Genomic DNA, 54,218 nt, shown 5'->3' with positions numbered 1-54,218 from the left:
CTGGGCATAAGTCGTTATTTTTTCGGAAGTCCGTTGGCGCACCCGACACGATTCGAACGTGTGACCTTTGCCTTCGGAGGGCAACGCTCTATCCAGCTGAGCTACGGGTGCGTTTCGGAAACGCGCTTCTAGCGGAAAGCCGCGCGGAACGGAAGGCTCAGGCGTCGATCGGCGCCGGGGCCGAGGTCAGGGACACGAAGACGTCCTCCAGGTCCGGGTCCTCGGTGGCGATATCCTTGATGTGCAGCCCCGCCCCGCGCACCGCGGCCAGCACCTGCTCGACGCTCGACTGGCCGGTGCGGTAGGAGACGGCGAAGGCGCCGGCGGCCCGCAGCCTGGTCTCGAATCCCGGGAGCTCGGGGGCGACCGTCACCGGCTCCTCCGGCGTCACCACCACGTTGCGCACGTCCATCCGGGCCAGCAGGGTCGAGGTGGGCTCGCAGGCCACCACCATGCCGCGGTTGACGATGGCGATCTGGTCGCAGAGCTCCTGGGCCTCCTCCAGATAGTGGGTGGTGAGCACGATGGTCACGCCCTTGCGGTTCAGCTCCACCACATAGGCCCAGAGCTGCTTGCGCAGCTCGACGTCCACGCCCGCGGTGGGCTCGTCGAGGATCAGGACCGGCGGATTGTGGGTCATGGCCTTGGCCACCATCAGGCGGCGCTTCATGCCCCCGGAGAGCTGGCGGACATAGGCGTTGGCCTTGTCGCCGAGGCCCAGCGCATTGAGCAGCTCCATCGTCCGGCGCTCCTTGGCCGGGACCCCGTACATGCCGGCCTGGACCTCCAGGGATTCCCGCGGGGTGAAGAAGGGGTCGGCGGCGATCTCCTGGGGAACCACCCCGATGGCGGCGCGCGCGTCGCGGGGCCGCTCGTCGATGTCCCGGCCCCAGATCGAGACCGTGCCGGAGGTCTTCTTGGTGAGGCCGGCCAGGATGTTGATGAAGGTCGACTTCCCCGCGCCGTTGGGCCCCAGCAGGCCGAAGATCGAGCCGCGCGGGATCGCCAGATCGATCCCCTTCAGGGCCTGCATCTCCGAGGTGGTCTTGGTGGCCGGGTAGGTCTTCACGAGGCCTTTGGCCTCGATGGCGAAGTCGGGAAGGATCATACGGGACTTTTCGAAAACGGCCGTGATTGACGGCGAAAGCTATGGTCGCATACCTAGGCGCGCGCGGACCTGTCGCCAAGCGTTCGCCGCCGGAGAGTTGCATCATGGCCCGCAAAGCCGTTCCCGTCCCCAACCAGGGCGCCCACGCCGAACCCATGCCCGCCAAGCCGGCCCTGACCCCGAACCTGCCGGCTCCGGAAACGGTGGTGGTGCGGACCGGCCGCATCGCCTGCGACGGCGTCGGCGGGGCGCTGGGCCATCCGCGCGTCTGGCTGGAGATGGGCGAGGCGACCTTCGTCGAATGCCCCTATTGCGACCGCCGCTTCGTGCTGGCCGCCGGGACCGAGGGCCCCGAGGACGAGCGCCTGGCCCCGGGCGTCTATGAGGGCCCGCACGGCCACTAGCTCGGACACTGTCTGGGTCCGTTCTCCGCGAGCATGTCACGGAGGCGCTTCCTATATCGTCCTGACGAGAAGAGGAGACGCCCATGAGCCAAGCCGCCGCCTTCAAGGCCCTGCACTCAGGCCCTGAGATCCTGGTCCTGCCCAACGCCTGGGACGCCGCCAGCGCCGCCGTCATGGAGGACGCCGGCGCCAAGGCCGTGGCCACCTCCAGCGCCGCCATGGCCTGGGCCCACGGCTACGCCGACGGCGATTTCTTCCCCGTCCCCCTGCTGCTGACCGCCATCGACGAGATCGCCCGCGTCCTGAAGGTCCCGCTGACCGCCGACATCGAGGGCGGCTACACCGACGACCTGTCCGCGCTCGCCGAGACCATCAAGGCGGTGGTGGGCGCCGGCGCCGTCGGGATCAATCTGGAGGACGGCCGGCGCGACCCGGCCCTGCACGCCCGCAAGATCGAGGCGACCCGCAAGGCCGCCGACCAGGCCGGGGTCGCCCTGTTCATCAACGCGCGCACCGATGTCTATCTGAAGGGCTTGATGGCGGGCGAGGCGGCCCAGGCCGAGGTGATCGCGCGGGCCAGGACCTATGCGGCGGCCGGCGCCGACGGGATCTTCGTGCCCGGCCCCACCGACGAAGCCCTGCTCGCCACCTTCGCCCGCGAGATCGCCCAGCCGGTCAACGCCATGGCGCGCCCTGGCCTGCCCAGCGCCGCCAGGCTGCAGGCGGCCGGGGTGCGGCGGCTGTCCTCGGGTGGCGGCCTGTTCGCCGCGGCCTACGGGACGCTCGCCCGGGCCACGGCGGCCTATCTTAAGGACGGCGAGTCCGATCCCCTCGCGCCCCTGGCGGAAGGTCTGCCCAGCTTCAACAAGCGGTTTGGATAGCCCTATTCGTCGTGCGGCTCGGGGTCGCCCACCAGGACGGGCGGGATGGCGATCAGCTTGCCCTCGCTCATCCGCACCTCGGGCACGTTCTCGCGGGTGAAGGGCAGCCACCAGCTGGGGCCCATGGGGGGCTGGACCTCGATCAGGTCGCCGGCCCCGAAGTCCTGGATGGTCTTGACCGTCCCCAGGGCCTCGCCCTGCGGGCCCTCGATGGGCAGGCCGATCAGGTCGGCCAGATAGAACTCGTCCTCGTCCGGCGGCGGCAGGCTGTCGCGGGAGACGAAGAGGGTCAGGCCGCGCAGCGCCTCGGCCTGGTCGCGGGTGTCGACGCCCTTGGCGCGGGCGATGATCGCCCCCTTCACCGGCCGGGCCGCCGTGATGGTCAGGCCCGCAGACCCGTCCTGGCGCAGCAGGACCTTGTAGGTCGCCAGCGCCAGGGGATCCTCGGTGAAGGTGGTGATGCGAATCTCCCCGCGCACGCCGAAGGCTCCGGCGACGCGGGCGACCTGGAGGAGGCGGTCAGCCATGGGACTTACCGCCTCCTACCCAAGCCTCAGCCTTCGGTCTTTTCTTCAGCGGCCGGCTCGGCGGCGGCTTCAGCGGCCGGGGCCTCTTCGGCAGCCGGAGCCGCTTCCGCGGCAGGGGCTTCCTCGGCGGCGGGCGCCTCGGCGGCCGGGGCTTCAGCGGCCGGAGCTTCCGGAGTGGCTTCGACGACGGGTTCCGGCTCGGGCGCCGGGGCGTTCTTAGCTTCTTCCAGGGCCGCAGCGGCGGCGGCGTCGCGCTGGGCGCGCTCTTCAGTGCGCTCGAGCGCCTTCTTGCCGGGCTTGCCCTTGTTGGGGTTGTTGCCGTGTTCCCACTTCACGACGCCGGCCTGGGCCAGGAAGCGCGCGACGCGGTCGGTGGGCTGGGCGCCCTTGGCGATCCAGGCCTGGATGGATTCCAGCTTCAGGGTGACCCGGGTCGGGTCATCGCGCTTCAGCAGCGGGTTGTAGGTGCCCACCTTCTCGATGAAGCGGCCGTCGCGGGGCGAGTGGCTGTCGGCGACGACGATGGAGTAGTAGGGGCGCTTCTTGGCGCCGCCACGGGCGAGACGGATCTTCAGCATGGTTTAGTCCTTGTTATATCTAGGATTTCTTGAAGGGATTGAAGCCGGGGGGCAGGCCGCCGCCCAGGCCGGGAAGTTTGGGGCCGCCATCGCCGAGGCCGGGCAGCTTGCCCCCGCCCGCGGCCATCTTGCCGAGTTCCTCGAGTTGGTTCTGGTCGGGCATGGCCAGCTTGCCGCCGCCCAGCGACTTCAGCCGGTCCATGCCGCCGCCGCCGCCCATCATGCCGGCCATGCGGGCGAAGCCCTTGCCGCCGTCCTTGCTCATCATCTTGAAGGCGTCGGCCATCTGGCGGTGCTGCTTCAGGAGACGATTGACCTCCGAGACGTCGACCCCGGCGCCCTTGGCGATGCGGCGCTTGCGGGAGGCGGCCAGGATTTCCGGCTTCTTGCGCTCCAGCTTGGTCATCGAGGAGATGATGGCCGCCTGACGGTCCAGGGCCTTGTCGGAGATATTGGCGTCGGCGATCTGCTTCTTGATCTTCTGGACGCCCGGCAGGAAGCCCATCAGGCCCTCCATGCCGCCCATCTTCTTCATCTGGGCGAACTGGTCGGCCATCATGTCGAGGTCAAACTGGCCCTTGGCCAGCTTCTTGGCCATGGCCTCGGCCTTGGCGACGTCCAGGTCGGCGCTGGCCTTCTCCACCAGGGCGACGACGTCCCCTTGGCCCAGGATGCGGCCGGCCACCCGGGCGGCGTCGAAGACATCCAGGCCGTCGATCTTTTCCGAGACGCCCAGGAACTTGATGGGCAGGCCGGTGACCGCGCGCATGGAGAGCGCGGCGCCCCCGCGGCCGTCGCCGTCGGCGCGGGTCAGGACCAGGCCGGTGAGCGGCAGGCGCTCGTGGAAGGCCTTGGCGGTGCGCACCGCGTCCTGGCCGGTGAGGCTGTCGGCCACCAGCAGGGTCTCGGAGGGGTTCGAGATCCGCGCGATCTCGGCGGCCTCGCTCATCATCGCCTCGTCGAGCGTGGTGCGCCCGGCGGTGTCGAGGATGAGGATGTCGTAGCCCTGCAGCTTGGCGGCGCTCATGGCGCGGCGCGCGATGTCGGGGGCGCTCTGGCCGGCCACGATGGGCAGGGAGTCGGCGCCGGCCGCGACCGCCAGGGTGGCCAACTGCTCCATGGCCGCGGGACGGCGGGTGTCCAGGGAGGCCAGCAGGACCTTCTTGCGCTCCTTGACCAGCTTGAGGCCGAGCTTGGCGGCCGTGGTGGTCTTGCCCGAGCCCTGCAGGCCGGCCATCAGGATCACGGTGGGCGGGTTGAGGCTGATGTTCAGCCCCTCGGCGCTGTCGCCGCCGAGCATCTCCACCAGGCCGTCATAGGTGATCTTCACCACCTGGTCGGCGGGACGGATCGAACGGATCACGTCCTGGCCGGCGGCCTTCTCCTTGGCCTTGGCGATGAAGTCGCGCACCACCGGCAGGGCGACGTCGGCCTCCAGCAGGGCCACGCGGACCTCGCGCAGGGCTTCGTCGATGTCCTTCTCTGACAGCACGCCGCGACCGGAAAGCCGGTCGAAGACGGAAGACAGCCGATCGGTTAGCGCGTCGAACAAGTTTCGCTCCTGTGGCCCAAACGCAATCGACCCCCGTGGACGATCACGTCGACGGGGGGCCTCGCCGCTCTCGTCCCAGATAAGACCTGGGGGTCGTAGCGGTAGAGGGCGCGATTGCTCTGCGCCGGAAGGGCGCGCTTATGCGCTCGGAGGGCCGAAAGGTCAAGGAAAGGGGCGGCCCAGCCTCAGCTGCGCAGCAGCCAGGTCCCGTCGGCGCCCTGGCAGGCGGTGTAGCGGCGGGTCTCGGCCTCGCCGTCCCGCGGATTGACGTGGGCCTCGAACACCCGGCAGAGGGGGCGGCTGTCGGTGTCGATATAGACGCCGGGAGAGGCGTAGATCGGCCAGGCCACGGTCTCGGGCACATAGCCGATCCCCACGCCGTCGCGGGCGGCCAGCAGCCAGCCCGTACCGCTGACCCGGGCCAGGACGTCGAAGTCCTCGCCGTCCTTCAGGTCTGCCAGCTTGCGGCCGGTGACGGCCGGCGTCGCGCGCAGGGCGATGACGGCGCGGGCGGTGTGGCGGCCCTCGGCGACGTCGTAGTGGGCGGAACGCTTCACGCCCTTCGCCAGGCGCGCGCCGCGCAGCGGCGCCGGGGCGGCATAGCTTGCCGGGTCGAGGGAGGTCTTGCCGTCATAGGGCTTGGTCTCCAGGACGCGGACGGCGCCGGAGGTGCCGGTCGCCTCGTTGTCCCAGACCTGATAGCCGCCGGCGTCCAGGGCCGCGTCGATGGCGGTGAGCGCGCGGGACTTGTCGGTCGCCTGCAGCTTGCAGACGGCCAGGCCCTTGCCGTGGCCGACGCGGGCGCCGGCGGCGGCCTTTCCCGACGGGGGACAGTCCAGCATGGCCGACAGCGGGGCTGGCGGCGCTGGGCGTGCGCCATTCTGGGCCAGGGCGGCGGTCGGCAGCAGGGCCAGGAAACCCAGGATCGCGGCTGTGGCAGGCGGAAAGCGCATCTGGACGGGCCCCAAGCTCAGTGTCGATACCGACTTCCGTGCATTTTTCGCGCCAGGAATTCCCGTCGCAATTGCACGCATTCGACCCTGTCTCGCCTTTGCGGCGAAATCCAGTCGGGGCGCCCAAAATGGGGAGGGAGGTCTCCGGTCAGGTGGTGGGGAACCCCTTGTCGATGAGATAGGCCTTCACGTCGGGATCGCGGCCGCGGAAGCTGCGATAGGCCTGCGCGGGATCGACGGTGTTGCCGATGCTCATGATCCTGTCGTGCAGGCGCCTGGCCACGGCCTTGTCATAGGGGCCCGTGGCCTCGGTGAAGGCGCCGTAGGCGTCGTGGGCCAGGACCTCCGACCAGAGGTAGCTGTAATAGCCGGCCGAATAGCCGTCGCCGGCGAAGATGTGCTGGAACTGCGGGGTGCGGTGGCGCATCGGCAGCTCCTTGGGCATGCCGAGCTTGGCCAGCTCCTCGCGCTCGAAGGCGTCGGGGTCGATGTCGGCGTCCCCGGCCAGGTGCAGCTTCATGTCGATGAGGGCCGAGGACAGGTACTCAGTGACGTCGAAGCCCTGGCGGAAGGTGTGGGCCTTCTCGATCTTGGCGATCAGGGCCGGCGGGATCGGCTTGCCGGTCTTATGGTGCAGGGCGAAGCGGTTGAGCACCTCCGGCGTCGCCAGCCAGTTCTCGTTCACCTGGCTGGGGAACTCCACATAGTCCCGGGGCACCGCGGTCCCCGACAGGGAGGGATAGTTCACATCGGAGTTCAGGCCGTGCAGGGCGTGGCCGAACTCGTGGAACATGGTGGTGGCGTCGTCCCAGGAGATCAGGATCGGCTCGCCGGGGGCGCCCTTCACGAAGTTGGCGTTGTTGGAGACGATGGTGGTGATCTTGCCGCGGAACTTCTCCTGGGTGCGGTAGGCGTTCATCCAGGCGCCCGAGCGCTTGCCGGCCCGCGCGTAGGGATCGAAGTACCACAGGCCGACATGGGCCCCGTCCGCGCCCTTCACCTCCCAGACCTTGATGTCGGGATGGGCGACCGGGACATCGGTCACCGGGTGATAGGTGAAGCCGTAGATCTGGCCCGAGGCCCAGAACATCCCCTCCCGCAGCTTGTCCAGCTGCAGGTAGGCCTTCACCTCGTTCATATCGAGGTTGTAGCGCTCGGCGCGGACCTTCTCGGCGTAGTAGCGGTAGTCCCAGGGTTCGATGCGCAGGCCGGCGTGCTCCTTGTCGGCGATGGCCTGCATCTCCGCCACCTCCTCGCCCACCCGGGCGATGGCCGAGGGCCAGACCCGCATCATCAGCGCCATGGCGTTGTCCGGGGTCTTGGCCATGGCGTTCTCGAGCCGCCAATGGGCGTGGGTCGGATAGCCCAGCAGCCTGGCCCGCTCGACCCGCAGCTTGAGGATCTTCTTGATGACGGCGTTGTTGTCGTGGGAATCGCCGTTGTCGCCGCGGCTGTAGAAGGTCCGCCAGACCTTCTCGCGCAGGTCCCGCCGGGTCGAATAGGTCAGGAAGGGATCGATGGAGGAGCGGGTGTTGAGCACCGCGAACTCGCCCTTGTGGCCGCGTTCCTCGGCCGCCGCGGCGGCGGCGTCGCGCACGTCCTTGGGCAGGCCCGAGAGTTCGGCCTCGGTGCGCAGATAGAGGACGTAGTCGGTCTCGTCGGCCAGCAGGTTCTGGTTGAAGGTGGTGAAGTGGTTGGCCAGCTCCTGGTTGATGGCGCCGACCCGGGCCTTGGCCTCCGGCGACAGCTTGGCGCCGGCGCGCACGAAGCGGTTCCAGTAGAGCCAGCTCAGGCGCTGCTGCTCCGGGGTCAGGCCGGAGGTCGCCCGCGCCTCATAGACCGCCTCGATGCGTTTGAAGAGCGGGGCGTTCTGCAGGATCTTGTCGCCATGGGCGGCGTCCTTGGGCGCCATCACCTTCTCCACCGCCCGCATCTCCGGGGTCGACAGCGTGCCGCTCCAGATGCCGTAGAGGGTGTCGACCCGGTTCTTGGCGTCCCCGGTCCGCTCCAGGGCCGCGATGGTGTTCTCGAAGGTGGGCGGGGCGGGATTGGCCGCGATGGCGTCGATCTCGGCCAGCTCCTGGGCCATGGCCGCCTCGATGGCCGGAGCGAAATCGGCGACCTTGACCTTGTCGAAGGGCGGGACCCCGCCATAGGGCCCGGTCCAGGGGGTGGTCAGGACATCGGCGTCGGCGGCGAGGCTCATGGCCGGGACCAGGGACGTGGCGGCCAGGGCGCTGGTCGCGGCGAGAAAGGTGCGCCGATGCATGGAGACTCCGGGGATTGGCTCAAGGTGGGGCGACCTTAGGCAGGATGTAACCGGACGTCACATGACAGGCGCGTAATGTCGCCCGCTCAGGCGCGGGCGGCCTCGAAGGCGTCGCGGCTGATCTGCAGGGCCTCCTCGGGGGTCAAGCCGAAGGCGATCAGCATCAGGGCCACCAGGTCCACCGCGTGCTCGGGGCCGGCCTCGCCCATGACGATGTCGCGCTGGGCCATGCGGAAGCCGCCGAACACCAGGTTGCGGGCGGCGGCGACGTCGCAATCGCGGAACCGGCCGCGGGCGACGGCGGCCCCATGGATGGCGTTGAAGCGGGCCTCGAACACCGCCTGGCGCGGCAGGGCCGTGGCCTCGATCTTCAGGGCCAGCCAGCCGCGCACCGGGTCGGCGACGAAGGTGGCCAGGATCCTGTGGACCACCGCGGCCAGCAGGGCGGCGGGATCCTCGATGCCGGCCAGGGCCGGGCCCAGGGTCTGGTTCAGCTCCTCGGAGATCTGGCTGTTGAGATGGTGCAGCAGGTCTTCGATGGTGGGGAAGTAGTTGTAGAAGGTGCCGCGCGAGACGCCCGCGGCGGCCACGAAATCCTCGATGGAGGCGCTCTCGTGCCCCTTCTCCAGGATCACCGAGATGGCGGCCTCGATCAGGCGCGCGCGGGTTTGCGCGCGGCGGTTCTCGGCCGCCGCGGCGCGCGCTTCGAGATTGACCCGCATGGGCCGCCGAGGGGTCAGGCGGCCTCGCTCAGGTACTGCTTCAGGGCCTGGGCGGCGCCTTGGGAGGTGGGGTCGTTCTGGGCCTCCAGGGCGCCGATCTCCTGGCTCAGGGCCGCGGTGATCTCGCGGTGGGCCAGGGGCGAGAGTTGCAGCATGGCCGAGGCCGAGGCCCGGGCCAGGGCCAGGGCCGTGGCCAGTTCGGTCTCGAGGGCGGGGTCGTCGGCGGTCGCGCCGGAGCGCGTGGCGAAGGGGAGGGACATGGCTTTGCGGATCTCGGGGAGGAGTGGGACAACCCTGCGGGGGGGCGCAGGCCGGATTTGGCGGTGACGGATATGTCAGACTGACAGTGCCGTCAATCCGAAATAACGATGTTTTACATTTCCCCGCCCCCCGAACGGGATGCTGGACGCTGTCCCCCAAGGCGGCTAAGCGCGATCCATGGCCATTGGCGTGTTCGATTCCGGGGTTGGGGGGCTGACGGTTCACCGTCGGCTCGTCGACCGCTTCCCCCTCGCGGATTTCATCTACCTGGCCGACCAGGCCAACACCCCCTATGGCGGCCGAGAGGGCGAGGAGATCGTCGACCTCACCCGGGCCGGCTGCGAAAAGCTGTTCGATCGCGGCTGCGACCTGGTGGTCCTGGCCTGCAACACCGCCTCCGGGGTGGCCCTGCGCCGCCTGCAGCAGACCTGGCTGCCCGGCTACCGCAAGGCGCTCGGCCGGCCGGTGAACGTGCTGGGCATCATCGTCCCCACCATTGAGGCGGCCACCGGCCTGCCCTGGGAGCACGAGGCCGACCGCCGCGGCGAGAAGGTGGAGAAGCTGGACGTGCTGGCGGTCTTCGCCACCCCGGCCACCGCCCGTTCCCGGGTCTACGAGATCGAGATCGACAAGCGCCGCCAGGACGTGGCGGTCTTCTCCGAGCCCTGCCCGGACCTGGCCCCGATGATCGAGAAGGGCGCCGGGGCGGTGGAGCTGGCCACGGTGGTGGAGGCCCACGTCAAGGCGGTCAGCACCCGCATCGGCCGGCCGCCGGACCGCGCCATCCTCGGCTGCACCCACTATGAGATGGTGGCCGACATGTTCCGCGCCGCCCTGCCGCCGGGCACGCCCCTGATCCACCAGCCCGCCGCCACCGCCGACGCCCTGGAGGCCTATCTGGCCAAGCACCCGGAATATACCGCCGGCGACTCCGGACGGCGCATCTTCCTCACCACCGGCAAGCCGGGCGCCCAGCATTTGCTGGTTGAGACCTTCTGGGGGGCGCCGCTAAGCTTCGAGCAGGCTTAGGGAGGCTTCCCATGAAGACGGGTCTGGCGGCGCTCGCCGCCGTGCTCTGCGTGACCGGCGCCGCCCGCGCCGAGGTGATCGACCAGTCGCCCCAGGGCTTCGAGGTCCGCCACGTCGTCACGATCGCCGCGCCGCCGGCCAAGGTGCGGGAGGCGATGCTGCAGCCGGCATGGTGGTGGAACTCCGCCCACAGCTGGTCGGGCGACGCCCGCAACCTCTCCATCGACCTGGCGACGGGCTGCTTCTGTGAGAAGCTGAAGGACGGCTTCGTCCGGCACATGACGGTGGTCTACGCCAGCGACAGCGGCCTGCGGCTGTCCGGCGCGCTCGGCCCCCTGCAGTTCACCGGCGCCAGCGGTCACATGGCCTTCAACCTCAAGGCCGGCGCCGATCCCGCCACCACGGTGCTCACGGTCACCTACGATGTCGGCGGCTACGCCAAGGGCGGTCTGGCCGAGCAATGGGCCAAGCCGGTGGACGGGGTGATCGGCGAGCAGGTGGGCCGGCTGAAGACGCTGATCGAGACCGGAAAGCCCACCTAGGCGCTGGACAGCGCCAGCGGCCAAGCGCGCCCGGATAGATCGAAAAAATCTATCTCAAACTCAAGAAATATCAATTTCCCCTATGCTGCGTCGCAGTATAGACAGCGGCTTCCTTCCCGACGCCAACCAGGAGATCGCGTTGTCCCTCATCAATACCGAAATCAAGCCGTTCACGGCCGAGGCCTTCCAGAACGGCAAGTTCATCACCGTCTCGGACGCCGATCTGAAGGGAAAGTGGTCGGTGGTGTTCTTCTATCCGGCCGACTTCACCTTCGTCTGCCCGACCGAGCTTGAGGACCTGGCCGACAACTACGCCGAGTTCAAGAAGCTGGGCGTGGAGATCTACTCCGTCTCCACCGACACCCACTTCGCCCACAAGGCCTGGCACGACACCTCGGAAGCCGTGAAGAAGATCAACTACGTCATGGTGGGCGACCCCACCGGCAAGATCTCGCGCAACTTCGAGGTCATGATCGAGGAGGCCGGCCTGGCTGACCGCGGCACCTTCGTGGTCGACCCCGACGGCAAGATCCAGATCGTCGAGATCACCGCCGGCGGCATCGGCCGCGACGCCCTCGAGCTGCTGCGCAAGGTCAAGGCCGCCCAGTACGTCGCCTCCCACCCCGGCGAGGTCTGCCCTGCCAAGTGGCAGGAAGGCGAGAAGACCCTGGCCCCGTCCCTGGACCTGGTCGGCAAGATCTAGAGCCTGCCGCGCCGCCGCCGCTCGCCTCGCAAGGGGGCGGCGGCGGCGCACCTTCCTCCCCGCTTCCCTGCGTCCCTATCGGAGCCCCGTCATGTTGGACCAAGGCCTGAAGTCCCAGCTCAAGACCTATCTGGAGAACCTGCGCCATCCGGTGGAGCTGATCGCCAGCCTGGACGCCTCGGCCAAGTCGGCGGAGCTCAAGGCCCTGCTGGACGACATCGTCGAGGCCTCGGAAAAGGTCCTGCTGCGCCTTGATGGCCAGGACGCCCGCAAGCCGTCCTTCGCCGTCCGCGCCGCCGGCGCCGACGCCCGCGTGACCTTCGCGGGCCTGCCCATGGGCCACGAGTTCACCTCCCTGGTCCTGGCCCTGCTGCAGGCCGGCGGCCACCCGCCCCGCGTCGAGCCCGAGGTCATCGAGCAGATCAAGGCGTTGGAGGGCGACTACAGCTTCGAGACCTATTTCTCGCTCTCCTGCCAGAACTGCCCCGACGTGGTGCAGGCGCTCAACCTGATGAGCGTGCTGAACCCGGCGATCCGCCACGTGGCCATAGACGGCGCCCTGTTCCAGGACGAGGTGGAGGCCCGCAAGATCATGGCCGTGCCCACCGTCCTGCTGAACGGCCAGCCCTTCGCCCAGGGCCGGATGACGGTCGAGGAGATCCTGGCCAAGCTGGACACCGGCGCCGCGGCCCGCGGCGCGGCCAAGCTCGCCGCCAAGGGGGTCTTCGACGTCCTGGTGGTGGGCGGCGGCCCGGCCGGCGCGGCCGCGGCGGTCTACGCCGCCCGCAAGGGCATCGTCACCGGCCTGGCGGCCGAGCGCTTCGGGGGCCAGGTGCTCGACACCATGGCCATCGAGAACTTCATCTCCGTGCCCCACACCGAAGGCCCCAAGCTGGTCTCGGGCCTGGAGCAGCACGTCAAGGCCTACGAGGTCGACGTCATGAACCTGCAGAAGGCCGCCAAGCTCATCCCCGCCAAGGCGGCCGGCGAGCTCAGCGAGATCGTGCTGGAGAGCGGCGCGACCTTGCGGGCCAGGACCGTCATCCTGGCGCCCGGCGCCCGCTGGCGGCAGATGGGGGCGCCCGGCGAGGAGCAGTACCGCAACCGCGGCGTCGCCTACTGCCCGCACTGCGATGGTCCGCTCTACAAGGGCAAGCGCGTGGCGGTGATCGGCGGCGGCAACTCCGGCGTCGAGGCGGCCATCGACCTGGCCGGCATCGTCGCCCACGTGACCCTGATCGAGTACGACAGCCAGCTCCGCGCCGACGCCGTGCTGCAGCGCAAGCTCGCCAGCCTGCCCAATGTCACGGTCATCACCTCGGCCCTGACCACCGAGGTCCTGGGGGACGGCGAGAAGGTCACCGGCCTCACCTATCGCGACCGGCCCACCGAGGCGGTCCACACCGTCGAGCTGGAGGGAATCTTCGTGCAGATCGGCCTGGTCCCCAACACCGAGTGGCTGCAGGGGGCGCTGGCGCTGAGCCCGCGGGGCGAGATCGAGGTCGACGCCCATGGCGCCACCTCGGCGCCCGGCGTGTTCGCCGCCGGTGACGCCACCACCACCCCCTTCAAGCAGATCGTCATCGCCGCCGGCGACGGCGCCAAGGCCGCGCTTTCGGCCTTCGACTACCTGATCCGCCTGCCCGCCGAGGCCAAGGAGGCGGTGGCGGCTTGAGCCAGGGGTGGGGGCGTGGCGCCTTTCCATAGACTGAGACTATGATCGCGCCATGCTCCCCACCATCCGCCAACTCCAGTACCTGAAGCTGCTCGCCGAACACGGGGCCTTCGGCAAGGCGGCCGAGGCCGCCCACGTCACCCAGCCGACCCTGTCGGCCGGCATCCAGGAGCTGGAGCGCACCCTCGGCGCCCCGGTGGTGGACCGCGCCCGCTCCGGCGTCATCCTGACGGCGGTGGGGGAGGCGGCGCTGAGCCGCGCCAACACCATCCTCAACGAGGCCGAGGAGCTGGTGCAGGCCGCCAAGAACGCCAGCCAGCCGCTCACCGGGCGCTTCCGCCTGGGGGTCATCCCCACCATCGCCCCCTTCCTGCTCCCCAAGGCCCTGCCCCTGCTGCGGGCGCGCTTCCCCAAGCTGCGCCTCTATCTGCGGGAGGACCTGACCCAGCGCCTGATCGCCGCGCTGAAGGCCGGCCAACTGGACGCGGCCCTGATCGCGCTCCCCTTCGACATGGCCGGCCTGGCCCACGCCCACGTCTCCGACGACGAGCTGCTGGCCGCCATCCCCGCCGACCATCCCCTGGCCAACCGGCTGGAATTCCCCCCCTCGGCCATGGAGGGGGAGGACCTGATCCTGCTGGAGGACGGCCACTGCCTGCGTGACCACGTGCTCTCGGCCTGCGGCCTGAAGCCCCCCAAGGCCACCGGCGACGAGGAGGCCTTCGCGGCCACCTCCCTGCCGACCCTGGTGCAGATGGTGGGGTCGGGCCTGGGGGTGACCTTCCTGCCGGCCATGGCGGTGGAGGCCGGCCTGACCCAGGCCGCCCACGTCGCGGTGCGCCATCTCCAGGCCGAGCACCCGAGCCGCGAGATCGTGGTGGCCTGGCGCGCCGGCTCCAGCCGGGGCGCCGAGGGCCGCCTGCTGGCCGAGACCCTGCGGGACGCCTGAACGGCGAAACCGCAATTGAGCCAGATCATGGTTGGGCCCGATGGACCGCGTCAGACGTTGCCACCACGGGGTTCCCCCCAATCCATCGGAGCAACAAGATGCAACTACCCAAGGGCACGACCGTCGCCGTCGCGGACGGCGTGACGCTTCACCTCTACCGGAACGCCGGCGATGAGGTTCATCCCAAGCTGACGGCCCTGCCGCCGGCCACCCTGGGCCACATCAACCGCAGCTCCGGCGACCATCACTATTCCAGCTCGGCCAATCCGAGCGACGGTCAGCAGCGCGAGGACGGCTTCGCCGCGGCCACGGCGGCCTGGCTGAACGAGCAGGCCCTGGGCGGCAAGATCGAGCACCTCTACATCATCGCCGCCCCCAAGACCCTGGGCGAGCTGCGCCGCCACTATCACAAGGCCCTGGAGGGCAAGCTGCTGGGGGAACTGGCCAAGGACCTCACCGGCCACGTGGTGGGCGACATCGAGACCGCCATCGCCCACGCCTGATCCCGTCCGGGGCGGGCCCAGGCCCGCCCCGGATCGCGGGTGTCGATCTATTTCGATATATCTCTATTGCATTCCGGGCCGGGTTAGATATATCTGCAATATCGATATGTCTAAATAGGATCGAAAATGCATAGACACTTCTCACACCGACACGAACATCGCAGCCGCCACGGCTTTGGCGGCCACATGCGCGAGCACCTCCGGGGCGGACGCGGCGAGCGCGGGGGCCGCATCGGCCGCCTGCTGGAACACGGGGACCTGCGGTTCCTGGTCCTGGCCCTGCTCGCCGAGAAGCCGCGCCACGGCTACGACGTGATGCGCGAGCTCGAGGAGCGCACCGGCGGCGCCTACCGGCCCAGCCCCGGCGTCATCTACCCCACCTTCTCCCTGCTGGAGGACGAGGGCTTCGTGGTCCCCGTCGCCGCCGAGGGCGGTCGCAAGGCCTACGAGGCCACCCCGGCCGGCAAGGAGGCGTTGGAGGCCAACCGCGCCGCGGTGGACGCCATCTTCGCCCGCCTGGACGAGGCCGCCGAACACTCCTCCGGCGCCCGGCCCAAGCTGCAGCGCGCCATGCAGAACCTCGGCGTCGCCCTTCGCCTGCGCATGCAGCGAGGCGGCGTGACCGAGGATCAGGTGGACGCCATCGCCGGCATCCTCGACGAGGCCGCGACCCGCATCGAGCGGACCTGAGCCCGGCTCACCCCGGGGTCGAGGCGAGCTCGCGGGTGAAGAACAGCGCCAGGTCGTCGTCCACCATGACCTCCTGCATGGGGGTCACGGGGATGGCGTTCCAGGCGATGCCCCGCCCGTCGGGCAGATAGCCCCGCAGCACATAGAGCCGTTGGGCCGGGCCATAGTCGGGATAGAGCCCGACTCCGATGCCGGCGGTCGGGCTGCGGGTGGCGATCAGGGCCTCGGCGGCGTCCATCAGGGCCGTGCCGATCCCGCGCCGGCGGAACTGGGGCAGGACGTTGAAGTCCTGGATCTCCGGAATCCCCGCCTCGCGGAAGGGCGCGTACTGCGGGACCCAAATCACCGTCACATAGCCGGCGAACTCCCCGTCAAGCCGGGCTGTCAGCACCGGCCGGTCGTCGGCGGTCTGTTCGTCCAGGTAGCGGGCGAACTGGGCCTCCGGCTTGTCCCAGCCGATCTCGGCGAAGGCCCGCGCGATCAGGGGCGGGTCCTCCGGATGGAGGGGCTTGATCTCCAGCATCAGTCCATCAGCTTCTGGGTCAGGTAGACGTAGTGCCGGGCCCAGCGGCGGGCGTTCAGCTCCGGATCGGCGTCGTTGGCGTGGCCGCCGAAGGTCTGCTCGTAATAGAGGTAGGGGATGCCCATGGCCTCCAGCCGGGCGGCGAACTTCCGCGCATGGCCGGGATGGACCCGGTCATCGCGGGTGTTGGTGGTGATGTAGGGCTCGGGATATTTCACCCCGGCCTTGAGGTTCTGGTAGGCCGAGTATTTCTCGATGAAGGCCCGGTCGGCGGCCACGTCGGGGTCGCCATACTCGCCGATCCACGAGGCCCCCGCCGACAGCTTGTGATAGCGCAGCATGTCGATCAGCGGGCTCTCCACCACCACGGCGTTCCAGAGCTCCGGATGCTGGGTCATGGAGACGGTGGTCAGCACCCCGCCGTTGGACCGGCCATAGATGCCGAGCCGGCGGGCCGAGGTGATCTTGCGGGCCGCCAGGTCGCGGGCCACGGCGGCGAAGTCGTCGAAGGACAGCTGACGCTTCTCCCGCAGCACGCTGTCGTGCCAGGCCGGGCCGAACTCGCCGCCGCCGCGGATATTGGCGATCACATAGGCGCCGCCCCGCTCCAGCCAGATCTTGCCCATCTCCGGCAGGTAGATCGGCGGCTTGGCCACTTCGAAACCGCCATAGCCGTACATGATGGTGGGCAGTGACCCGTCCAGCTTCGCGGCCTTCGGCAGCACCACGAAATAGGGGATCTTCGCCCCGTCCGAGGAGGTGGCCCAGTACTGCTTCACCTCGTGGGTCGCGGCCTTGAACCGGGCAGGCAGGGTCTTGACCGAAACCGCCGTCCCGGCGGCCGCGTCGGCCAGCCACAGGCTGGTGGGATCGAGGAAGCCCTCGGCGGCGACGAAGACCTGGTCGTCGTCCCCGGAGGCCGAGCGGATCGTGAAGGTGGCGTCCTTGGGCAGGGCCAGGCGGGCAGCCGTCCACTTGCCGTCCTTCAGGTCATAGACGTCGACGGCGCCCTTCACCTCGTCCAGCAGGTTCACCACCAGCCGGCCCTGGGTGTCGTCCACCTCGGTGATGGCCTGGCGCGGGCCGGGCTGGAAGATCAGGACCGGCTTCGCGGTCCCGGCCTTCAGGGCCTGCAGGTCATAGGCGATCAGGGCGCCCGCGCCATAGCCGCCCCAGGCCTCCTTAAGCTCGAACACCGCCTGGCCATCGACATAGGCCTGGTATTCGGCCTTGGCCGGGAGGGCGATCGGGATCGTCCGGCCGGCCTCCAGCAGCACGAACTCGTTCTCGAAGAAGGTGATCCCCCGGCGGGCCATCAGGCCGTCGGCCCGGCCGCCCGCGCCGCGCAGCACGATGGGCGAAACCCCCACGTCGGTCTTCTGGCCGCGATAGACCTCGCGGGCCTGGCCGTCGCGGGCCAGGGTCTTGACGATATAGGCGTAGCCCGAGGGGGTCTCGTCCCCCGGGGTCCAGATGCGATCGGCCACCAGGGTGTCGGCATCGAGCCAGTCGAAGCCCTGCTTGCCCTCGGCCAGGCGGAAGCCGCCGGTCACGAAGGCCTTCTTGGCGGCGTCGAATTCGCGCACCTCCACCGCGTCGCCGCCGCCGTCGGAGAGCTCCACCAGGCACAGGGTCTGGGCGGGCTTCAGGCAGGTCGCCCCCTTCCAGATCCAGTTCTTGCCCTCGGCCTTGGACAGGGCGTCAAGGTCCAGCAGGGTGTCCCAGGCCGGTTGCGCGCTGCGATAGGAGGCCAGGGTCGCGTGGCGCCAGACGCCATGCACGTGGGTGTCGTCCTGCCACAGGTTGTCGACCCCGCCGGCCCGGAACACCGGCCAGGGAATGCGGTCCTTGGCGGTGAAGATGGTCCGCGCTTCGGCGAGATAGGCGCCGTAGCGGGGATCGGTCTCCAGCCGCTTGGCGGACCGGGCGTTCTGCCCCTCGACCCAGGTGAGGGCCTTGGGTCCGTCGACCTCCTCCAGCCAGGCGAAGGGGTCATCGGCGACTTGAGCGGGGACTTGGGCGTGCGCCATGGGGGCCAGCAAGAGGGCGCCGGTCAGCGCGGTCAGAAACAGTTTCATGGGCCAAATCTAGGGCCGGGCGGCAGGTCCTGTCTCGCCAAAGGTGATCTGTGGGCAAAAGTCCCCTATATGCGGGCGCCATGAGCCGTCCGTTCCTGAAGATGAACGGGCTCGGCAACGACTTCGTCGTCGTCGAGGCCCGCTCCGCCCCCTTCGCGCCCAGCGCGGACGAGGTGCGCGCGATCGCCGACCGCGATCGCGGGATCGGCTGCGACCAGCTCGTCTCTATTGATCCTTCGACCCGCGCCGACGCCGCCGTCCGCTTCTGGAACGCCGACGGCGAGGAGGTGGGCGCCTGCGGCAACGCCAGCCGCTGCGTCGGCTGGCTGCTGATGGAGGCCTCGGGCAAGGATGTCGCCACCTTCGAGACCAAGGGCGGCCTGCTCACCGCGCGGCGCGCCGGGGACAAGCTGATCAGCGTCGACATGGGAGTCCCGGGCCTGGCCTGGAACCAGATCCCCCTGGAGGAGGAGATGGACACCCGGGGCATCGAGCTCCAGGTCGGCCCCATCGACGCCCCCCTGCTGCACACGCCAGGCTGCGTCTCCATGGGCAACCCGCACGTGGTCTTCTTCGTCAACGACGCCGAGACCGCGCCGGTGCGCGAGGTCGGGCCGATGATCGAGCACCACCGGCTGTTCCCGGAGGGCGTCAATGTCGGCTTCGCGGAGATCAAGGCCCGCGACCGCATCCGCCTGAAGGTCTGGGAGCGGGGCGCCGGCCTGACCAAGGCCTGCGGCACCGGCGCCTGCGCGGCCCTGGTGGCGGCCAGCCGCCGCGGCCTCACCGACCGCAAGGCCACCCTGGAGCTGGACGGCGGCGATCTGACCATCGAGTGGCGGCAGGGCGACGACCACGTGATCATGACCGGCCCCCTGGAACTCGAGTTCACGGGGACCCTGCCGTGAGCGACAAGCTGGACGCTCAAGCCTTGGATCCCGGACAGACCGCTGAAGCGGTCTTCCGGGATGACAACGCCGCCGGCCGGGCCGTCGACATTGTCACCTTCGGCTGCCGGCTGAACGCCTATGAGAGCGAGGTCATCCGCGCCCGCGCCATCGAGGACGGGCTGGAGAACGCCATCGTCTTCAACACCTGCGCGGTGACCGGCGAGGCCGTGCGCCAGGCGCGCCAGGCGATCCGCAAGGCGCGCCGCGAGCGTCCCGACGCCAAGCTGATCGTCACCGGCTGCGCCGCCCAGATCGACCCCGCCGCCTTCGCCGGCATGACCGAGGTGGATCTGGTGCTGGGCAACGCCGAGAAGTCGGCGGCCGGCGCCTATGCCGCCACGGCCCCCGAGGGCCGGGTGCGGGTCAACGACATCATGAGCGTGCGGGAGACCGCCGGCCACCTGATCGACGGGCTGAAGGACCGCGCGCGCGCCTATGTCGAGGTCCAGAACGGCTGCGATCACCGCTGCACCTTCTGCATCATCCCCTTCGGCCGCGGCAATTCCCGCTCGGCGGCGGCCGGCGAGGTGGTGGAGCAGGTCCGCAAGCTCACCGCCCAGGGCTATCTCGAGGTGGTGCTCACCGGGGTGGACATCACCAGCTGGGGCTCCGACCTGCCGGGCCAGCCGACGCTTGGCCAGTTGGTGGCCCGCATCCTGAAGCTGGTCCCGGAGCTGCCGCGCCTGCGGCTCTCCTCCATCGACGCCGCCGAGATCGACCCGGACCTGATGCGCTGCCTGGCGGAGGACCCGCGCCTCATGCCCTACCTGCACCTGTCCCTGCAGGCCGGCGACGACATGATCCTCAAGCGCATGAAGCGCCGCCACAGCCGCGCCGACGCCCTGAAGCTGATCGCCGATGTCCGCGCGGTGCGACCGGACACAGCCTTCGGCGCCGACTTCATCGCCGGTTTCCCGACGGAGACCGAGGCGATGTTCGAGAACACCCTTCAGCTCGTCGAGGACGGCGGTCTCGCCTTCCTGCACGTCTTCCCCTTCAGTCCGCGCCCGGGCACGCCCGCCGCGCGGATGCCGCAGCTGCAGCGTCCGGTGATCAAGGACCGCGCCGCCCGCCTGCGCGCCGCCGGGGAGCGGGCCCTGGAACGTCACCTGCAGCGTCAGGTCGGCCGCGTGGTCACCGGCCTTGTGGAACGCGACGGCGTGGCCCGGGCCGAGGACTTCACCGAGATCGCCTATGTCGGCGAGGCCGCCGTGGGGTCGATCGTCCCCATGACCATCACCGGCCACGACGGGACCCGGGCGCTGGCGGAGGTCGCGGTCCTGGAGGCGGCGGAATGAGCGGCGAGACCGGCGGGTGCCAGTGCGGGGCGGTGCGGTTTCGCGTGGACGGCGCACTTGGCCGGCCCAGCCTCTGCCACTGCCGCATGTGCCAGAAGGCCTTCGGGAGCCTCTTTGGCCCCCTGGTGTCGGTGAAGATCGCCGACCTGGTCTGGACCCGCGGCGCACGCAAGATCTTCGCCAGCTCAAACAAGGTCGACCGCGGCTTCTGCGCCGACTGCGGCACGCCCCTGACCTTCGAGTGGAGCGCGACCCTCATTGACCTGGCCATCGGGGCCTTCGACGATCCCGCGCCGCTCAAGCCGGTGGTCCAGATGGCCGTCGAGGCGGCCGTGCCCTGGGTCAAGGACCTGCCCGGCCTGCCGACCCCCAGCGCCGAGGAACGCGAAAAAATGGCGGCCCACTACGCCGCTATCATCAGCCATCAGCATCCCGATCACGACACCGACGCGTGGCCGCCCGCGACCTGAGGCGTCCGTAGAGGACAAGGACACCCCGCGTGCCTCAGGACCCCAGGACACTGGCCAGCAAGGTCGCCCACGTCACCCTCGCCTTCTGGGTGATGAAGATCTGCGCCACCACGGCCGGCGAGACCGGCGGCGACCTGCTCTCCATGACGCTGAAGGTCGGCTACCTGGCCAGCACCCTGATCCTGCTGGGCTTCTTCCTGGTGGCCCTGGTCTTCCAGCTGCGAGCCAAGGCCTTCCACCCCTTCCTCTACTGGGCGGTGATCCTGGCCACCAGCACGGCGGGAACGACCATGTCCGACTACATGGACCGCAGCCTGGGCCTCGGCTACGCCGCCGGCGCGACGATCCTGGTGAGTCTGCTGATCGCTGTGCTGACGGTCTGGCGGTTCACCCTCGGCTCCATCGCCGTCGACCACATCCGCGACCTCCGGGCCGAGGCCTTCTACTGGGCCGCCATCCTGGTCTCCAACACCCTGGGCACGGCTCTGGGGGACTATCTCGCCGACAGTTCGGGCCTGGGCTACGGGCTCAGCAACCTGCTGATCGCCGGCGGCATCGCGCTCACGGTGATCGGCTGGCGGTTCACGACCCTCTCGCGGACGGTGCTGTTCTGGATCGCCTTCGTCCTGACCCGGCCCTTCGGCGCCACCCTGGGCGACCTGCTCACCAAGGCGCCGGAGAAGGGCGGCTTGGGGATCGGCACGATCGGCTCGACGATCGTGCTGCTGGCGGTTCTGGTCCTGGTGCTGATCTTCAGCACCCGGCGCGAGCGGCGGCTGGCGTCGGCCTAGTCCTCCGGCGTCCCACGGCCCGGGAATCCCGGCAGGGCCCAGCCCTTGAGGATCGCGCCGGTGCGGATGGCGAAGGCCACGGCGAAGCCCGCCAGGCCGGCCGGGAAGCCCGGAACCTCGAACATCTGCAGGACCACGAAGGCGCAGGCGCCCAGCAGGGCGGCGGTGACATAGATCTCGCGCTTCAGCAGGATCGAGGGCTCGTGGGCCAGGACGTCGCGGATCACCCCGCCGAAACAGGCCGTCAGCGTCCCCATCACCACCGCCGAGAAGGGCGGCGCCCCGAGCGAGGCGGCCTTGGCGGCCCCCACCACGCAGTAGGCGGCCAGGCCCAGGGCGTCGAGCCACAGCAGCACCCGCATCCGACCCTTGCCCGCCCCGAACACCCAGACCGCCATGGCCGCGGCCAGGCAGGCCAGGATATAGGCCGGCTTCTGCACCCAGAAGACCGGCGCCCCGATCAGCAGGTCGCGCAGGGTGCCGCCGCCGACCCCCGTCACGGCGGCGAAGAAGCCGAAGGTGACGATGTCGTGCTTGCGCCGCGCGGCGGCCAGCGCTCCCGTGGCGCCGAACACCGCCACGGCGGCGTAGTCCAGCCAGGTCAGGGTGGCGGTCAGCGCGTCCATTCCCCATCCTCTATCGCGCACGCCGAGGAGCCGCTAGAAGCCGCCTATGACTGAACCCAAGAAGGGCTGGTTCCAGCGCCTCGCCGGCGGCCTCACGCGCTCGTCCAAGGCGCTGACCGAACAGGTGGCCGCCACCTTCACCAAGGCGCCGCTGGACCAGGCCAAGCTCGACGAGCTGGAGGAGATGCTGATCGAGGCCGACCTCGGTCCGCACTCGGCCGCCCGCATCACCCAGCGCTTCTCCGACGCCAAGTTCGGCAAGAGCGTCGACGAGATGGAGATCAAGGAGGCCCTGGCCGAGGCCATCGGCGACGAGCTCGCCAGCCGCCAGGGAACCTTCGATCCGCTGTCTGGGCCCAAGCCCTATGTGGTGCTGTTCATCGGGGTCAACGGCTCGGGCAAGACCACGACGCTCGGCAAGATCGCCGCCGACCTGACCGGCAAGGGCGCCAAGGTGCTGGTGGTGGCCGGCGACACCTTCCGCGCCGCCGCCGTCGAGCAGCTCAAGGTCTGGGCCGAGCGGGCCGGGGCCGACTTCATGTCGCGCCCGCCCAATTCCGACGCCGCGGGCCTGGCCTTCGACGCCATCGCTCACGCCAGGGAGAAGGGCCACGACGTGGTCCTCATCGACACCGCCGGCCGCCTGCAGAACAAGCAGGGCCTGATGGACGAACTCTTGAAGGTGATCCGGGTGGTCAAGAAGCTCGACCCCGAGGCCCCGCACGAGACCCTGCTGGTGCTGGACGCCACGGTGGGGCGCAATGCGCTCGCCCAGGAGAACATCTTCGGCAACCAGATCGGGGTGTCGGGGATCGTCATGACCAAGCTGGACGGCACCGCCCGGGGCGGGGTCCTGGTGCCGGTGGCCCAGGCGTCGGACAGTCCCATCAAGCTCATTGGCGTCGGCGAGGGGATCGAGGATCTTCAGCCCTTCAACGCCCGGGCCTTCGCCCGTTCCCTCGTCGGTCTGGAGGACGCATGACCCTGTCGCCTGGCGCCAAGAAGTTCGTCACCGGATTCGTCGACTACGGATGGCCGGTGGGCTTCGTCATCGCCTATTTCATCACCCACGACACGGTCCAGGCGACCTGGGGCATGGTGGCCGGCGCGGCGCTCGCCCTGGTCATCGGCTTCGTGGTGGAGAAGCGCATCGCCCCCATGCCCCTGGTGGCGGGGCTGATCGCGGTGCTGTTCGGCTGCCTGACCCTGTTCTTCCACGACGACCGGTTCATCAAGGTCAAGCCGACCGTGACCTCGGTGGCCTTCGGCCTGTTCCTGATCGGCGGCATGGTGCTGCGCAAGAACCCGCTGAAGATCCTGCTGGGCAAGGCCTTCCAGATGCCCGACGAGGGCTGGCGCAAGCTGACCTGGCGCTACGGGATCTTCTTCCTCTGCGTGGCGGGCCTGAACGAATTCATCTGGCGCACCCAGCCGGACGCCACCTGGGTGCTGTTCCGCTTCCCGGGCCTCTCCATCATCCACGTCCTGTTCGGCTTCTCCCAGGTGCCGCTGATGATGAAGTACGCCAAGATCGACGAGCCGCCGCCGGTGCCGCCCATCGAATAGGGCGTCCACGGACGGCTGTCGTCAAAACGACGCGAACGGATTATAACCTCCCGGCCCGAGCCAATCCGAAAGGCGGGGAACTCCATGTCGAAATCGAAGTCTGGCAAGTCAGGCGGGCTCCCGGCCCTCGACCGGTCGCCGAGCCACCTGCTGCATCGCGCCCTGCAATTGTCCCTGGATCTCTACGCCGAGGCCTTCGGGGCGGGCGGGCCGACCCAGCGCCAGTACGCCGTCCTGGCGGCGGTGGAGGCCCATGAGGGCCTGACCCAGACCGACCTGGTCAAGATCACCGGCATCGACCGCTCCACCCTGGCCGACATGGCCGCCCGCATGATCACCAAGGGCCTGCTGGAGCGCCAGCGCTCGGCCGCCGACGCCCGGGCCAACGCCGTCAGCCTCACCGCCGCCGGCCGCGAGCTGCTGGAGGAGGCCAAGCCGAAGATGGCCGAGGTCGACGCCAGGCTGCTGAAACTGCTCTCCTCGGGGAAGCGCGAGGGCCTGGTCAGCGTCCTGCGCGACCTGATCGCCGCCGGCGAGGCCGCGGCCCAGCCGCCGGTCGAGAAGCCCGCCAAGAAGGCCAAGGCCGAGAAACCCGTCAAGAAGCCCAAGCCGGAGAAGGCGCCCAAGGCCGCCAAGTCCGCGAAGGCCGAGAAGCCGGCCAAGGCGGAGAAGGCCCCCAAGCCTGAGAAACCCAAGAAAGAGAAGAAGGCCAAGAAGGCGGCCTGAGGACGGGTCACCTTCGAAGCCGTCATTCCCGGGACAAGCCCGACGATCACGATCGGGGTTTGCGCCTAGACCTTGATGTCCAGCAGCGAGCCCGGCCGCAGGATCCGCTCGGGCGGATCGGCGGGCAGGTTGGTGGGGATGCGGCCCAGGGGCTGAGCCCGGGTCGTGGGCTGGGCGGCGGCGGCCGAGGTCGGCGCCTCCTGCTGGCCGAGCGCGGCCTGGAAGAAGGCGCGCTGACCCGCATTGCGGGGCGCCTCGGGCCGCTGGATCGGCTGGGCGGTCTGCGGGAAGCCGGGTCGGATCGGGAGCGCCACGTCGGGCCTTATGGTTAATGCGCGGTCAACGATATCGCGCGGTTCGCCTCAATGTAAGGTTAACGCGGGGCCTTCGCCCAGAGATCCCGCGCGTCTTTTTCCGTCAGCGGCCCGGTGTGCTTGGCCAGGATCATGCCGTCGGCCCCCACCAGATAGGTTTCCGGCACCCCGGTGACCCCCAGCTCGATCCCGGCGCGGCCGTCGCGGTCCACCAGGCGCGCGCCATAGGGGTCCCCCAGGCGGCTCAGGAAGGCCTTGGTGTTGTCCGGCGCGTCCTTGTAGGCGATCCCCACCAGGGGGACCCCCTGCGCCTTCAGGGCCACCAGCACCGGCTGCTCGATCTCGCAGGGGGCGCACCAGGAGGCGAAGATGTTCACCAGCACCGGCCCCTTGGCCGCCTCGCGCAGGCGCACCGGCCGGCCGTCGTCGAGGCTGGGCAGGACCAGATCCGGGGTCGGCTTGCCCACCAGGGCCTGGGGCTCGACCCGGGGGTCGTGCTTCAGGGCGAACAACCCGAACAGCAGGGCGAGCGCCACCAGGGCGATCAGCGGCAGCAAGGCCAGGCCGCGGTTCACGCCTCGCGGTCCCTGGAAAGCTCCTGCGCGCGTTTGCGCCAGCGGCGGGCGTGGTTGAGGCTGGAGACGATCATGCCGAGGAAGGCGATGGCCGTCAGGCCGTAGGCGGGCCAGATGAAGGCGGCGTAGGCGCCGGGATCCAGGTCGAGCATGGTCAGCCCCTCGCCGCGCGCAGCGCCGCGGCCTCGGCGCGGCGGCGCCAGACCTCGCCGCGGATCCGCACCAGCCACAGGGACCCGAAGGCCGCCATATAGGCCAGGCCCAGCAGCAGCAGGGGATAGAGGTATTCCACCGTCATGGTGGGGCCGCCCTTGCGGAACACCGAGGCGCCCTGGTGCAGGGTGTTCCACCAGTTCACCGACCAGTGGACGATGGGCAGGTTCACCACCCCCACCAGGGCCAGGATCGCCCCGGCGCGGGCCGCCTTGGCCTCGTCGTCCAGGGAGGCGCGCAGGGCCATATAGGCGAGATAGAACAGCAGCAGGACCAGGACCGAGGTCAGGCGCGCGTCCCAGACCCACCAGGTCCCCCACATCGGCCGGCCCCACAGCGAACCGGTGGCCAGGGCCAGGACCGTGAAGGCCGCGCCCAGGGGGGCGGCGGCCTGGGCCGCGGCGTCGGCGAGCGCATGGCGGAAGACGAGCGCCAGGAAGCTGGCCACCCCCAGGCAGGCATAGACGAACATGCTCATCCAGGCGGCGGGGACATGGATGAACATGATCCGCACGGTGTCGCCCTGCTGGTAGTCCTCCGGGGCGGTGAAGCCCAGCCAGAGGCCGGCCAGGGCCAGCAGCACGGCGATGACGCCGAACATGGGCGCGGCCCAGCGCGAGAACGCCATGAAGCGCTCGGGGTTCGACAGGAAGGCCGGCGCCGGGATCATGCTGGCGAATTAGACCCCGGCGCCGCTTCGGGCAAGCCGGGGTCTGCTTCTAGGCGGCGCCTTAGCCGCGGCCGCCCATGCGGTGACCGCCGCCGTGGCCCTTGCCGCCGTGGCCGCCCATCGGGCCCAGGGCGTCGAAGGCCTTCTTCTGGGACGGCGACAGCTGGCTGTAGAAGCGCATCGTCGCGTCGGCGCGGCGGCCGAACTGGACCTGGCGCTCAGCCATGCGGGCCTTCATGCGGTCCAGGCGCTGCGGCGTGGTCATCGCCGCCCGCTCGCCGCGCTCGGCGCGCATCCTGTCCCGCATCCCGGCCGGGGGCGCCATGGCGGAGAGGAAGGCGTTCAGGGCCGGCTCCTGGGCCGGGGTCAGCTGCAGGGTGTCGCGCAGGTGCTGGGCGCGGCGGGCGGCCATTTCGGCCGGGTCGCGATGCATGCGCTCGCCGCGATCCTGGCTCGGTCGGGCGTCCTGGACGCCCGACATCATGCCGGCGGGCGCGGCGGGCTGGGCCACGGCGGCGCCGCCAAGGCTCAGGATCGCGGCGCCGACCAGCAGCGGGGTGGTGAATTTCATGGGGTCTCGGACTCCGGGTTGTTACGCCCCTCAGGACCTTCAACGCGGGCCCCTCCGATTTCCGTCGCCGGAAAATTCAGGACAGGGCGTTGCGGCAGGCCGCGGCCATGGCCAGGGGGCCGAGCGCGACCGCGGCGGCGGCATAGGCGCAGAGCAGGGCCAGGCCCGCATGCCAGGGCAGGCCGTTGCCGAAGGCGTCCAGGGCCGCGCCGCCGAAGATCACCGGCGGCACGAACAGGGGCAGGACGATCACGGCGGTCAGCAGGCCGCCGCGCCGGGCTCCCAGGCTGAGGGCCGCTCCGATCCCGCCGGTGAAGGCGAAGGCCAGGCCTCCCACCAGGGCGCAGGCGAAGATCAGGGGGGCGAGCTCGGGCTTGGCGCCCAGGGCGATGGCCGCCACGGGGGCGGCGAGCGCCAGGGGCGCGCCCGTGGCGATCCATTGGCCCAGGCACTTCAGGGCGCAGACGATCTCCAGCGGCAGGGGCGAGAGCACGATCAGGTCGAGCGCCCCGTCCTCGTAGTCGCGCTCGAACAGCCGCTCCAGGGAGAGCAGGGCCGCCAGGGCCAGGGCCACCCAGGCCATGCCGGTGGCGATGGCCGCCAGCCGGGCGGGCTCCGGGCCGGTGGCGAGCGGCAGCAGGGTCGCGGTCCCGGCGTAGAAGCCGAGCGAGACCAGCGGCCCGCCGCCCTTGCCCCAGGCGAGCGCCACCTCGCGGGTCAGCAGGGCGCCGGCCCGGCTCACGCGCCGATCTCCAGGGCCTTGGCCGGGACGGGGAGGGGATCGTGCACGGCGGCGACGATCAGGCCGCCACCGGCCAGGTGGCCAGCCATGATCTGGCCGAATCGCTCGCGCCAGCCGGCGTCCAGCGGGCTCAGGGGCTCGTCCAGCAGCCACAGGGGCCGGGGAGCGGCGATGAGCCGCGCCAGGGCCAGGCGGCGCCTCTGCCCGGCCGACAGCCGCCGGATCTCCAGGTCCAGCAGGGTGGAAAGCTCCAGGGTCTTGACCGCCGTCTGCGTCGATTCCGGGGTGCCGCCGGTCCAGGCGCTCCAGAAGGTGAGCTCCTCGCGGGCCGTGCGGGCGGGCTTGAGCCCGTCCAGGTGGCCGATCAGGTGCAGGCCCTGGGCCCGGGCCTCCGCGGGATCAAGCGCCCCGAAGGTCACCGCCCCGGCCTCGGTCTGGACGAGGCCGGCGATGGTTCGCAGCAGGCTGGTCTTGCCCGCCCCGTTGCGGCCGGTGAGGGCGGCGGCCTGGCCTGAGTCGAGGGTCAGGTTCAGGCCCTCGAAAAGCAGGCGCCCCCCCCGCCGAACGGCCAGGTTTTCGAGGCTCAGACGCGAGATCACGGGCGCGGGGTTCCCACTGCATGGACGTGAGCCAAGCCAGGGTCTATGACGCGCGCGGCCGACGCCGCCTTGGGGGGCGTACGCGGCGCGGGGGCGGACGCTGTGTGTCCGCTTCGAAAAGCGCGCGATCCCCGAAGCGGTGATGTAGCGGCCGTGAACAGAGGAAGGATCCCTTATATGGCGTCGATCGACAGCCTGAAGACCCGCCGCGAACTGACGGTGGGCGACAAGACCTACGTCTACTACAGCCTTCCCGCCGCCGAGGAAGCCGGACTTTCGGGCGTTTCGCGCCTGCCGGCCTCCATGAAGGTGCTGCTGGAAAACCTGCTCCGCAACGAGGACGGCCTCTCGGTCGGCTCCGACGACCTCACGGCGCTCGCCGCCTGGCTGGTGAACAAGGGCTCCGTCGAGCACGAGATCAGCTTCCGCCCGGCCCGGGTCCTGATGCAGGACTTCACCGGGGTGCCGGCGGTCGTGGACCTGGCCGCCATGCGCGACGCCATGACCCACCTCGGCGCCAATCCCGAGAAGATCAACCCGCTGAACCCCGTCGACCTGGTCATCGACCACTCGGTGATGGTGGACCACTTCGGCACCGCCAAGGCCTTCGGCGAGAACGTCGAGCGCGAGTACGAGCGCAACATCGAGCGCTACCGCTTCCTGCGCTGGGGCTCCTCGGCCTTCAACAACTTCCGCGTCGTGCCCCCCGGCACCGGGATCTGCCACCAGGTGAACCTGGAATACTTGGCCCAGACCGTCTGGACCCTGGACGAGGCCGGTGAGACCACCGCCTATCCCGACACCGTCGTCGGCACCGACAGCCACACCACCATGGTCAACGGCCTGTCGGTCCTGGGCTGGGGCGTGGGCGGCATCGAGGCCGAGGCGGCCATGCTGGGCCAGCCGATCCCCATGCTGATCCCCGAGGTCATCGGCTTCCGCGTCACCGGCGCCATGCCGGAAGGCGCCACCGCCACCGACCTGGTGCTCACCGTCACCCAGATGCTGCGCAAGAAGGGCGTGGTGGGCAAGTTCGTTGAATTCTACGGCCCCGGCCTCGCCGGCCTGACCCTGGAAGACCAGGCCACCATCGCCAACATGGCCCCGGAATACGGCGCCACCTGCGGCTTCTTCCCGGTGACCAAGGCCACCATCGACTACCTGACCGCCACTGGCCGCGAGCCCCACCGGGTCGCCCTGGTGGAAGCCTATGCCAAGGCCCAGGGCCTGTGGTTCGAGCCCGGCGACGCCGATCCCGAATTCACCGACACCCTGGAGCTGGACCTCGGCACGGTCATGCCGTCCCTGGCCGGCCCCAAGCGTCCCCAGGACCGGGTCCTGCTCTCCGAGGCCGCCGCCGAGTTCAAGTCGGCCCTGGGCAAGGAGTTCGGCAAGGCTGACGCCGAAAGCGCCGGTCAGCGCATTCCGGTCGCCGGCGAGAAGTTCGACGTCGGCAACGGCGACGTGGTCATCGCCGCCATCACCTCCTGCACCAACACCTCCAACCCCTCGGTGCTGATCGCCGCGGGCCTGGTGGCCAAGAAGGCCATCGAAAAGGGCCTGAAGGTGAAGCCCTGGGTGAAGACCTCGCTGGCCCCCGGTTCGCAGGTGGTCACCGACTATCTGAAGAGCGCGGGCCTCACCAAGAGCCTCGACGCCCTGGGCTTCAACCTGGTGGGCTACGGCTGCACCACCTGCATCGGCAATTCCGGCCCCCTGCCGGAAGCCATCTCCGAGGCGGTGCAGAAGGGTGACCTAGTCGCCTGCTCGGTGCTCTCGGGCAACCGCAACTTCGAAGGCCGGGTGAACCCCGACGTGCGGGCCAACTACCTGGCCTCGCCGCCCCTGGTGGTGGCCTACGCCTTGGCCGGTTCGATGAACATCGACCTGGCCACCGAGCCGCTGGGCGAGGGCAAGGACGGCAAGCCGGTCTATCTGAAGGACATCTGGCCGACCTCCGAGGAGATCGCCACCCTGCAGCGCAAGCACGTCACCCAGAAGATGTTCGCCACCCGCTATTCGGACGTCTTCAAGGGCGACAAGAACTGGCAGGGCATCAAGGTGGCCGGCGGCCAGACCTACGCCTGGGACATGGGCTCCACCTATGTGCAGAACCCGCCCTACTTCCAGGACATGAAGATGGATCCGGCCCCGGTGACCGACATCGTCGAGGCGCGGGTTCTCTCCGTGTTCGGCGACTCGATCACCACCGACCACATCTCGCCCGCCGGTTCGATCAAGGCCACCTCTCCGGCCGGGGTCTATCTGCGCGAGCACCAGGTGCCGACCACGGAGTTCAACTCCTACGGCGCCCGCCGCGGCAACCACGAGATCATGATGCGCGGCACCTTCGCCAACATCCGGATCCGCAACAAGATCACCCCGGACATCGAGGGCGGGGTCACCAAGCACTTCCCCTCCGGCGACGTCATGGCGATCTATGACGCGGCCATGCGCTACCAGGGCGAAGGCCGTCCGCTGGTGGTGTTCGCCGGCAAGGAATACGGCACCGGCTCCTCCCGCGACTGGGCGGCCAAGGGCACCAAGCTCCTGGGCGTGCGCGCGGTGATCGCCGAGAGCTTCGAGCGCATCCACCGCTCGAACCTGGTGGGCATGGGCGTCCTGCCGCTGCAGTTCCTGCAGGAAGGCTGGCAGAAGCTGAACCTGACGGGCGAGGAGATCGTCACCATCCGTGGCCTGACCGAACTCTCGCCCCGCCGTCAGCTGACGGTGGAGATGTACCGTCCGTCGGACGGCCGCATCGCCCGCTTCCCGGTCCGTTGCCGGATCGATACGCCCACCGAGCTTGAGTACTTCAAGAACGGCGGCGTGCTGAACTACGTGCTGCGCAACCTCGCCAAGTCCGCGGCCTAAGGTGTTCCAGACCAGGCGGCGCCGACCCGACGCCGCCTGGTCACACCTTGTTGAAACCTTCCTCCAACGAAGTCCGGTTAAGTGCGCGCCAATGCGTAACGTCGCGCTTTTCAGCCTGCTGGTCGCCGCCCTGCCGCTTGCCGCGCAGGCCCGGCCGCCGGTGGTGGTCGAACTCTACACCGCCCAGGGGTGCGCCTCCTGCGGCGAGGCGAACGCCTATGTCGGCAAGCTGGCCGACCGGCCCGGCGTGCTCGCCCTGACCTTTCCGGTGGACTACTGGGACTATCTCGGCTGGCCCGACACCTTCGCCAAACCCGAATTCGCCGAGCGCCAGAAGGCCTATGTGGCCCGCCTGGACCTTCGGGAGCCCTATACGCCCCAGGTGGTGGTGGACGGCCGCGCCCAGGCCGGCGGCCTGCAGACCGAGAAGATCGACAAGCTGGTGGCCGACGCCGCCCAGGCGCCCCGCCGCGCCCCGGACATGGCCTTCATCGGCCAGCGCCGGGTGGACGTGGGCTTCGGCGCGGTCCCCCGGGGCGGGGCCGAGGTCTGGGTGATCCGCTATGACCCGCGCGAGCAGGACGTCACCGTCCGCAAGGGCGACAACAAGGGCCAGACCGTGCCGCACAGGAATGTGGTGGTGCAGATCAAGCGCCTGGGCCCCTGGCGCGGCCAGCCCACCGCCTACCGCCTGCCCCAGGCGCCCGCCGAGGGCTTGGCGACCGCGGTCCTGGTCCAGGGACCCCACGGCGGCCGGGTGATCGCCGCGGCTCAGCGGGACTGACGTCCCGCCCAGGGCGCCGACGGCCCGCCATATCTCAACGCCCAGTAGAGTCGGACGCCCTCATCGTTCGGCCGTGCTAGGAGGACTTCGAGCCGCAGGACATAGAAGAGACAGGTGGCGCGTTGCTGGTCGTCGTTCCATCGGGCGGCGGGAAGCTCGGCGGCCGCTAGGAAGTGGTCCAGACTCTCCTCAGACGGCAGCGCCTTGGCAGCTTCCAGGTTGAGAGCGTTCAGAGCTTCCGGGTCCGGCGCATCGGGTGGCAAAGATGGATGGGTCGCCGTCTGCTCAATGATGTCGGCAGTGATTTGTCCCATCCGTTGGAGGTACGGATCGACAATGAGCTCCCTGGGGCCGCGCGGGAGCTCCTTCGCCATCCCGATCGCGAGCATGCAGGCACGGGGACTTTGGGCGAGGCCCGCTCTTGCGCGATCAAGCCCCAGCTGCATGATCGCCCGGACGTTTTGGTTGTTGGCCTTCGGATACTCTCGATCAATGACCTCGTCGCGCACGGCCGTGAACGCCGGGACGATGTCGGCGGCGAGCTTCTGGGGCGAGACTTGGTCAATGGAGCCCTTCGCCAGGGAGGCTTCAACGGCGGCGTCGACCATTCGTTTGAAGTCGGCCGGATAGAATTTCTCGATGGCGCGGGCGTCTGGCCACACGCGCATCCCGTCCGCGAGGCCCGCGGCGAAGTCGGCGCGCTCGGCGGGTCCGATTGGAAGGGTCTTTGACGCCCCTGAGGCGCCGCCAGGCGCGGCCAGGCCAAGGACGAGGCAGAGTGTGAGGTAAGATTTCCGCATCAAGCCCCCAGATCCCATTTCGGCATGAGCCTAAAGGCGCAGGCGAATTCGGCAACTGGTGGTCGCGCTCGACCTCCAGACATGACGAAGCCCGCACGGTGGAGGGGGGGATGCCGTGCGGGCTCGTCTTGGGGCTCTTACTTGGAGAGAGCTAGGTGTCGGCTGGCCGAAGCCCGCGATCCAGGGGGGCTGGGGGGGCTGTTCAGGATCCGGGACCAGCGAGGTTCCGACCAACCGACAATGACTTTATCGCCGCCGCATCAGGCGGCGGCTGGGCCGGATTAAGGTCTTTTCACGGCGCAAGGTTACGGTTGTTTTAGAATGGCCCGAGGCGTTGCAGGCGGGACACGCCGGCCCGTACGCGCAGGCATTTGTCGAATGGCGCGGATTGGGTCTAACCTCCGCCTTGCATGGCGTTGGATCAGCCCCACCACACCCCCTCGGCCGCGAGCGTCTTCTTCGAGCGCCGCGAGTTCCAGCGCATCCTCAACCTCTATGGCCGCATGGTCGCCGCCGGCGAGTGGCGCGACTACGCCATCGACGCCCAGACCGAGGCCTGCTCCTTCTCGGTGTTCCGCAAGGCCACCGAGGCGCCGCTCTACCGCATCGAGAAGCGCCCGGCCCTGGCCCAGCGCCAGGGGGCCTGGTCGGTGATCGGCCAGGGCGGGGTGATCCTCAAGCGCGGCCACGATCTGGACCAGGTGCTGCGGGTCTTCGACAAGGGCCGCTTCAAGGTGGTGGAATAGCCAAACAAAAACCCCGGCGGTTTCCCGCCGGGGCTCTCGAAGGTCGATCCTGGTCGGGCCTTAGCGGCGGCTGCCGAACAGGGCGAGCAGGAACTGGAACATGTTGATGAAGTCCAGGTACAGCTGGAGCGCGCCGAAGTTGGTGGCCACGCTCATGGCCGACTCGTTCCCGCCCAGCTCGTAATAGGTCATCTTCAGGCGCTGGGTGTCGTAGGCCGTCAGACCCGCGAAGATCAGCAGGCCGACGACGTTGATCAGCAGCGCCATCACCGAGTTCTGCAGGAACATGTTGATCAGCATCGCGCCGATCAGGCCCCAGGCGCCCATGATCAGGAAGCTGCCGAAGCCGGTCAGGTTCTTCTTGGTGGTGTAGCCCACCAGGGAGAGGGCGCCGAAGGCCGTGGCCGTCAGCAGGAAGGTCGAGGCGATGGAGGCGCCGGTATAGCGCAGGACCAGCACGCCCATGGAGGCGCCGATCAGGCTGACGATCGCCCAATAGGTGATGCCCGCCGCCTTGGGGGTGACGTTCTTGGTGAAGGAGGAGAACAGGATGACCGCCAGCGGGGCGAAGGCCACCACCATGCCCAGGATCGAATAGCCCACCCGGCCATTGGCCACGGTGAACATCAGATCGCGGACCGGGGCGAAGGATCCCGTCAGGTAGGCCAGGCCGGCGGACACCAGGAGGCCCACGGCCACCTTGTTGTAGACGCCGAGCATGAAGCTGCGAAGTCCCGCGTCCACCGACATGTCGGCGCGATCCGCGGGGATCGTGCGAGCAGCGCCGCGGTTGAAGTCGCTCATCTGAGCATAGCCCTTTGTTGCAACGCCCCAGGTGGGCGCACCTCCGAATATCGGGTTCCGCGAGCCTCAGCGCAAGCGGGCGCCCGATTACGATTGCGTCAGGCGATCTTGCCCTGGTCCGGAGGGGGCTTAGGCTGGGCCCATGATCCGCCTGTTCGCCGCCGTCGCCGTCCCGCCCGAACTGGGGGAGGGGCTGCAATCCCGCCAGACCGGCCTGGCCGGCGCGAACTGGCGGCCGCTGGAGGCCTTCCACATCACCCTGCGGTTCTTCGGCGACGTGCGCGAGGACGTGGCCGACGACCTGCACCTGGAACTGGAGCGCATCCTCGCCGCCCCCATGACCCTGGAGCTGGAGGGGGTCGGCTCGTTCGGCGAGGGCCCCGAGTCGCATGCCGTCTGGGCGGGGGTAAGGGAGAGCGAGGCTCTGCGCCGCCTGGCCAAGGCCTGCGAGACCGCCGCCCGGCGCGCCGGCCTGGCCCCCGACAGCCGCGCCTATCGGCCCCACGTGACGCTGGCCTATCTGCGCCGCCCTGATCCCGCCGAGGTCGTGGCCTGGCTGGCCGCCAACGCCCTGCTGAAGTCGCCGCCCTTCCAGGTCAGCCACTTCGGGCTCTATTCCAGCAAGCTGCTCAGCGGCGGGTCGCGCTACCAGTTGGAGCAGATCTACCGCCTGCGGTGAGCCAACCCGCCGGGATGGGCGGTGTCAGGCCTTGACCGCGTAGTCCTTGAGGATCCCCAGGGGCACGATGGCCAGGGTCTCCTCGTGGGTCGCCTCCAGCACCAGGTGCGGGGCGGCGCCGGCGTCCAGGGCCTCCTTCCAGCGCGGCGCGCAGAGGCACCAGCGGTCGCCGGGCTTCAGGCCGGGAAAGGCGTAGTCCGGGACCGGGGTGGAGAGGTCGTTGCCCATGGATTTCGAATAGGCCAGGAACTCGGCGGTCATCACGGCGCAGACGGTGTGGATGCCGGTGTCCTGCGGCCCGGTCTCGCAGCAGCCGTTGCGGAAGAAGCCGGTGACGGGATCGAGCGAGCAGCTCTGCAGCTCGCCGCCCAGCACGTTTTTTGCATCCTCGTCGTATCGAATGGTCATGGGGCCATCCTAGCCCTTAAGAGGGGGGATCGCCCATGCAAAACGGAGCCCGCCCGTGATCGCCGCCCGGCCTCGCCGCAGCGCCCTCTACATGCCCGCCGCCAACGCCCGGGCCATCGAGAAGGCCCGCGACCTGGCCTGCGACGTGGTGATCCTGGACCTGGAGGACGCCGTCGCCCCCGACGCCAAGGACCTCGCCCGCGACCAGGCCGCGGCCGCGGTGAAGGCCGGCGGTTTCGGCCGCCGCGAGGTGGTGATCCGGGTCAATGGCCTCGACACCCCCTGGGGCGCCGCCGACCTGACCGCGGCCGCCGCCGCTCGTCCGGCCGCCATCCTGGCGCCCAAGGTCTCCAGCCCCGCCGACGTGGCGGCCTATGACCGGGCGCTGACCGGCGACACCCGCCTGTGGGTGATGATCGAGACCTGCGCCTCCCTGTTCGCATTGAACGAGATCGCCGCCTGCGCGGCCGCCAGCCGCCTTGAGACCCTGGTGATCGGGACCAACGACCTGGCCAAGGAGATGCGCTGCCGGCTGACCGTCGAGCGCGCGCCCCTGGCCGGCCCCCTGTCCCTCAGCGTCGCCGCCGCCCGCGCCCACGGCCTGACCATCCTGGACGGCGTCTTCAACGGCATCGAGGACGATGAGGGCCTGGCCCGCCAATGCGCGCAAGGCGCCGAGTTCGGCTTCGACGGCAAGACCCTGATCCATCCCAGGCAGATCGAGGCGGCCAACACCGCCTTCTCTCCGGCCCCGGACGAGGTCCAGTGGGCGCGCAGAATTGTCGAAGCCTTCGATTCGCCGGAAAACGCCGCTAAGGGCGTGCTTCGCGTCGAGGGACGCATGGTGGAGCGGTTGCATCTGGCCGAGGCGCAGCGTCTGATCGCTGTGGCCGAGGCGATCGCCGCGGCGTGAGGCAGGATTTGGAAACCCGGGTGTCGAGAATTGGACGGATCGCGGCGCTCCTGGCGACCGTGACCCTGAGCGCGCCGCCGGCCCTGGCCCAGGAGGCCGACCCCATCGGGGCCCTGCTGGAGCAGACCCAGACCGCCCCGCCCCCGGAGCCCGCCGCGCCCGCCGCCCAACCGCCGGCCCCCGCGGCCGAGACGCCGGCCGTCTCGCCCCCGCCCTCGGCCCCGCCGCCGGTGAGCACCGCCCCGCCGCCCGCCGCCTATACGCCGCCGCCGGCCGCCTACACCCCGCCGCCGGTCTACAACCGGCCGCCGGTCCAGGCGCCTCTGCCCTATGTGACGCCGCAGCCCTATGCGCCGCCGGCCTACACACCCCCGGCGTACACGCCGCCGGCCTACGTCCCGCCGGCCACGCGCCGGCCGCAGCTCACCGCGCCGGTCCACATCGACGAGATCGGCAAGACGCCCGAGGGCCCGCCCACCGCCACCGACCTGAACTACGAGGCGCGCATGCGCTCGTCCTTCAACTCCGCCCAGGGGATGCAGGGGCCGCTGGACGGGGCCTGGAGCCTGCGCGCTGGCGGTTCGGAACTCTATGACCTGCAGCTGGTGGACACCGGCAGCGGCAGCCTCGAGGGCGCCTGGCGCGATCCGCGGCGGCGCGGGGCGGTGGACGCCTCCGGATTCATCGATTCCATCAGCCGGGTGGGCGGCCAGCTGACCATCCGCATCACCCCCCGGCCCGGCGCCGAACCCTCCATCATCATGCTGAGCGCCGATGTGAATGGAAGCTGGTCGGGCGAACTCAACGAACGCGGCGAGCACCGCTCGGTGACCCTGCGGCGGAACTAGAGCCCCAGCGCCCGCCGCGCGGTCTCGATGGCGTAGGCCGCCACGTCGGCGGCGTAGGGCTCAGCGGTTCCAAAGCCCCAGACCGGCCCGGGCCAGGCCGGATCGTCCCGCCGGCGGCCCACCACATGGACGTGGAGCTGCGGCGTCACATTGCCCAGGGCGCCGACGTTCAGCTTCTCCACCGGCACGCCCAGCGCCTCTCCAAGCACCTGCAGGGCCCGGCCCGCGCGGACGATCTCCTCCATCAGCACCGCCCGGTCGCCGGCCGCCAGGTCCTCCAGCTCCCGCAGCCGCTCGCCCCGGGGAATCAGCACCAGCCACGGATAGCGGGCGTCGTCCTGCAGGCGGACCTGGCAGAGGGGAAGGTCGCCGATCGCATGCGAGGTGGCGACGAAGGCGGGGTCGATCTCATCCATGACGCAGGATGACCACGCGTCCGCGCCGCGGCAAAGGGCCTAAACTCCGCGCGCGGCATTGCGGCAGGGCGGTGGTTTGAGCTACGGGGACCCCCGACCTGGCGTACCTGTCGTCCCGCCACAGCAATCGGAGCAGCTCCATGACCACCAAGACCCCCATCCGCGTGGCGGTCACCGGCGCGGCCGGCAATATCGGCTACGCCCTCCTCTTCCGCATCGCCTCGGGCGAGATGTTCGGCAAGGACCAGCCGGTCATCCTGCAACTGCTGGAAATCCCGGTCGACGGCCCGCAGAAGGCCCTGAAGGGCGTGGCCATGGAGCTGGAGGACTGCGCCTTCCCGCTGCTCCAGGACATGGTCCTGACCGGCGAGGCCGAGGTGGCCTTCAAGGACGTCAATTGGGCCCTGCTGGTGGGCTCCAAGCCCCGCGGCCCAGGCATGGAGCGCGCCGACCTCCTGAAGGACAACGGCAAGATCTTCATCGCCCAGGGCAAGGCCATCGACGCCGTCGCCGCCGACAACGCCCGCGTGGCGGTTGTGGGCAACCCCTGCAACACCAACGTGATGATCGCCGCCAGCCAGGCCAAGCGTCTGCCCAAGGACCGCTTCACCGCCATGGTGCGCCTCGACGAGAACCGCGGCCGCGCCCAGCTGGCCAAGAAGGCCGGGGTCTCGATCAACGAGGTCAGCGAGCTGTTCATCTACGGCAACCACAGCCCCACCATGTTCGCCGACTTCACCCACGCCAAGATCGGCGGCAAGGACGCCGCCTCGGTGATCGGTGACGAGGCCTGGCTGAAGACCGAGTTCCTGCCCACCGTCGGCAAGCGCGGCGCGGCCATCATCGAGGCCCGCGGCCTGTCCTCGGCCGCCTCGGCCGCCAACGCCCTGATCGACCACGTCCGCGACCTGAACACGGTCGGCGCCATCCACTCGGTCGCCGTCAACAGCGAGGGCCGCTATGGCTTCGCCGACGGCGTGTGGGCCGGCATGCCGGTCAAGACCACCGCGCCCGGCGCCTACGAGGTGCTGACCAGCTACGAGATGGACGATTTCGCCAAGAGCAAGATCGCGCTGACCAATGACGAGTTGGTGGGCGAGCGCGACACCGTGAAGGACATGCTGGGCTGAGCCCCGATCTCAGCCCACCGGGGCTGAGGTTTCCGCGACCGCTTGATGGACCCCGCTCGGCGCAGGCCGGGCGGGGTTTTCCTTGGGCGAAAGCTGGGCGATGCGCGCCTCGTAGAGGCTGGCCAGGGCCTCGGGCGAGGTCTTGGCGGCGGCTTCGCGGGCGGCCAGCCAGCGGGCCTGGTCGCGGGCCAGGGCCGGATAGGCGACCCCCGACGACAGGGCGCCGCGATAGGCCTGGGCCATCCGGCGGTCGGCCTGGGCCAGGGCCGGGTCGACGCAGACCATCTGGTCGGCCAGGGTCCGGGCCGTGTGGCAGTCGAAGCTCGGCGCCTCGACATAGGCCGCGTCCACCACCTCCCCGGTCGCCGCGACGGCGGGGTCGGCGGGGGAGACCCCGACATCCATCAGGCTGGTGGGGGGCGCGATCGTCTCCTCGGGCTTGGCCAGGACGATGCGGACCTGCTGGGGGGCCGGCGCCGCGGCGACCGGGCGGGGAGCGGCCTGGCGCAGGGCCTGGGCCGCGGCGCGGCGGTCGACATCGGCCCGCAGCCAGAGGCCCAGGCCCATGCCCATCACGCAGGCGACGCTGACCGCCGCGGAGATGTGGACCGGATTGATCTGCAGGTGGGGGTGGGCGGTCTCGGCCGGGATGGGCCGGAAGATCATCGGGGTTTCGTGGAACTCCGGCGCGCGTTGGCGAAGGAGGCTAAGGGGGGAAAACATGGTGAACGTCCTGGCGTATTCTGGTCCGCCGCGGTCGCCCCGGATTGTCCCCGATGTGCGCCCGCCCTCTCGAACCGACGCCGATACCCATATTGGGGTTAACCTGAATTGTGGCTGAACGGCGCCGTTAATTTCGCGTCTGGATAGAACGTTCTTCAACCCAGGGGGGATGCCTCAGCGCTCCTCCGCCGCCAGGGACACCTCGTCGTTCAGCTCCTGGATGCGCTGGTCATAGAGGTCGCTCACCGCATCGGGGGCGTCGCGGGCGGCGTCCTCCCGGGCGTCCAGCCAGCGCTGCTGTTGCCGGCGCAGGCGCCAGGCCGGGATGCCGGAGTCCAGGGCCCGGCGCCAGGCGGTGGCCAGCCGGCGGTCCTGGGCGGCCAGGGCGGGATCCTCGCAGATCAGGGTCTCGGCGGCGCTGGCCGCGCCGGCGCAGTCGAAGCTGGGGCCGCGGGCGGGCGGCCGGGCCGGGGGCGCCTCGACCTGGCGGACGGGGATCGGTTCGGCGGCCGGCGCCGGGGCGGCGACCCGGGGCGCCTTGATCCCCGCCGGCAGCAGCTCCAGCTTGCCGCCCTGGACGGCGGGCAGGGGTTCGTCGCGGTCGATCTCGATCTGCATCTGGCTCACCGGCTGCATCGAGCCGGGCGCACGGGTGTCGGCGGCCAGCTGCGGCCGCGCCAACAGGCCGAAGGCCAGGCCCAGGACGCAGGCTCCGCCAACCCCGGCCAGGACCATGGGCTTGGCGAAGACGGCCTTGGCGCCGCGCGGCGGCGGAAGAACGGTGGAGCTCGGAGGGGTCTCGATGGTCATGGCGCGTCTTCCTGGTCCCAGCCTCCCTGAATCCCCGAGGCGTCCTATCGTTGCGGCGGGCGCCTGAACCGCGACTGAACCGGCCGTTGATATGCCTGGCCGCCTGCCGGTATGTCGGCTGTCCACAGGAGACATCCATGACCGCCATCGGCCCGACCCTGGAAACCGAGCGCCTGATCCTGCGTCCGCCCTGCGCCGCGGACTTCGCACCCTGGTGCGCCTTCATGGCCGACGAGGAGGCCGCCCGGCACATCGGCGGGCTGCAGACGCCCTCGGTGGTCTGGCGGGCCCTGTGCTCGGTGACGGGCGCCTGGACCATCAGCGGCTTTTCCATGTTCAGCGTCATCGAGAAGGCCACCGGGGACTGGGTCGGCCGCCTGGGTCCCTGGTATCCCGAGGGCTGGCCGGGAACCGAGGTCGGCTGGGGGATCGTCCGCGACCGCTGGGGCAAGGGCTATGCGACGGAGGGGGCGATCGCCTCGACGGACTGGGCCTTCGACAACCTCGACTGGCATGAGGTGGTTCACACCATCGACCCGGCCAACACCGCCTCGGCCGCGGTGGCGAAGCGTCTGGGCTCGACCATCTTGCGCCAGGCCGCGATGCCCGCGCCATACGAGCACCTCACGGTCGACGTCTGGGGGCAGAGCCGGGACGACTGGATGGCGCGCAGGGCCTCCCGCTAGATCCAGCCGGCCTCACGGATGATCTTGGCGTAGGTGCGGCTGACCGGGACCTCGGAGCCGTCCTTGAGGGTGAGCGTCGCTCGCCCGTCGCCGCGCCGGGCGTCGGCCACCGCGTCGCGGGCCACCCACCAGGAGCGGTGCACCTGGGCGCCCTCGATCCCCTCCAGCTCGGCCACGGCGTCGGCCAGTCGCATCAGGATCAGGTCCTGGCCCCTGGAGGTGTGCAGCCGCAGGTAATGGTCCTGCGCCTCCACCGCCCAGACCTCGGCCCCCCGCAGCTTCAGGGGCAGGCGCTCCAGGAATTTGGGCGGGGTCGGGTCGCCGGTCTCCCGCGCGCCGGTCTGGCTCAACAGATAGGCGTGGCGGTTCAAGCCGACGGCTAGGGCGGTGAAGGCCTGACAACAGACAAAGGTCACCGCGACATAGGCCGGGAGATCTTCGATCATGGGGGCGCTGTGGGGGACCACATAGGTCGAGCCCCACACGAAGGCGCCCATGAACGGGGTCATGACCGTGGCGGAGATCGCGCCCTGCAGCCACCGGCGGGCGTTCAGCCCCGGCAGCATCCTGACCGTGCCGCGAAAGCACAACAGGCCCAGGATGGCGCCGATCCAGGCCATCGGCAGGGTGTAGGCCAGCCTCAGGATCAGGGGGCTTCCCATGGTCCCGAAGGCGCCGATGAACGCCAGGAAGCCGCCGACCGCGCTCGACCCGGCCAGGGTGCGCGCGACCGTGGCCCAGGTCACGGGGTCCGCCCGCGAAGCGTGAACGGCGGGCGGCCGCGATTGGCGCAGGCGACCTGTCATCCGACGCATTGGCCTTTGCGCATGGGGGGCCCCGGTCTCCACACAGCGTGACAGGAACGGGCCGTGTCGAAGCGGCCCTCAACACGCGGAGATAAAGGATGTCGCAGGTTTCGCAAATCTCGGGCCCCGAGCGGACGCAATGGGTGCGCCGTGCGGCCCTGGTGATCGGAGTCCTGGCCCTGGTGGTGACCCTGGCCCCCTATGCCGGCGGCATGGTCCGAATGGCCGCCCGGGGCCACCTGCACGCCCCCGATCTGCCCCTGCTGGCCGCCCAGCCCCTGGTGATCAAGCTGCACATCGCCGGCGCGGTGGCGTCCCTGCTGATCGGGGCGCTGCTGATGACCCAGCGCAAGGGCGCGATCTTCCACCGCACCGCCGGCTGGCTGTGGGTCGCCGCCATGTCCCTGGTGGCCGGCTCCTCCATCTTCATCACCGGGCTCAACGGCGATCACTGGTCCCTCATCCACCTGTTCACAGGCTGGACCCTGATCGCCCTGCCCATCGCGGTGATCGCCGCCCGCCGCCATGTAGTGAAGACCCACCGCCGCTTCATGATGGGCCTGTTCTACGGCGGCCTGGTGATCAACGGCTTCATCGCCTTCATCCCCGGCCGCACCATGTGGAACCTGTTCTTCGCGTGACCCCCGCGACGTCTTGGTTTGGTCAAGCTTCGGCCATGATGCGCGCAGAGGGGAGAGGCGTCTCTCCTCCAGGCGTCAGCCATGGCCGACTTCATCTTCCACGATCCCTCCGGCCGCCGGGCCCGGCGCGCCGAATTGGCGGGGGGGCTTGGCCTGGCCCTGCTGGCGGCCCTGGTGGCGGCCTTCTTCGCCACCCTGGCCTTCGCCCCCACCCTGCCGGCCCTGCACCTGAAGGATCCCCGGGTGCTGCGCGGCCTGCACGTGGAGACCGCCCACCGGCTGAGGGGCCATCGCGCCTGGACCCGGGTGCCCCATCCCCGCCACCCCGGCGTGGCCGGCCCCGCCCGGCCGCTGAACGTCGGCTTCTACGTCTCCTGGGACGAGAGCTCCCGGGAGTCCCTGGCCCGACACGTCGAGGCCCTGGACGTGGTGGCCCCGCAGTGGATCGCCCTGGACGGCCCCCGGGGCCGGCTGACCCTGACGGCCGACCCCCAGGCCGAGGCCATCATCAAGGGCGCCCGCAAGCCGCCCTCCCTGCTGCCGGTGGTGCACAACGCCCAGGACTCGGTGTGGAACGGCCCGCAGGCCGACGCCGTGATCCTCGATCCCGCCGCCCGCCACGCGCTCACCGCCAACCTGACGGCCCTGGCCAAGGCCCATGGCTACGCCGGCTACGTCTTCGACCTGGAGAACCTGTCGCCCCGGGCGGCGGCGGCCTATCCGGCCTTCCTGGCGGAGGTCCGCGCGGCCCTGAAGCCCCAGGGGCGCGAGCTCTGGGTCACCGCCCCCTTCGCCGACGACTCCTGGCCCTTGAAGCGGCTGCAGGCCGCCGCCGACGTCCTGGTGCTGATGGCCTACGACCAGCACTGGGGCACGGGCGACGCCGGTTCGCCGGCCGGCCAGGCCTGGTTCCAGACCTGGACCGCCGAGCGCCTGGGCCGGCTCGATCCCGCCCGCACCATCCTGGCGTTGGGCGCCTACGGCTATGACTGGACCCTGCCGGCCCCCGGCAAGCCCGGCCGGGCGGAGGCGGTGACCTTCAACGAGGCCACCCAGCTCGCCCACGACGCCGGCGCCTCGGTGGCCATGGACCCCGACGCCCTCAACCCGACCTTCGCCTATGCGGACGACGCCGGCGCCCGGCACGTGGTCTGGTTCCTCGACGCCGCCACCCTGCACAACCAGCTCCGGGTCGCCGACCCCTACCATCCCCTGGGCTACGCCCTGTGGCGGCTGGGGGCGGAGGATCCCGACGTCTGGGGCCTGCTGCCCCACGCCTATGGCAAGCTCTCCATCCAGGGGCTCGACACCCTCAGCCCCGGCCAGGACGTCAACTTCGACGGAACCGGCGAGGTGCTCCACGTCGCCGCCACCCCCCAGGCCGGCAAGCGGTCCCTGGAGACCGATCCCCGCAGCGGCCTGATCGCGGCCGAGACCTACCAGGTCATGCCCACCTCCTATGTGATCGACCGCTACGGCGCCCGGCCGGGCCTGGTGGCGCTCACCTTCGACGACGGCCCCGATCCCCGCTGGACCCCGAAGATCCTCGACATCCTCAAGGCCAAGCACGCCCCGGCCACCTTCTTCGTGATCGGCGAGAACATGGAGAAGTATCCCAGCCTGGTCCGCCGCGAGGTGACCGAGGGCCAGACCGTCGGCGGCCACACCTGGACACATCCCAACATCGCCGAGGTCCCCAGGCAGGAGGCGCGGCTGGAGCTGAACGCCACCCAGCGCCTGTTCGAGACCCTGACCGGCAAGTCCCTGCGCCTGTTCCGGCCGCCCTATTTCGGCGACGCCGAGCCCTCCACCCCCAGCGAGGTCGAGCCCCTGCTGACCGCCCAGGCCCTGGGCTATCTCACCGTCGGCCTGCGCATCGATCCCGACGACTGGAAGAAGCCCGACGCCAGGCTGATCGTCTCGCGCACCCTCGACCGGCTGGACGACACCGAGCGGGCCGGCCAGGTGGTGCTGCTGCACGACTCCGGCGGCGACCGCAGCCGCACTGTCGCGGCCCTGCCCGAGCTGATCGACCAGCTCCGCGCCCACGGCTACCGCCTGGTGAGCGTGGCCGAACTGGCCGGCATGACCCCGGCCCAGGCCCTGCCGCCGACCTCGCGGACCTCGGCCGAGATGCTGCTGGACCGGGTGGGCTTCGGCTTCTTCCACGGGGCGCAGCTCACCCTGCGCTGGCTGTTCCTCACCGCCATCGGCCTGGGTGTCGCCCGCCTGCTGATGCTGGGGGTCCTGGCCCTGGTCCACCGCGCCGGGATCGAGCGCCGCACCCCGCCGATGAGCGACGGCGAGCAGGGGCCGCCGGTCACCGTCCTGATCCCCTGCTTCAACGAGGAGAAGGTCATCGTCACCTCGGTGGCACGCATCCTCAACTCCAACTGGCCGCGGCTGGAGGTCATCGTCCTGGACGACGGCTCGGCCGATCGCACCGCCCAGGTGGTGGGCGAGGCCTATGCCGACGAGCCGCGCGTGACCCTGATGTCCTTCCCCAATGGCGGCAAGGCCCACGCCCTGAACCGCGGCCTGGCCGTGGCCCGGGGCGAGATCGTGGTGGCCCTGGACGCCGACACCCTGTTTCCCCCCGACACCATCGGCCAGCTCGCCCGCTGGTTCGCCGACCCGCGGGTGGGGGCGGTGGCCGGCAATGCGGTGGTGGGCAACCGCCGCAACCTGATCACCCGCTGGCAGGCCCTGGAATATGTCACCGCCCAGAACCTGGAGCGCCGCGCGCTGGCGGCGCTGGGCGCCGTCACCGTGGTTCCCGGCGCCGTGGGCGCCTGGCGCAAGTCGGCCCTCGCCGAGCTGGGGGGCTATCCCGCCGACACCCTGGCCGAGGACCAGGACCTGACCCTGGCCGTCCAGCGGGCCGGCTGGCGGGTGGAGTTCGATCCCGAGGCGCGGGCCTATACCGAGGCGCCGGAAACCGTGTCGGGCCTACTCAAGCAGCGCTTCCGCTGGTCCTTCGGCACCCTGCAGTGCCTGTGGAAGCACCGGGCGGGCCTGTTCGATCGCCAGCATCCGATCCTCGGCTTCGTCGCCCTGCCGCAGATCTGGCTGTTCCAGATCCTGCTGACCGTGGTGGCGCCCCTGGTGGACCTGGCGGTGGTCTGGAGCCTGGGCGCCTCGGTCTATGCGGCGGTCTATCACCCGGTGCAGTGGTCCCCCGACGACCTGGCCCGGCCGCTGTTCTACTGGGCGGCCTTCATCTTCCTGGACCTCTCGGCCGGCGCCCTCGGCATGGCCCTGGAGCGCCGCGCCCCCTGGAGCGACCTGATCTGGCTGCCGGCCCAGAGGTTCGGCTACCGGCAGTTGATGTACTATGTCGTGCTCAAGTCGATCCGCACCGCCGTCCGGGGCGCCAAGGTGGGCTGGGGCAAGCTGGAGCGCACCGCCAATGTCGCTGCGGAAGGCGTGCGCTAGCTTGTGTTCCGCCTTGAAGAACACCGGCTCGGGCAATTGGACGCGCGCGTATTTTTCTGACCGTGGCGCGGTTGCAACGGTCCGGAACGGCGCTTATACCCCGGCTTCTCGCCGCACTGGGCGGGCCCAAACAGCGCGTTTCGCGACCTCATGAATATACACGAGCATCAAGCCAAAGCCGTCCTCTCCGAGTTCGGCGTGGCGGTCCCGCGTGGTTATCCGGCCTTCACCGTGGAGGAGGCCGTCAAGGCCGCCGAAACCCTGGGCGGACCGGTCTTCGTGGTGAAATCCCAGATCCATGCCGGCGGTCGCGGCAAGGGCAAGTTCGAGGGTCTCGGCCCCGACGCCAAGGGCGGCGTCCGGGTGGTCAAGAGCATCGACGAGGTCCGCGCCAACGCCACCGAGATGCTCGGCCGGGTGCTGGTGACCCATCAGACGGGCCCCAAGGGCAAGCAGGTCAACCGCCTCTACATCGAGGAAGGCGCGGCCATCGCCAAGGAATTCTACCTGTCCCTGCTGGTGGACCGCGAAACGAGCCGGGTCTCGGTCGTGGCCTCCACCGAAGGCGGCATGGACATCGAGGACGTGGCCCATTCCACCCCCGAGAAGATCATCACCTTCTCCATCGACCCGGCGACGGGCGTCTGGAACCACCACGGCCTGAAGCTCTCCAAGGCGCTCGGCCTGAAGGGCGACCTGTCCAAGCAGGCGTCCAAGCTGCTGCGCCAGCTCTATACGGCGTTCCTGGCCAAGGACATGAGCATGCTGGAGATCAACCCGCTGATCGTCACCGCCGACGACCAGCTGCGCGTCCTCGACGCCAAGGTCTCCTTCGACTCGAACGCCCTCTACCGCCACCCCGACATCGTCGCCCTGCGCGACGAGAGCGAGGAGGATCCCAAGGAGATCGAGGCCTCCAAGTTCGATCTCAGCTACATCGCCCTCGACGGCGAGATCGGCTGCATGGTCAACGGCGCGGGCCTGGCCATGGCCACCATGGACATCATCAAGCTCTACGGCGCCGAGCCGGCCAACTTCCTGGACGTCGGCGGCGGCGCCGACGAGGCCAAGGTGACGGCGGCCTTCAAGATCATCATGGCCGACCCCAACGTGAAGGGCATCCTGGTGAACATCTTCGGCGGCATCGCCCGCTGCGACGTCCTGGCCCAGGGCGTGGTGGCCGCGGTCAAGCAGGTGGGCCTGACGGTTCCCCTGGTGGTCCGCCTGGAGGGCACCAACGCCGAGCTCGGCAAGAAGATCATCAACGAGAGCGGCCTGAACGTCATCGCCGCCAACGATCTCTCCGACGGCGCAGAGAAGATTGTCAAAGCCGTGCGAGGGGCCGCCTGATGTCCATCCTCATCGGCAAGAACACCAAGGTCATTTGCCAGGGCCTCACGGGCGCCCAGGGCACCTTCCACTCTGAGCAGGCCATCGCCTTCGGCACCAAGATGGTCGGCGGCGTCACCCCGGGTAAGGGCGGCTCCACCCACATCGGCCTGCCGGTCTTCGACACCGTCGACGAGGCCGTCCGGGCCACCGGCGCCGACGCCAGCGTGATCTACGTCCCGCCCGCCTTCGCCGCCGACTCCATCCTGGAAGCCATAGACGCCGGCGTTCCCCTGGTGATCTGCATCACCGAGGGCATCCCGGTGGCCGACATGATCCAGGTGAAGCGCGCGCTCAGCGGCTCAAAAACCAGGCTGATCGGCCCCAACTGCCCCGGCGTCCTGACCCCGGAAGCCTGCAAGATCGGCATCATGCCGGCCAATATCTTCAAGAAGGGCTCGGTGGGTGTTGTCTCGCGCTCGGGCACGCTTACCTACGAAGCCGTGTTCCAGACCACCCAGGTGGGCCTGGGCCAGACCACGGCCGTGGGTATCGGCGGCGACCCCGTGAAGGGCACCGAGTTCATCGATATCCTCGACATGTTCCTGAAGGATCCGGAGACGGAATCGATCATCATGATCGGCGAAATCGGCGGCTCCGCGGAAGAAGACGCGGCTGAATTCATTAAAAATTCAGCAACCAAGAAGCCTATGGTCGGGTTTATTGCGGGACGCACCGCGCCGCCTGGTCGGCGCATGGGTCACGCGGGCGCGATCATCTCCGGCGGCAAGGGCGGCGCCGAGGACAAGATCGCCGCGATGGAGGCCGCGGGGATCCGCGTGTCGCCGTCTCCGGCGAAGCTGGGCGAAACCCTCCTTGAGGTCCTTAAGAAGGCCTAGGGCGAATTTAAGCGTAGGGCGGTCCGCGCTCGGCTCCTTTGATGAAGCGCCGCGGCCCCCCGGGAAAGCGGACGAAATGGCGGACGACGCAGGTCTGATCAACGAGGTGCTCGCCGAGACCTCCTTCCTCTATGGCGGCAACACCGCCTTCGTGGAGGATCTCTATGCGAAGTGGGCGTCCGACCCCAACGCGGTCGAGCCCTCCTGGCGGGCCTTCTTCGCCTCCCTGCAGGACCGCGCCGACGAGGTGAAGGCCGCGGCGGTGAAGCCCGGCTGGACCCAGAAATCCGCGCCCGCCGCCCGTCCCGACTGGCTCTCGGCCATCGACGGCCTGTGGCCGGCGGTGGAGGCCAAGGTCGGCGCCAAGGTGGCCGAGCGCGCCGCCCCGACAACCACCCCCGAGGCCGTCCGCGCCGCGACCCTGGATTCCCTGCGCGCCATCATGATGATCCGCGCCTACCGGATGCGCGGCCATCTGCGGGCCAATCTCGATCCCCTGGGCATCGCCATCCCGGAGGGCGACGCCACCGAGCTGGACCCGGCCTCCTACGGCTTCACCGAGGCCGACTACGACCGTCCGATCTTCCTCGACTTCGTGCTGGGCCTGGAGACCGGGACGGTCCGCGAGATCCTGGCCATCCTGCGCCGCACCTACTGCAACGACATCGGCGTGCAGTACATGCACATCTCCGACCCGGCCCAGAAGGCCTGGCTGCAGGAGCGCATCGAGGGCCGCGACAAGGAGATCAACTTCACCAAGGAGGGCAAGGTCGCCATCCTCAAGAAGCTGATCGAGGCCGAGGGCTTCGAGAAGTTCCTGCACAAGCGCTTCCCCGGCACCAAGCGCTTCGGCCTGGACGGCGGCGAGGCCATGGTCCCGGCGCTCGAGCAGATCATCAAGCGCGGCGGCGCGCTGGGGGTGAAGGACATCGTCATCGGCATGCCCCACCGGGGCCGCCTGAACGTCCTGGCCGCGGTGATGGCCAAGCCCTACCAGGTCATCTTCCACGAGTTCCAGGGCGGCTCCAGCCTGCCCTCGGACGTGGAGGGTTCCGGCGACGTGAAGTATCACATGGGCGCCTCGTCCGACCGCTCCTTCGACGACAACAACGTCCACCTGTCGCTGACCGCCAACCCGTCGCACCTGGAGATCGTCAACCCCGTGGTGCTGGGCAAGGCCCGCGCCAAACAGGCCAACCTGCTGCGCGAGAACCCGGACTCCGGCCGCACCCACGTCCTGCCCCTGCTGCTGCACGGGGACGCGGCCTTCGCCGGCCAGGGCGTGATCGCCGAATGCTTCACCATCTCGGGCGTGAAGGGCTACCGCACCGGCGGCACCATCCACTTCATCGTCAACAACCAGATCGGCTTCACCACCGCCCCGGCCTTCAGCCGCTCGTCCCCCTATCCGTCGGACGTGGCCCTGATGGTGGAGGCCCCGATCTTCCACGTGAACGGGGACGACCCCGAGGCCGTGACCTATGTCGCCAAGGTGGCCACCGAGTTCCGCCAGCAGTTCGGCAAGGACGTGGTCATCGACATGTTCTGCTACCGCCGGTTCGGTCACAACGAGGGTGACGACCCGACGATGACCTCGCCCTTGATGTACGCCAAGATCAAGGACCACCCCTCGACCCGCGAACTCTATTCCCGCCAGCTGATCGGCGAGGGCGTCATCACCGAGGCCGACGTCGCCGGCTGGATGCAGGAATTCGACGACTTCCTCGACCGCGAGATGGAGTCGGGCAAGACCTACAAGGCCAACAAGGCCGACTGGCTGGACGGCAAGTGGGCAGGCCTGGCCCTGCCCGACGGCGACGACCGCCGCGGCGACACCAGCGTGCCCCTGCAGAAGCTGCTGGACCTCGGCAACCGGATGACCGCCATCCCCGAGGGGCTGGACATCCACAAGACCGTCAAGCGCGCCATCGACAACCGCCGCGTGGCCATCGAGACCGGCGAGGGGCTGGACTGGGGCACGGGCGAGCACCTGGCCTTCGCCACCCTGCTGGACGACGGCTTCCCGGTCCGCCTGGCCGGCCAGGACAGCGTGCGCGGCACCTTCGTGCAACGTCACTGCGACCTGATCGACCAGACCACCGAGGCCCACTACCAGCCGCTTTCCAACCTGCGCCCCGGCCAGGCCCACTTCGAGGTGATCGACTCGGCCCTGTCGGAGGAGGCGGTGCTGGGCTTCGAGTACGGCTTCTCCCTGGCCGACCCCAAGACCCTCGTCCTGTGGGAGGCCCAGTTCGGCGACTTCGCCAACGGCGCCCAGGTGGTCATCGACCAGTTCATCTCCTCGGGCGAACGGAAATGGCTGCGGATGAGCGGCCTGGTCCTGCTGCTGCCCCACGGCTACGAGGGCCAGGGCCCGGAACACTCCTCGGCCCGGCTTGAGCGCTTCCTGCAGCTCTGCGCCGAGGACAACCTCCAGGTCGTCAACTGCTCGACCCCGGCCAACTACTTCCACGTCCTGCGCCGCCAGATGCGCCGGGAGTTCCGCAAGCCCCTGGTGGTGATGACGCCCAAGTCGCTGCTGCGGCACAAGAAGGCGACGTCGCGGCTGGTGGACATGGCCGAGGGCTCGTCCTTCCACCGCGTCCTGCACGACGACGCCGAGCGGGGCGTCAACACCGCCGTCAAGCTGGTGGAGCCCGAGAAGATCCGCCGCGTCGTGCTGTGCTCGGGCAAGGTCTATTACGACCTGCTGGATGCGCGTGAGGAGAAGGGCGTCGACGACGTCTATCTGATGCGCCTGGAGCAGTTCTATCCCTGGCCGGTGAAGTCGCTGTCGACGGAACTGTCGCGCTTCCCCAACGCCGAACTGGTCTGGTGCCAGGAAGAGCCGAAGAACATGGGCGGCTGGACCTTCGTCGACCCGTGGCTGGAGCTCACCCTCGACCGGCTGAAGATCAAGGCCAAGCGCGCCCGCTATGTCGGCCGCCCGGCCTCGGCCTCCACCGCCGCCGGCCAGATGAGCCGGCACATGAAGGAACTCCAGACGTTCCTCGCTGAAGCCTTCGCCTAACCGACCGCCCGAAAGAACAGGAAGAACCTCCCCAATGGCCGACATCATGACGCCCACGCTCGGCGAATCCGTCACCGAGGCGACAGTGGCGCGCTGGGCCAAGAAGCCCGGGGACGCGGTCCGGAAGGACGAGATCCTCGTGGAACTGGAGACCGACAAGGTCAGCCTCGAGGTCGCCGCCCCCGCCGACGGGGTGCTGGACACCATCAGCGCCGAGGAAGGCGCCACCGTCGTCCCCGGCGCGGTCCTGGGTCACGTGATCGAGGGCGCCGCCGCCGCCAAGCCGGCCGCCGCTCCGAAGGCCGAGGCGCCCAAGGCCGCCGCCCCGGCCCCCGCGCCGGCTCCGGCGCCGGCCGCTGCTCCTGCGCCGAAGCCCGCCCCGGCCCTGGCCGCCGCCGCGCCGCTGGCCCCCTCCGCCCAGCGGATCGTGGCCGAGAACAGCCTCGACGCCGCGGCCATCGCCGGCACCGGCAAGGCCGGCCGGGTGACCAAGGGCGACGCCCTGGCCGCCCTGGAGGCACGCGCCAACACGCCCGCCGCGCCGGCCGTCCCCCTCGCGCCGCGCGAGATCCATGAGCGTGAGGAGCGGGTCCGCATGACCCGCCTGCGCCAGACCATCGCGCGCCGGCTGAAGGAGGCCCAGAACGCCGCCGCCATGCTGACGACCTTCAACGAGGTCGACATGACCAACGTCATGGCCCTGCGCGGCAAGTACAAGGACGTGTTCGAGAAGACCCACGGGGTGAAGCTCGGCTTCATGAGCTTCTTCGTGGCCGCCGTGGTCCATGCCCTGAAGCAGGTCCCGGAGGTCAACGCCGAGATCGAGGGCCAGGACATCATCTACAAGAACCACTACGACATCGGGGTCGCCGTCGGCACCGAGCGCGGCCTGGTGGTTCCCGTGGTCCGCGACGCCGACGCGCTCGGCCTCGCCGGGGTGGAAAAGGCCATCGGCGCCCTGGGCAAGAAGGCCCGCGACGGGGCTCTGGCCATGGAAGACCTGCAGGGCGGCACCTTCACCATCTCCAACGGCGGGGTCTATGGCTCGCTGATGTCCACCCCGATCCTCAACGCGCCGCAGTCGGGCATCCTGGGCATGCACAAGATCCAGGACCGTCCCATGGCCATCGGCGGCCAGGTGGTGATCCGCCCGATGATGTACCTGGCGCTCAGCTACGACCACCGGGTGGTGGACGGCCAGGGCGCGGTGACCTTCCTGGTCCACGTCAAGGACGCCATCGAGAACCCCGAACGCCTGCTGCTGGACATCTAGGGGGCGCTCGCCTCCCGATATCCTCCCCGGCATCTCTCAATTCGGAAGACCAGGCTCATGGCCCAATACGACGTCGTCATCATCGGGGGCGGTCCCGCCGGCTACAACGGCGCCATCCGCGCGGGCCAGCTCGGCCTGTCGGTGGCCGTGGTGGAGAAGCGCGCGACCCTGGGCGGCACCTGCCTGAACGTCGGCTGCATGCCCTCCAAGGCCCTGCTGCACGCCTCCGAGCTCTTTGAGCTGGCCAGCAAGGACTTCGCCGTCCTCGGCATCGACGTCGCCCCCAAGCTCAACCTGGCCCAGATGATGAAGCAGAAGGCCGAGAGCGTCACGGCGCTGACCAAGGGCATCGAGTTCCTGTTCAAGAAGAACAAGGCCGACTGGATCAAGGGCATGGGCCGGATCGCCGGCCCCGGCAAGGTGGAGGTCACCGGCCCCGACGGCTCGGTCACCGTCCTGGAGACCAAGAACATCGTCATCGCCACCGGCTCGGAGCCCTCGGGCCTGCCCGGCGTGGCCGTCGACAACAAGCGCATCGTCGATTCCACCGGCGCGCTCTCCCTGCCCGAAGTTCCCAAGAGCCTGATCGTCATCGGCGCCGGCATCATCGGCCTGGAGCTGGGCTCGGTCTGGCGCCGCCTGGGCGCCGAGGTGACGGTGGTGGAGTTCCTCGACCGCATCACGCCGGGCATGGACGCCGAGACCGCCAAGACCTTCCAGCGCTCGCTCACCAAGCAGGGCATGGCCTTCAAGCTCGGCTCCAAGGTCACCGGCGCCAAGGCCGGCAAGTCCAATGTCAGCCTGACCGTCGAGCCCGTGGCCGGCGGCGAGGCCGAGACGCTCACCGCCGACTACGTCCTGCTGGCCATCGGGCGGCGCCCCTATACCGACGGCCTGGGCCTGGAGACCGTGGGGATCGTCCCCGACAAGCGCGGCTTCATCGAGACCGACCACTTCGCCACCTCGGCCCCCGGCGTCTGGGCCATCGGCGACGCCATCCACGGCCCCATGCTGGCCCACAAGGCCGAGGAGGACTCCGTGGCGGTGATCGAGACCATCGCCGGCAAGCACGCCCACGTGGACTACAACCTGGTCCCCAGCGTCGTTTACACCTACCCGGAGGTCGCCTGGGTCGGGAAGACCGAGGAGCAGCTGAAGGAGGCCGGGGTCGCCTACAAGGTGGGCAAGTTCCCCTTCACCGCCAACAGCCGCGCCAAGATCAACCACGAGACCGAGGGCTTCGCCAAGATCCTGGCCGACGCGGCCACCGACGAGATCCTTGGCGTCCACATCATCGGTCCCCAGGCCGGCGAGATGATCGGCGAGTACTGCGTGGCCATGGCCTTCCGCGCCGCCAGCGAGGATGTCGCCCGCACCGTCCACCCCCACCCGACCCGCTCCGAGGCCGGCCGCCAGGCCGCCATGGGCGTCGAGGGCTGGACCATGCAGGCTTGATAGAGGTCCGTCCGGTCCGTCCGGAGGAGCTGCCCATCGCCGCGGCCATCTACCAGAAGGTCCTGCGCGAGACCTTCACCTGGCTGCCGCCCGCCCGTCACAACGCCCAGGTCTTCCTGCGCGACGCCGTCGAGGAGGCGGTCTATGTGGCCGTCCTCGACCGGCGCATCGAGGGCGTCGCGGCCCTCTATGTCCGCGACAGCTTCCTGCACTCCCTCTATGTGGCCCGGCGCGGCGCGGGGATCGGCAAGGCCCTGCTGGACCATGTCGCCGCCCAGGCGCCTGGTCCGCTCTCCCTCAAGTGCCAGACCGCCAACACCCGCGCCCAGGCCTTCTACCGCCGCGAGGGCTTCGGGGTCACCGACCGGGGCGACGACGGCGTCCCCTGGGTGCGGATGGCGCGGTATTAACTTAAAGGGCCGGCGCCCCGGTGATATCCTTCAAATTAGAGGGAGAATGCCCATGTCCGCCCTGCTGATCGCCGCGGCCCTGGCCGCCCAGGTCCATGCCCAGCCGCCGTCCCAGTCCTTCAAGGGTCCCTGCGCCGACTACTGGCGCGCCCTGCCGGCCGCCGACTTCAAGCCCAGGCCCGGCGCCCAGAAGCTCGGCGACCTGCCCAAGGCGGCCCTGATCCTGCCGGTCCTGCGCACCGTCCAGGGCTGTCCGGTCC

At 69.8% G+C, this 54,218-nt stretch carries 58 protein-coding genes and 1 tRNA gene (1 of these 59 cut by a window edge); 33 read left to right on the top strand and 26 right to left on the bottom strand.

Annotation, left to right across the window (positions count from 1 at the left end; genetic code table 11):
* Positions 1-34 precede the first annotated feature (34 nt).
* Both ACO06I_RS15600 and ACO06I_RS15595 read right to left on the bottom strand, forming a co-directional pair.
* A tRNA-Arg gene (locus ACO06I_RS15600) sits at positions 35-111 on the bottom strand.
* A 46-nt stretch (positions 112-157) separates the two neighbouring features.
* A complete protein-coding gene (locus ACO06I_RS15595; RefSeq protein ID WP_421933478.1) occupies positions 158-1,108 on the bottom strand; it encodes an ABC transporter ATP-binding protein in 951 nt (316 codons plus the stop codon).
* A 155-nt stretch (positions 1,109-1,263) separates the two neighbouring features.
* Here ACO06I_RS15595 and ACO06I_RS15590 point away from each other — a divergent pair, with 155 nt between their 5' ends.
* Positions 1,264-1,512 (top strand): zinc-finger domain-containing protein, encoded by a 249-nt coding sequence (locus ACO06I_RS15590; protein ID WP_421933639.1) that lies wholly within the window; start codon positions 1,264-1,266, stop codon positions 1,510-1,512.
* An 83-nt stretch (positions 1,513-1,595) separates the two neighbouring features.
* Positions 1,596-2,393 carry an isocitrate lyase/PEP mutase family protein gene (locus ACO06I_RS15585; RefSeq protein ID WP_421933477.1) on the top strand — a complete coding sequence of 266 codons (798 nt, stop codon included), beginning with the start codon at positions 1,596-1,598 and terminating at the stop codon, positions 2,391-2,393.
* A 2-nt stretch (positions 2,394-2,395) separates the two neighbouring features.
* Here the strand turns inward: ACO06I_RS15585 and rimM are convergent, their stop codons facing one another.
* From rimM to ACO06I_RS15550, 7 genes are all read right to left on the bottom strand, one after another.
* Positions 2,396-2,920 carry a ribosome maturation factor RimM gene (gene rimM / locus ACO06I_RS15580; RefSeq protein WP_421933476.1) on the bottom strand — a complete coding sequence of 175 codons (525 nt, stop codon included), beginning with the start codon at positions 2,918-2,920 and terminating at the stop codon, positions 2,396-2,398.
* Between the two features lie 26 nt (positions 2,921-2,946).
* On the bottom strand, positions 2,947-3,498 hold the full coding sequence (gene rpsP / locus ACO06I_RS15575; protein ID WP_421933475.1) for a 30S ribosomal protein S16: 552 nt from the start codon (positions 3,496-3,498) through the stop codon (positions 2,947-2,949).
* 19 nt (positions 3,499-3,517) lie between these two features.
* A complete protein-coding gene (gene ffh / locus ACO06I_RS15570; RefSeq protein ID WP_421933474.1) occupies positions 3,518-5,050 on the bottom strand; it encodes a signal recognition particle protein in 1,533 nt (510 codons plus the stop codon).
* A gap of 185 nt (positions 5,051-5,235) precedes the next feature.
* Entirely contained in the window at positions 5,236-6,003 is a 768-nt protein-coding gene (locus ACO06I_RS15565; protein WP_421933473.1) for a hypothetical protein, read from the bottom strand.
* A 148-nt stretch (positions 6,004-6,151) separates the two neighbouring features.
* Positions 6,152-8,272: a M3 family metallopeptidase gene (locus tag ACO06I_RS15560; RefSeq protein WP_421933472.1), complete on the bottom strand. Its 2,121-nt coding sequence runs from the start codon at positions 8,270-8,272 to the stop codon at positions 6,152-6,154.
* Between the two features lie 86 nt (positions 8,273-8,358).
* On the bottom strand, positions 8,359-8,994 hold the full coding sequence (locus ACO06I_RS15555; RefSeq protein WP_421933471.1) for a TetR/AcrR family transcriptional regulator: 636 nt from the start codon (positions 8,992-8,994) through the stop codon (positions 8,359-8,361).
* A gap of 14 nt (positions 8,995-9,008) precedes the next feature.
* Positions 9,009-9,254: a hypothetical protein gene (locus ACO06I_RS15550; protein WP_421933470.1), complete on the bottom strand. Its 246-nt coding sequence runs from the start codon at positions 9,252-9,254 to the stop codon at positions 9,009-9,011.
* A 178-nt stretch (positions 9,255-9,432) separates the two neighbouring features.
* Here ACO06I_RS15550 and ACO06I_RS15545 point away from each other — a divergent pair, with 178 nt between their 5' ends.
* From ACO06I_RS15545 to ACO06I_RS15515, 7 genes are all read left to right on the top strand, one after another.
* Positions 9,433-10,284, top strand: a complete 852-nt coding sequence (locus ACO06I_RS15545; RefSeq protein ID WP_421933469.1) for a glutamate racemase — start codon at positions 9,433-9,435, stop codon at positions 10,282-10,284.
* A gap of 11 nt (positions 10,285-10,295) precedes the next feature.
* Positions 10,296-10,826: an ATPase gene (locus ACO06I_RS15540; protein ID WP_421933468.1), complete on the top strand. Its 531-nt coding sequence runs from the start codon at positions 10,296-10,298 to the stop codon at positions 10,824-10,826.
* A 139-nt stretch (positions 10,827-10,965) separates the two neighbouring features.
* A complete protein-coding gene (gene ahpC, locus ACO06I_RS15535; protein WP_421933467.1) occupies positions 10,966-11,529 on the top strand; it encodes an alkyl hydroperoxide reductase subunit C in 564 nt (187 codons plus the stop codon).
* Positions 11,530-11,620: 91 nt separating this feature from the next.
* Positions 11,621-13,204 carry an alkyl hydroperoxide reductase subunit F gene (gene ahpF / locus ACO06I_RS15530; protein WP_421933466.1) on the top strand — a complete coding sequence of 528 codons (1,584 nt, stop codon included), beginning with the start codon at positions 11,621-11,623 and terminating at the stop codon, positions 13,202-13,204.
* Between the two features lie 52 nt (positions 13,205-13,256).
* On the top strand, positions 13,257-14,153 hold the full coding sequence (locus ACO06I_RS15525; protein ID WP_421933465.1) for a LysR substrate-binding domain-containing protein: 897 nt from the start codon (positions 13,257-13,259) through the stop codon (positions 14,151-14,153).
* A 98-nt stretch (positions 14,154-14,251) separates the two neighbouring features.
* Positions 14,252-14,656, top strand: coding sequence for a host attachment family protein (locus ACO06I_RS15520; RefSeq protein WP_421933464.1), 405 nt, complete (start codon positions 14,252-14,254; stop codon positions 14,654-14,656).
* A 186-nt stretch (positions 14,657-14,842) separates the two neighbouring features.
* On the top strand, positions 14,843-15,346 hold the full coding sequence (locus ACO06I_RS15515; protein ID WP_421933463.1) for a PadR family transcriptional regulator: 504 nt from the start codon (positions 14,843-14,845) through the stop codon (positions 15,344-15,346).
* 7 nt (positions 15,347-15,353) lie between these two features.
* Here ACO06I_RS15515 and ACO06I_RS15510 read toward each other — a convergent pair whose 3' ends face one another.
* Both ACO06I_RS15510 and ACO06I_RS15505 read right to left on the bottom strand, forming a co-directional pair.
* A complete protein-coding gene (locus ACO06I_RS15510; RefSeq protein ID WP_421933462.1) occupies positions 15,354-15,869 on the bottom strand; it encodes a GNAT family N-acetyltransferase in 516 nt (171 codons plus the stop codon).
* The gene (locus ACO06I_RS15505) at positions 15,869-17,947 is read right to left on the bottom strand and encodes a prolyl oligopeptidase family serine peptidase (protein WP_421933461.1); all 2,079 of its coding nucleotides are present in this window, start codon (positions 17,945-17,947) and stop codon (positions 15,869-15,871) included. Before ACO06I_RS15505 ends, ACO06I_RS15510 begins: the two co-directional genes overlap by 1 nt.
* 80 nt (positions 17,948-18,027) lie before the next feature.
* Here ACO06I_RS15505 and dapF point away from each other — a divergent pair, with 80 nt between their 5' ends.
* From dapF to ACO06I_RS15485, 4 genes are read left to right on the top strand one after another with little or no spacing between them, the layout of a single operon-like run.
* Positions 18,028-18,855, top strand: a complete 828-nt coding sequence (gene dapF, locus ACO06I_RS15500) for a diaminopimelate epimerase (RefSeq protein ID WP_421933460.1) — start codon at positions 18,028-18,030, stop codon at positions 18,853-18,855.
* Between the two features lie 23 nt (positions 18,856-18,878).
* The gene (gene mtaB / locus ACO06I_RS15495) at positions 18,879-20,195 is read left to right on the top strand and encodes a tRNA (N(6)-L-threonylcarbamoyladenosine(37)-C(2))-methylthiotransferase MtaB (protein ID WP_421933638.1); all 1,317 of its coding nucleotides are present in this window, start codon (positions 18,879-18,881) and stop codon (positions 20,193-20,195) included.
* Positions 20,192-20,665 (top strand): GFA family protein, encoded by a 474-nt coding sequence (locus ACO06I_RS15490; protein ID WP_421933459.1) that lies wholly within the window; start codon positions 20,192-20,194, stop codon positions 20,663-20,665. The genes mtaB and ACO06I_RS15490 overlap by 4 nt, the downstream gene beginning before the upstream one ends.
* Before the next feature lie 29 nt (positions 20,666-20,694).
* Positions 20,695-21,456: a hypothetical protein gene (locus tag ACO06I_RS15485; protein WP_421933458.1), complete on the top strand. Its 762-nt coding sequence runs from the start codon at positions 20,695-20,697 to the stop codon at positions 21,454-21,456.
* Here the strand turns inward: ACO06I_RS15485 and ACO06I_RS15480 are convergent.
* Positions 21,453-22,082: a trimeric intracellular cation channel family protein gene (locus tag ACO06I_RS15480; RefSeq protein WP_421933457.1), complete on the bottom strand. Its 630-nt coding sequence runs from the start codon at positions 22,080-22,082 to the stop codon at positions 21,453-21,455. The two genes, ACO06I_RS15485 and ACO06I_RS15480, sit on opposite strands and share 4 nt — an antisense overlap.
* Before the next feature lie 46 nt (positions 22,083-22,128).
* Here ACO06I_RS15480 and ftsY point away from each other — a divergent pair, with 46 nt between their 5' ends.
* From ftsY to ACO06I_RS15465, 3 genes are all read left to right on the top strand, one after another.
* A complete protein-coding gene (ftsY, locus tag ACO06I_RS15475) occupies positions 22,129-23,064 on the top strand; it encodes a signal recognition particle-docking protein FtsY (protein WP_421933456.1) in 936 nt (311 codons plus the stop codon).
* Positions 23,061-23,648, top strand: a complete 588-nt coding sequence (locus ACO06I_RS15470; RefSeq protein WP_421933455.1) for an inner membrane-spanning protein YciB — start codon at positions 23,061-23,063, stop codon at positions 23,646-23,648. Before ftsY ends, ACO06I_RS15470 begins: the two co-directional genes overlap by 4 nt.
* 84 nt (positions 23,649-23,732) lie before the next feature.
* Positions 23,733-24,374: a MarR family winged helix-turn-helix transcriptional regulator gene (locus tag ACO06I_RS15465; protein ID WP_421933454.1), complete on the top strand. Its 642-nt coding sequence runs from the start codon at positions 23,733-23,735 to the stop codon at positions 24,372-24,374.
* Positions 24,375-24,439: 65 nt separating this feature from the next.
* Here the strand turns inward: ACO06I_RS15465 and ACO06I_RS15460 are convergent, their stop codons facing one another.
* The 7 genes from ACO06I_RS15460 to ccmA all read right to left on the bottom strand — a co-directional run bounded on the left by ACO06I_RS15460 (position 24,440) and on the right by ccmA (position 28,058).
* Positions 24,440-24,688: a hypothetical protein gene (locus ACO06I_RS15460; RefSeq protein WP_304699335.1), complete on the bottom strand. Its 249-nt coding sequence runs from the start codon at positions 24,686-24,688 to the stop codon at positions 24,440-24,442.
* 59 nt (positions 24,689-24,747) lie between these two features.
* Complete coding sequence (locus ACO06I_RS15455; protein ID WP_421933453.1) at positions 24,748-25,263, bottom strand: DsbE family thiol:disulfide interchange protein; 516 nt, start codon at positions 25,261-25,263, stop codon at positions 24,748-24,750.
* Positions 25,260-25,415, bottom strand: a complete 156-nt coding sequence (gene ccmD / locus ACO06I_RS15450) for a heme exporter protein CcmD (RefSeq protein WP_421933452.1) — start codon at positions 25,413-25,415, stop codon at positions 25,260-25,262. The genes ACO06I_RS15455 and ccmD overlap by 4 nt, the downstream gene beginning before the upstream one ends.
* 2 nt (positions 25,416-25,417) lie before the next feature.
* Entirely contained in the window at positions 25,418-26,146 is a 729-nt protein-coding gene (gene ccmC / locus ACO06I_RS15445) for a heme ABC transporter permease CcmC (RefSeq protein ID WP_421933451.1), read from the bottom strand.
* A gap of 61 nt (positions 26,147-26,207) precedes the next feature.
* Positions 26,208-26,717: a Spy/CpxP family protein refolding chaperone gene (locus ACO06I_RS15440; protein WP_421933450.1), complete on the bottom strand. Its 510-nt coding sequence runs from the start codon at positions 26,715-26,717 to the stop codon at positions 26,208-26,210.
* Positions 26,718-26,793: 76 nt separating this feature from the next.
* A complete protein-coding gene (gene ccmB / locus ACO06I_RS15435; protein ID WP_421933449.1) occupies positions 26,794-27,459 on the bottom strand; it encodes a heme exporter protein CcmB in 666 nt (221 codons plus the stop codon).
* On the bottom strand, positions 27,456-28,058 hold the full coding sequence (gene ccmA / locus ACO06I_RS15430; RefSeq protein ID WP_421933448.1) for a heme ABC exporter ATP-binding protein CcmA: 603 nt from the start codon (positions 28,056-28,058) through the stop codon (positions 27,456-27,458). Before ccmA ends, ccmB begins: the two co-directional genes overlap by 4 nt.
* 177 nt (positions 28,059-28,235) lie before the next feature.
* Between ccmA and acnA the strand changes: the two genes are divergently transcribed.
* Both acnA and ACO06I_RS15420 read left to right on the top strand, forming a co-directional pair.
* Positions 28,236-30,932: an aconitate hydratase AcnA gene (gene acnA, locus ACO06I_RS15425; protein WP_421933447.1), complete on the top strand. Its 2,697-nt coding sequence runs from the start codon at positions 28,236-28,238 to the stop codon at positions 30,930-30,932.
* 91 nt (positions 30,933-31,023) lie between these two features.
* The gene (locus ACO06I_RS15420; protein WP_421933446.1) at positions 31,024-31,716 is read left to right on the top strand and encodes a DUF1223 domain-containing protein; all 693 of its coding nucleotides are present in this window, start codon (positions 31,024-31,026) and stop codon (positions 31,714-31,716) included.
* On the opposite strand, the gene ACO06I_RS15415 is transcribed toward ACO06I_RS15420, so the two are convergent.
* Positions 31,704-32,516, bottom strand: coding sequence for a hypothetical protein (locus ACO06I_RS15415; protein ID WP_421933445.1), 813 nt, complete (start codon positions 32,514-32,516; stop codon positions 31,704-31,706). The two genes, ACO06I_RS15420 and ACO06I_RS15415, sit on opposite strands and share 13 nt — an antisense overlap.
* Positions 32,517-32,926: 410 nt before the next feature.
* On the opposite strand from ACO06I_RS15415, the gene ACO06I_RS15410 reads away from it, so the two are divergent.
* A complete protein-coding gene (locus tag ACO06I_RS15410; protein ID WP_421933444.1) occupies positions 32,927-33,262 on the top strand; it encodes a DUF2794 domain-containing protein in 336 nt (111 codons plus the stop codon).
* Positions 33,263-33,322: 60 nt separating this feature from the next.
* Here ACO06I_RS15410 and ACO06I_RS15405 read toward each other — a convergent pair whose 3' ends face one another.
* A complete protein-coding gene (locus ACO06I_RS15405; protein ID WP_421933443.1) occupies positions 33,323-34,066 on the bottom strand; it encodes a Bax inhibitor-1/YccA family protein in 744 nt (247 codons plus the stop codon).
* 142 nt (positions 34,067-34,208) lie between these two features.
* Here ACO06I_RS15405 and thpR point away from each other — a divergent pair, with 142 nt between their 5' ends.
* The gene (gene thpR, locus ACO06I_RS15400) at positions 34,209-34,745 is read left to right on the top strand and encodes an RNA 2',3'-cyclic phosphodiesterase (protein ID WP_421933442.1); all 537 of its coding nucleotides are present in this window, start codon (positions 34,209-34,211) and stop codon (positions 34,743-34,745) included.
* Positions 34,746-34,769: 24 nt separating this feature from the next.
* Here thpR and ACO06I_RS15395 read toward each other — a convergent pair whose 3' ends face one another.
* A complete protein-coding gene (locus tag ACO06I_RS15395; protein WP_421933441.1) occupies positions 34,770-35,153 on the bottom strand; it encodes a DUF2237 family protein in 384 nt (127 codons plus the stop codon).
* Between the two features lie 55 nt (positions 35,154-35,208).
* Here ACO06I_RS15395 and ACO06I_RS15390 point away from each other — a divergent pair, with 55 nt between their 5' ends.
* Together ACO06I_RS15390 and ACO06I_RS15385 are read left to right on the top strand one after the other, a co-directional pair.
* A complete protein-coding gene (locus ACO06I_RS15390; RefSeq protein WP_421933440.1) occupies positions 35,209-36,066 on the top strand; it encodes an HpcH/HpaI aldolase/citrate lyase family protein in 858 nt (285 codons plus the stop codon).
* A gap of 20 nt (positions 36,067-36,086) precedes the next feature.
* Positions 36,087-36,914 carry a hypothetical protein gene (locus tag ACO06I_RS15385; RefSeq protein WP_421933439.1) on the top strand — a complete coding sequence of 276 codons (828 nt, stop codon included), beginning with the start codon at positions 36,087-36,089 and terminating at the stop codon, positions 36,912-36,914.
* Here the strand turns inward: ACO06I_RS15385 and ACO06I_RS15380 are convergent.
* The gene (locus ACO06I_RS15380) at positions 36,911-37,330 is read right to left on the bottom strand and encodes an HIT domain-containing protein (protein WP_421933438.1); all 420 of its coding nucleotides are present in this window, start codon (positions 37,328-37,330) and stop codon (positions 36,911-36,913) included. The genes ACO06I_RS15385 and ACO06I_RS15380 overlap by 4 nt on opposite strands.
* Before the next feature lie 140 nt (positions 37,331-37,470).
* On the opposite strand from ACO06I_RS15380, the gene ACO06I_RS15375 reads away from it, so the two are divergent.
* On the top strand, positions 37,471-38,460 hold the full coding sequence (locus ACO06I_RS15375) for a malate dehydrogenase (protein WP_421933437.1): 990 nt from the start codon (positions 37,471-37,473) through the stop codon (positions 38,458-38,460).
* Between the two features lie 9 nt (positions 38,461-38,469).
* Here the strand turns inward: ACO06I_RS15375 and ACO06I_RS15370 are convergent, their stop codons facing one another.
* Together ACO06I_RS15370 and ACO06I_RS15365 are read right to left on the bottom strand one after the other, a co-directional pair.
* A complete protein-coding gene (locus tag ACO06I_RS15370) occupies positions 38,470-39,183 on the bottom strand; it encodes a lysozyme inhibitor LprI family protein (RefSeq protein WP_421933436.1) in 714 nt (237 codons plus the stop codon).
* Between the two features lie 174 nt (positions 39,184-39,357).
* Entirely contained in the window at positions 39,358-39,993 is a 636-nt protein-coding gene (locus tag ACO06I_RS15365; protein ID WP_421933435.1) for a lysozyme inhibitor LprI family protein, read from the bottom strand.
* Between the two features lie 137 nt (positions 39,994-40,130).
* On the opposite strand from ACO06I_RS15365, the gene ACO06I_RS15360 reads away from it, so the two are divergent.
* Positions 40,131-40,679 (top strand): GNAT family N-acetyltransferase, encoded by a 549-nt coding sequence (locus ACO06I_RS15360; RefSeq protein WP_421933434.1) that lies wholly within the window; start codon positions 40,131-40,133, stop codon positions 40,677-40,679.
* Here the strand turns inward: ACO06I_RS15360 and ACO06I_RS15355 are convergent.
* A complete protein-coding gene (locus ACO06I_RS15355; protein WP_421933433.1) occupies positions 40,676-41,425 on the bottom strand; it encodes a LytTR family DNA-binding domain-containing protein in 750 nt (249 codons plus the stop codon). The two genes, ACO06I_RS15360 and ACO06I_RS15355, sit on opposite strands and share 4 nt — an antisense overlap.
* A gap of 158 nt (positions 41,426-41,583) precedes the next feature.
* Between ACO06I_RS15355 and ACO06I_RS15350 the strand changes: the two genes are divergently transcribed.
* The 9 genes from ACO06I_RS15350 to ACO06I_RS15310 form a co-directional block, all read left to right on the top strand.
* Entirely contained in the window at positions 41,584-42,126 is a 543-nt protein-coding gene (locus ACO06I_RS15350) for a DUF2306 domain-containing protein (protein ID WP_421933432.1), read from the top strand.
* 81 nt (positions 42,127-42,207) lie between these two features.
* Positions 42,208-45,561: a glycosyltransferase gene (locus ACO06I_RS15345; RefSeq protein ID WP_421933431.1), complete on the top strand. Its 3,354-nt coding sequence runs from the start codon at positions 42,208-42,210 to the stop codon at positions 45,559-45,561.
* A 150-nt stretch (positions 45,562-45,711) separates the two neighbouring features.
* Positions 45,712-46,911 (top strand): ADP-forming succinate--CoA ligase subunit beta, encoded by a 1,200-nt coding sequence (sucC, locus tag ACO06I_RS15340; protein ID WP_421933430.1) that lies wholly within the window; start codon positions 45,712-45,714, stop codon positions 46,909-46,911.
* Positions 46,911-47,789 carry a succinate--CoA ligase subunit alpha gene (gene sucD, locus ACO06I_RS15335; protein ID WP_421933429.1) on the top strand — a complete coding sequence of 293 codons (879 nt, stop codon included), beginning with the start codon at positions 46,911-46,913 and terminating at the stop codon, positions 47,787-47,789. Before sucC ends, sucD begins: the two co-directional genes overlap by 1 nt.
* Positions 47,790-47,865: 76 nt before the next feature.
* Entirely contained in the window at positions 47,866-50,820 is a 2,955-nt protein-coding gene (locus ACO06I_RS15330; protein WP_421933428.1) for a 2-oxoglutarate dehydrogenase E1 component, read from the top strand.
* 34 nt (positions 50,821-50,854) lie between these two features.
* Entirely contained in the window at positions 50,855-52,093 is a 1,239-nt protein-coding gene (gene odhB, locus ACO06I_RS15325) for a 2-oxoglutarate dehydrogenase complex dihydrolipoyllysine-residue succinyltransferase (RefSeq protein WP_421933427.1), read from the top strand.
* A 57-nt stretch (positions 52,094-52,150) separates the two neighbouring features.
* Positions 52,151-53,548 carry a dihydrolipoyl dehydrogenase gene (gene lpdA, locus ACO06I_RS15320; protein ID WP_421933426.1) on the top strand — a complete coding sequence of 466 codons (1,398 nt, stop codon included), beginning with the start codon at positions 52,151-52,153 and terminating at the stop codon, positions 53,546-53,548.
* Positions 53,545-53,958, top strand: a complete 414-nt coding sequence (locus ACO06I_RS15315; protein ID WP_421933425.1) for a GNAT family N-acetyltransferase — start codon at positions 53,545-53,547, stop codon at positions 53,956-53,958. The genes lpdA and ACO06I_RS15315 overlap by 4 nt, the downstream gene beginning before the upstream one ends.
* A 52-nt stretch (positions 53,959-54,010) precedes the next feature.
* A protein-coding gene (locus ACO06I_RS15310; protein ID WP_421933424.1) for a hypothetical protein crosses the window boundary here: on the top strand, positions 54,011-54,218 show its 5' portion. It continues 53 nt past the right edge of the window; the window shows 208 of its 261 coding nt (coding positions 1-208); it begins with the start codon at positions 54,011-54,013; the stop codon falls past the right edge of the window.

Origin of the sequence: Phenylobacterium sp. (assembly GCF_965229015.1) — a bacterium.
Taxonomy (GTDB): Bacteria; Pseudomonadota; Alphaproteobacteria; order Caulobacterales; family Caulobacteraceae; genus Phenylobacterium.
The sequence above is the reverse complement of the archived record's forward strand: the minus strand, read 5'-3'. Positions and strand labels throughout refer to the sequence as shown.

Excerpts from the sequence above, each read along its gene's own strand:
- ACO06I_RS15410 (WP_421933444.1), top strand. The coding sequence starts at position 32,927 with ATGGCGTTGGATCAGCCCCACCACACCCCCTCGGCCGCGAGCGTCTTC.
- ahpF (WP_421933466.1), top strand. The coding sequence starts at position 11,621 with ATGTTGGACCAAGGCCTGAAGTCCCAGCTCAAGACCTATCTGGAGAAC.
- ACO06I_RS15330 (WP_421933428.1), top strand. The coding sequence starts at position 47,866 with ATGGCGGACGACGCAGGTCTGATCAACGAGGTGCTCGCCGAGACCTCC.
- ACO06I_RS15555 (WP_421933471.1), bottom strand. The coding sequence starts at position 8,994 with ATGCGGGTCAATCTCGAAGCGCGCGCCGCGGCGGCCGAGAACCGCCGC.
- ACO06I_RS15520 (WP_421933464.1), top strand. The coding sequence starts at position 14,252 with ATGCAACTACCCAAGGGCACGACCGTCGCCGTCGCGGACGGCGTGACG.
- ACO06I_RS15420 (WP_421933446.1), top strand. The coding sequence starts at position 31,024 with ATGCGTAACGTCGCGCTTTTCAGCCTGCTGGTCGCCGCCCTGCCGCTT.
- ACO06I_RS15405 (WP_421933443.1), bottom strand. The coding sequence starts at position 34,066 with ATGAGCGACTTCAACCGCGGCGCTGCTCGCACGATCCCCGCGGATCGC.
- ACO06I_RS15345 (WP_421933431.1), top strand. The coding sequence starts at position 42,208 with ATGGCCGACTTCATCTTCCACGATCCCTCCGGCCGCCGGGCCCGGCGC.
- ACO06I_RS15415 (WP_421933445.1), bottom strand. The coding sequence starts at position 32,516 with ATGCGGAAATCTTACCTCACACTCTGCCTCGTCCTTGGCCTGGCCGCG.
- thpR (WP_421933442.1), top strand. The coding sequence starts at position 34,209 with ATGATCCGCCTGTTCGCCGCCGTCGCCGTCCCGCCCGAACTGGGGGAG.
- ACO06I_RS15515 (WP_421933463.1), top strand. The coding sequence starts at position 14,843 with ATGCGCGAGCACCTCCGGGGCGGACGCGGCGAGCGCGGGGGCCGCATC.
- acnA (WP_421933447.1), top strand. The coding sequence starts at position 28,236 with ATGGCGTCGATCGACAGCCTGAAGACCCGCCGCGAACTGACGGTGGGC.
- lpdA (WP_421933426.1), top strand. The coding sequence starts at position 52,151 with ATGGCCCAATACGACGTCGTCATCATCGGGGGCGGTCCCGCCGGCTAC.
- ACO06I_RS15380 (WP_421933438.1), bottom strand. The coding sequence starts at position 37,330 with ATGGATGAGATCGACCCCGCCTTCGTCGCCACCTCGCATGCGATCGGC.
- ACO06I_RS15360 (WP_421933434.1), top strand. The coding sequence starts at position 40,131 with ATGACCGCCATCGGCCCGACCCTGGAAACCGAGCGCCTGATCCTGCGT.
- ccmD (WP_421933452.1), bottom strand. The coding sequence starts at position 25,415 with ATGCTCGACCTGGATCCCGGCGCCTACGCCGCCTTCATCTGGCCCGCC.
- ACO06I_RS15545 (WP_421933469.1), top strand. The coding sequence starts at position 9,433 with ATGGCCATTGGCGTGTTCGATTCCGGGGTTGGGGGGCTGACGGTTCAC.
- ccmC (WP_421933451.1), bottom strand. The coding sequence starts at position 26,146 with ATGATCCCGGCGCCGGCCTTCCTGTCGAACCCCGAGCGCTTCATGGCG.
- ACO06I_RS15560 (WP_421933472.1), bottom strand. The coding sequence starts at position 8,272 with ATGCATCGGCGCACCTTTCTCGCCGCGACCAGCGCCCTGGCCGCCACG.
- ACO06I_RS15440 (WP_421933450.1), bottom strand. The coding sequence starts at position 26,717 with ATGAAATTCACCACCCCGCTGCTGGTCGGCGCCGCGATCCTGAGCCTT.
- ACO06I_RS15595 (WP_421933478.1), bottom strand. The coding sequence starts at position 1,108 with ATGATCCTTCCCGACTTCGCCATCGAGGCCAAAGGCCTCGTGAAGACC.
- ACO06I_RS15540 (WP_421933468.1), top strand. The coding sequence starts at position 10,296 with ATGAAGACGGGTCTGGCGGCGCTCGCCGCCGTGCTCTGCGTGACCGGC.
- ACO06I_RS15395 (WP_421933441.1), bottom strand. The coding sequence starts at position 35,153 with ATGACCATTCGATACGACGAGGATGCAAAAAACGTGCTGGGCGGCGAG.
- ACO06I_RS15585 (WP_421933477.1), top strand. The coding sequence starts at position 1,596 with ATGAGCCAAGCCGCCGCCTTCAAGGCCCTGCACTCAGGCCCTGAGATC.
- ACO06I_RS15350 (WP_421933432.1), top strand. The coding sequence starts at position 41,584 with ATGTCGCAGGTTTCGCAAATCTCGGGCCCCGAGCGGACGCAATGGGTG.
- ACO06I_RS15525 (WP_421933465.1), top strand. The coding sequence starts at position 13,257 with ATGCTCCCCACCATCCGCCAACTCCAGTACCTGAAGCTGCTCGCCGAA.
- ftsY (WP_421933456.1), top strand. The coding sequence starts at position 22,129 with ATGACTGAACCCAAGAAGGGCTGGTTCCAGCGCCTCGCCGGCGGCCTC.
- ACO06I_RS15480 (WP_421933457.1), bottom strand. The coding sequence starts at position 22,082 with ATGGACGCGCTGACCGCCACCCTGACCTGGCTGGACTACGCCGCCGTG.
- ACO06I_RS15470 (WP_421933455.1), top strand. The coding sequence starts at position 23,061 with ATGACCCTGTCGCCTGGCGCCAAGAAGTTCGTCACCGGATTCGTCGAC.
- rimM (WP_421933476.1), bottom strand. The coding sequence starts at position 2,920 with ATGGCTGACCGCCTCCTCCAGGTCGCCCGCGTCGCCGGAGCCTTCGGC.
- ACO06I_RS15590 (WP_421933639.1), top strand. The coding sequence starts at position 1,264 with ATGCCCGCCAAGCCGGCCCTGACCCCGAACCTGCCGGCTCCGGAAACG.
- ACO06I_RS15490 (WP_421933459.1), top strand. The coding sequence starts at position 20,192 with ATGAGCGGCGAGACCGGCGGGTGCCAGTGCGGGGCGGTGCGGTTTCGC.
- odhB (WP_421933427.1), top strand. The coding sequence starts at position 50,855 with ATGGCCGACATCATGACGCCCACGCTCGGCGAATCCGTCACCGAGGCG.
- ACO06I_RS15370 (WP_421933436.1), bottom strand. The coding sequence starts at position 39,183 with ATGTTTTCCCCCCTTAGCCTCCTTCGCCAACGCGCGCCGGAGTTCCAC.
- ACO06I_RS15550 (WP_421933470.1), bottom strand. The coding sequence starts at position 9,254 with ATGTCCCTCCCCTTCGCCACGCGCTCCGGCGCGACCGCCGACGACCCC.
- ACO06I_RS15505 (WP_421933461.1), bottom strand. The coding sequence starts at position 17,947 with ATGAAACTGTTTCTGACCGCGCTGACCGGCGCCCTCTTGCTGGCCCCC.
- ACO06I_RS15565 (WP_421933473.1), bottom strand. The coding sequence starts at position 6,003 with ATGCGCTTTCCGCCTGCCACAGCCGCGATCCTGGGTTTCCTGGCCCTG.
- rpsP (WP_421933475.1), bottom strand. The coding sequence starts at position 3,498 with ATGCTGAAGATCCGTCTCGCCCGTGGCGGCGCCAAGAAGCGCCCCTAC.
- ACO06I_RS15465 (WP_421933454.1), top strand. The coding sequence starts at position 23,733 with ATGTCGAAATCGAAGTCTGGCAAGTCAGGCGGGCTCCCGGCCCTCGAC.
- ACO06I_RS15510 (WP_421933462.1), bottom strand. The coding sequence starts at position 15,869 with ATGCTGGAGATCAAGCCCCTCCATCCGGAGGACCCGCCCCTGATCGCG.
- sucD (WP_421933429.1), top strand. The coding sequence starts at position 46,911 with ATGTCCATCCTCATCGGCAAGAACACCAAGGTCATTTGCCAGGGCCTC.
- ACO06I_RS15365 (WP_421933435.1), bottom strand. The coding sequence starts at position 39,993 with ATGACCATCGAGACCCCTCCGAGCTCCACCGTTCTTCCGCCGCCGCGC.
- sucC (WP_421933430.1), top strand. The coding sequence starts at position 45,712 with ATGAATATACACGAGCATCAAGCCAAAGCCGTCCTCTCCGAGTTCGGC.
- ACO06I_RS15375 (WP_421933437.1), top strand. The coding sequence starts at position 37,471 with ATGACCACCAAGACCCCCATCCGCGTGGCGGTCACCGGCGCGGCCGGC.
- dapF (WP_421933460.1), top strand. The coding sequence starts at position 18,028 with ATGAGCCGTCCGTTCCTGAAGATGAACGGGCTCGGCAACGACTTCGTC.